The sequence below is a fragment of the Streptomyces sp. NPDC001668 genome (assembly GCF_042893155.1).
Classification (GTDB): Bacteria; Actinomycetota; Actinomycetes; order Streptomycetales; family Streptomycetaceae; genus Streptomyces.
Map to the genome: position 1 here is coordinate 495,284 of NZ_JBIAUQ010000003.1, position 55,533 is coordinate 550,816.

Consider the following 55,533-nt stretch of genomic DNA (forward strand, 5'->3'; position numbering starts at 1 on the left):
ACATCACCGCCGACGACCGTCTCGCCGAGCTCCTCGACATCGCCGCCGGCGGCCGGGTGCTGCGCATCGAGCGGCTGCGCATGGCCAACGCCGAGCCGATGGCCATCGAGACCACCCACCTCTCCGCCAAGCGCTTCCCGGCCCTGCGCAGGTCCCTGGTCAAGTACACGTCCCTCTACACCGCGCTCGCCGAGGTCTACGACGTCCATCTCGCCGAGGCCGAGGAGACCATCGAGACCTCCCTCGCCACCCCGCGCGAGGCCGGCCTGCTCGGCACCGACGTGGGCCTGCCGATGCTGATGCTGTCCCGCCACTCGTTCGACAAGAAGGGCGAGCCGGTGGAGTGGGTGCGGTCGGTGTACCGGGGGGACCGGTACAAGTTCGTGGCGCGGCTGAAGCGGCCGGTGGAGTAGGACTCGGGTGCGAGCGGGTCGGCTGGGGGCCCGGGGGTTACCCCCCGGGACGATGCAGCGTGGCACGGCTGAAGCGGCCCGTCGACTGATGCACGCCCTGTAGCGCAACCACGCTTCCTGCTCTACGGTCCTCCCGACTCCGTCTGGACGGGAGGACCGCCCCGTGCGTACCGCGAACGTCCGAACCATCGTCATCTGGACCCTCGTCGCCCTGGTCGGCGCCGCCGGCTGGTCCGTGCTCGCGCTCGCGCGGGGCGAGGACGTCTCCGCCGCCTGGATGGTCGCGGCCGCCCTCGGGTCGTACGCGATCGGCTACCGCTTCTACGCGAAGTTCATCGCGTACCGGGTCCTGAAGGTCGACGGCACCAGGGCCACCCCGGCCGAACGCCTCGACAACGGCATCGACTTCCACCCCACCGACCGCCGTGTGCTGCTGGGCCATCACTTCGCCGCGATCGCGGGGGCAGGACCGCTGGTCGGTCCCGTGCTGGCGGCACAGATGGGCTATCTGCCGGGCACGGTCTGGATCATCGCGGGCGTCATCTTCGCGGGCGCGGTCCAGGACATGGTGGTGCTGTTCTTCTCCACCCGCAGGGACGGCCGTTCGCTCGGGCAGATGGCCCGCGAGGAGATCGGCCCCTTCGGCGGCGCGGCCGCGTTGATCGCCGCCTTCGCCATCATGATCATCCTGCTCGGGGTGCTGGCGCTCGTCATCGTCAACGCCCTCGCGGCCTCCCCGTGGGGCACCTTCTCGATCGCGATGACCATCCCGATCGCCCTCCTGATGGGCTTCTACCTGCGCGTCCTGCGCCCGGGCCGGGTCAGCGAGGTGTCGTTGATCGGCGTGGGGCTGCTGCTGCTCGCGCTGGTCGCGGGCCGCTGGGTCGCCGAGTCCTCCTGGGCCGGCGCCTTCACCCTCGCGCCCTCCACCCTGGTCGTCTGGCTGGTGGCGTACGGCTTCATCGCCTCCATCCTGCCGGTGTGGATGCTTCTCGCGCCCCGCGACTACCTCTCCACCTTCATGAAGATCGGCACGATCGCGCTGCTCGCCCTCGGAGTCGTCGTCACGCTGCCGACGCTGAAGATGGACGCGGTGACGGACTTCGCCGCGCGCGGCGACGGCCCGGTGTTCGCGGGCTCGCTGTTCCCCTTCGTCTTCATCACCATCGCCTGCGGCGCGCTGTCCGGCTTCCACGCGCTGATCTCCTCCGGCACGACGCCGAAGATGATCCAGAAGGAGACGCAGGTCCGGATGATCGGCTACGGCTCCATGCTGATGGAGTCGTCGGTCGCGATCATGGCGCTGGTCGCGGCGAGCATCATCGACCCGGGGCTGTACTTCGCGATGAACGCGCCGGCCGGAGTCATCGGCACCACGGTGGACAACGCCTCGCAGGTGGTGACCAGTTGGGGTTACTCCATCTCCCCCGCCGACCTCGCCCAGGCCGCGAAGAACGTCGAGGAGGCGAGCCTGCTCTCCCGCACCGGTGGCGCCCCGACCCTCGCCGTCGGCGTCTCGGAGATCTTCTCCAAGGTCACCGGCGGGAGCCTGCGCGCCTTCTGGTACCACTTCGCGATCATGTTCGAGGCGCTGTTCATCCTGACCGCGCTGGACGCGGGCACCCGCGTGGGCCGGTTCATGCTCCAGGACATGCTGGGCAACGTGTACCGGCCGTTCAGGAACATCAGCTGGAAGCCGGGGCTGGTCCTCACCAGCGCGATCGTGTGCGCGCTGTGGGGCTACTTCCTGTGGGTCGGCGTCCACGAACCGCTCGGCGGGATCAACCAGCTCTTCCCGATCTTCGGCATCTCCAACCAGCTGCTCGCCGCGGTCGCCCTGGCCGTCTGCACCACCCTGCTGGTGAAGTCGGGGCGCCTCAAGTGGGCCTGGATCACCGGGATCCCGCTCGCCTGGGACGCGACCGTGACGCTCACGGCGAGTTTCCAGAAGGTGTTCTCCAGCGACCCGAAGGTCGGCTTCTTCAAGCAGCGGTCGGTGTTCCAGGACGCCATCGACGACGGCAAGGTCCTGCCGCCCGCCAAGAGCATGGACGACATGCACACCGTGGTCACCAACTCCACCGTCGACGGCGTCCTCACGGCCGTCCTCGCCCTGCTGATCGTGGTGGTGATCGCCGACGCGCTGAGGGTCTGCGTCCGGCACGTCCGGCGTCCCGCGCTGTCCACGCTCAGCGAGGCGCCGTACGTCGAGTCGAAGATCGTAGCCCCGGCCGGTCTGGTCCCGACCCGGGCGGAGAAGGAGGAGGCGCGTGACGCGGTCACTGCTGCGCGTTCTTAGAAGCGTGCGCTGGTACGTACGCGAACTGACCGACGAGTCGGCGTACGACCGCTATGTCGCGCACGCCCGCAAGGCGCACCCGCACGCTCCGGTGCCGACCCGAAGGGCGTTCGAGCGGATGAGGACGGACCGTCAGGAGGAGGATCCGCGCCAGGGCTTCCGCTGCTGCTGATGCTGACGTCGATCCTGCCGTTGATGCTGCCGTTGATGCTGCCGTTGATGCTGCCGTTGATGCTTCACAGAATCGACATACCGATATGCGGACGAGGTCTTCCGCTCACGTGACACCGTGACCTACATTGCCTGCGCGTTACAGGTGATCAGCGAGGGGACGGAGCCACGGAATGTCGGACGCGCCTGAAGTGAGACCGCCGGTGGTGACACCGGTCCGGGTGGTCATCGCCCTCTGCCTGCTCGCCCCGTTCGTGGCGATGCTGTGGGTCGGTTCGTACGCCAAGGTCGACCCCACCTTCATCGGTATACCGTTCTTCTACTGGTACCAGATGCTGTGGGTGCTGATCTCCACCGCGCTGACGATGACCGCGTACCAGCTGTGGCAGCGTGACCAGCGCGCCCGTCGTGGAGGTACCAAGTGAACGACGGCGTCAACGGCGTGGCTCTCACCGTCTTCATCCTCTTCTTCCTGGCCGTCACGGTCATGGGCTTCCTGGCCGCCCGCTGGCGCAAGGCCGAGAACGAGCACAGCCTCGACGAATGGGGCCTGGGCGGCCGGTCGTTCGGCACCTGGGTCACCTGGTTCCTGCTCGGCGGCGACCTCTACACGGCGTACACCTTCGTCGCCGTCCCCGCGGCGATCTACGCGGCGGGCGCGGCCGGGTTCTTCGCGGTGCCGTACACGATCCTCGTGTACCCGCTGATCTTCACGTTCCTGCCCCGCCTGTGGTCGGTCTCCCACAAGCACGGATACGTGACGACCTCGGACTTCGTGCGCGGCCGCTTCGGCTCCAAGAGCCTGTCGCTGGCCGTGGCGGTCACCGGCATCCTCGCGACCATGCCGTACATCGCGCTCCAACTGGTCGGCATCCAGGCCGTCCTGGACGTCATGGGCGTCGGCGGCGGCGAGAACACCAACTGGTTCGTGAAGGACCTCCCGCTGCTGATCGCCTTCGGTGTCCTCGCGGCCTACACGTACTCCTCGGGCCTCAGGGCCCCCGCGCTGATCGCGTTCGTGAAGGACACGCTGATCTACATCGTCATCGCGGTGGCGATCATCTACATCCCGATCAAGCTGGGCGGTTTCGACGACGTCTTCGGCGCGGCGACCAAGAAGTACACGGACAAGGGCGTGGGCGGCCTGGTCCCGCTGGAGGCGGGCCAATGGACGTACGCCACCCTGGCGTTGGGCTCCGCGCTGGCGCTCTTCATGTACCCGCACTCGATCACCGCGACGCTCTCCTCCCGCAGCCGTGAGGTGATCCGCCGCAACACCACGATCCTGCCGCTGTACTCGCTGATGCTGGGCCTGCTCGCGCTGCTCGGCTTCATGGCGATCGCGGCCGGGGTCGAGGTCACCAACCCGCAGCTGGCGATCCCGCAGCTGTTCGAGAACATGTTCCCGGACTGGTTCGCGGGCGTGGCCTTCGCGGCGATCGGCATCGGCGCACTGGTCCCGGCGGCCATCATGTCCATCGCGGCCGCGAACCTGTTCACCCGCAACATCTACAAGGACTTCATCAAGCCGGACGCCACTCCGGCCCAGGAGACCAAGGTCTCCAAGCTGGTCTCGCTCCTGGTGAAGGTCGGCGCCCTGGTCTTCGTCCTCACCATGGACAAGACGGTCGCCATCAACTTCCAGCTCCTGGGCGGCATCTGGATCCTGCAGACCTTCCCGGCCCTGGTCGGCGGCCTGTTCACCCGCTGGTTCCACCGCTGGGCCCTGCTCGCCGGCTGGGCGGTCGGCATGGTCTACGGCACGATCGCCGCGTACGGCGTCGCGTCCCCGACCCAGAAGCACTTCGGCGGTTCGGCGAAGGAGATCCCGGGCATCGGCGAGATCGGCTACATCGGCCTGACGGCGTTCGTGCTCAACGTCCTGGTGACGGTGGTCCTGACCTTCGTCCTGAAGGCGGCCAAGGCCCCCGACGGCATCGACGAGACCAGCCCGGAGGACTACACGGCGGACGCGGGCGACCCGGGGGTCGAGGTGGAGCTTCCGCCCGCGACAGCAGGTACCTCGCACTAGGGGTTTTGGGGGCGCGGGGCTGTATCGATGTGCGGCTCCGCCGCGTGAGCGCGACCAGCCACAACGAACCCGCAGCGGGCCGCCGAGAGCAACCACCCTCGGCGGCCCGCTTTCGTACACAATCACCCCCATGGACATCCTGATCCGCCCAGCCGACCCCACCGACTACGAACTCCTCGGCGACATCACGGCCAGGGCCTACCTGAACGACGGCCTCCTGGCCTTCGGCGACGAGGACGACTGGTACCTCGAAGAACTCAAGAACGTGGCCAAGCGAGCAGAATCCGCAGAGGTCCTGGTGGCCGCAGCCGACGACCGCATCCTCGGCGGAGTCACCTACGTCCCCGACGGCGGCCCCATGTCGGAGATAGCGCGCCCCGGAGAGGCGGAGATCCGCATGCTCGCCGTGTCCCACGCGGCCCGCGGCAGAGGCGTGGGGCAAGCCCTCGTCCAGGCCTGCGTCGACCGCGCCGCGGCCGCCGGCTCGGACATCGTCCTGTGCACCCAGCCCACCATGCACACGGCCCACCGCATCTACGAGCGCCTCGGATTCACCCGCGTCCCCGAGCGCGACTGGCACCCGATCCCCGGCGACGACTTCACGCTCCTCACTTACAAGTTGACACTCTGAAGTCACCGCGACACAACATATGGGGCTGCTCCCACCGCCCGGCACAAGATGTATGCTCATGCTCGCTGTCGCCGCAGGGGAATCCGGTGCGAATCCGGAACTGTCCCGCAACGGTGTACTCATGCGCGCATAAGCGCACATGAGAGTCAGTCCGAGGACCTGTCGACAGCACACCCGTGCCATCCCGGCCCGGGTGTCATGACGTCCGGGCCTCGTGGAATGGGCCGGTGGACGCGGCGCCGTGCGCGCTCGTGTGCTGCCCCCTGCCCTCAAGGCCCCGTGCCCAGCGAGGGAGAGCCCCACGTGACCATCGCGCCGGCCGATTCGGCTTCAGCGACCACCCTTGTGGACGAGGACGGTCCCGGAACCGCCCTGCTGCGGACCCTGACCGAGCTGACCGCCGACCTTCCCGACGCCGACCCCGGCCGGGTCGCCGCCGCCGCGCTCCGTGGCCGGTCCGCGCGCGGGGCCTCCGCCGAGAGGGTCGCGGAGTTGCGCGAGCTGGCCACCGAGGCGGCGGCCGGCCTCATCTCCGAGGACCCCGCGTACAGCAGGCTGGCCGCCCGGCTGCTGACCATCGGCATCGCCGCCGAGGCCGCCTCGCAGGGCGTCACCTCGTTCACCGGCTCGGTCGCCGTCGGACACCGGGAGGGGCTCATCGCCGACCGGACCGCCGAGTTCGTGCGGGTGCACGCCGAGCGGCTCGACGCGCTGGTGGACACCGAGGCCGACGACCGTTTCGGGTACTTCGGCCTGCGCACCCTGTACAGCCGCTATCTCCTGCGGCACCCGATCACCCGCAAGGTGATCGAGACGCCCCAGCACTTCCTGCTCCGGGTGGCGTCGGGCCTCGCCGAGGACACTGTGCTCGATTCAGAAACGGGCGCCCGTGCCCTGGACGAAGTCGCCGCGCTCTACGCCCTCATGAGCCGCCTCGACTACCTCCCCTCCTCCCCCACCCTCTTCAACTCCGGTACGCGGCACCCCCAGATGTCGTCCTGCTACCTCCTCGACTCCCCGAAGGACGAGCTCGACTCCATCTACGACCGCTACCACCAGGTCGCCCGGCTCTCGAAGCACGCCGGCGGCATCGGCATCGCGTACTCCCGTGTCCGCGGCCGGGGTTCGCTGATCCGCGGCACCAACGGGCACTCCAACGGCATCGTCCCGTTCCTGAAGACCCTGGACGCGAGTGTCGCCGCCGTGAACCAGGGCGGCCGGCGCAAGGGCGCGGCCGCGGTCTACCTGGAGACCTGGCACTCCGACATCGAGGAGTTCCTGGAGCTCAGGGACAACACCGGTGAGGACGCCCGCCGTACGCACAACCTGAACCTCGCGCACTGGGTCCCGGACGAGTTCATGCGCCGGGTGAACGCGGACGCCCAGTGGTCGCTGTTCTCCCCGGCCGACGTGCCCGAACTGGTCGACCTGTGGGGCGAGGAGTTCGACGCGGCGTACCGCAAGGCCGAGGCCGACGGGCTCGCGCGCAGGACGATCCCGGCCCGTGACCTCTACGGCCGCATGATGCGCACCCTCGCGCAGACCGGCAACGGCTGGATGACCTTCAAGGACGCCGCCAACCGCACGGCCAACCAGACGGCCCTGCCCGGGCACACCGTCCACTCCTCCAACCTCTGCACGGAGATCCTGGAGGTCACGGACGACGGGGAGACGGCGGTCTGCAATCTGGGGTCCGTGAACCTCGGCGCGTTCGTGGACGGGAACGACATCGACTGGGAGCGGCTGGACGCCACCGTCCGCACCGCCGTGACCTTCCTCGACCGGGTCGTCGACATCAACTTCTATCCGACCGAGCAGGCCGGGCGGTCCAACGCCAAGTGGCGTCCCGTCGGGCTCGGCGCGATGGGCCTCCAGGACGTCTTCTTCAAGCTGCGGCTGCCCTTCGACTCCCCCGAGGCCAAGGCCCTCTCCACCCGGATCGCCGAGCGCGTCATGCTCGCCGCCTACGAGGCCTCCGCCGACCTCGCCGAGCGCAGCGGCCCGCTGCCGGCCTGGGAGAAGACCCGTACGGCGCAGGGTGTGCTGCACCCGGACCACTACGCCACGGAGCTCACCTGGCCCGAGCGCTGGGCGGCTCTGCGCGAGCGCATGGCCACCACGGGCCTGCGCAACAGCCTTCTGCTCGCCATCGCGCCCACCGCCACCATCGCCTCGATCGCCGGGGTGTACGAGTGCATCGAGCCGCAGGTCTCCAACCTGTTCAAGCGCGAGACGCTGTCCGGCGAGTTCCTCCAGGTCAACTCGTATCTGGTGAAGGAGCTCAAGGAGCTCGGCGTCTGGGACGCCCGCACCCGTGAGGCGCTGCGCGAGGCGAACGGCTCGGTGCAGGGCTTCGGGTGGATCCCCGAGGACGTACGGGCGTTGTACCGCACGGCGTGGGAGATCCCGCAGCGCGGTCTGATCGACATGGCGGCGGCGCGGACCCCGTTCCTCGACCAGTCGCAGTCCCTGAACCTGTTCCTGGAGACGCCGACCATCGGCAAGCTCTCCTCGATGTACGCGTACGCCTGGAAGTCCGGGCTGAAGACGACGTACTACCTGCGCTCGCGCCCGGCGACCCGTATCGCCCGTGCAGCGCGGGCGACGGTCCCCGTCCAGCAGCCGACTCCCGAAGACGCGGTCGCCTGCTCCCTGGAAAACCCCGAGTCCTGCGAGGCCTGCCAGTGATGTCCACCACCCAGAACCTGCTCGACCCCGGCTTCGAGCTGACTCTGCGCCCCATGCGCTACCCGGTCTTCTACGAGCGCTACCGGGACGCCATCAAGAACACCTGGACCGTCGAGGAGGTCGACCTCCACTCCGACGTCGCCGACCTCGCCAAGCTCAGCCCTGCCGAACAGCACCTGATCGGCCGTCTGGTGGCGTTCTTCGCGACGGGTGACTCGATCGTCGCGAACAACCTGGTGCTGACGCTCTACAAGCACATCAACTCCCCCGAGGCGCGGCTCTACCTGAGCAGGCAGCTCTTCGAGGAGGCCGTGCACGTCCAGTTCTACCTGACGCTGCTCGACACCTACCTCCCCGACCCGGAGGACCGGGCGGCGGCCTTCGACGCCGTCGAGAACATCCCCTCCATCCGCGAGAAGGCCGAGTTCTGCTTCCGGTGGATCAACGAGGTGGAGAAGCTGGACCGGCTGGAGTCCCGGGCCGACCGCCGCCGCTTCCTCCTCAACCTGATCTGCTTCGCCGCCTGCATCGAGGGCCTCTTCTTCTACGGCGCCTTCGCCTACGTCTACTGGTTCCGCAGCCGGGGTCTGCTGCACGGCCTCGCCACCGGCACCAACTGGGTGTTCCGCGACGAGACCATGCACATGTCCTTCGCCTTCGACGTGGTCGACACGGTCCGCAAGGAGGAGCCGGAGCTCTTCGACGAGCAGCTCCAGCAGCAGGTCACCGACATGCTGGCGGAAGCGGTGGAGGCGGAGCTGCAGTTCGCGCGGGACCTGTGCGGCGACGGGCTGCCGGGCATGAACACCGAGTCGATGCGGCAGTACCTGGAGTGTGTCGCCGACCAGCGCCTCACGCGCCTCGGCTTCGCCCCGGTGTACGGCTCGGAGAACCCGTTCTCCTTCATGGAGTTGCAGGGCGTCCAGGAGCTGACCAACTTCTTCGAGCGGCGCCCGTCCGCGTACCAGGTGGCCGTGGAGGGCACGGTCGACCTCGACGAGGACTTCTAGCCGCCAGGCCCTGGGGCGGCCCATGGAGCTTCCATGGGCCGTCCATGAGCCTGCTATGGAGCAGCAAAGATCTCCCCCCGCCGCTTCTCCCGCCTTCACACGGGCCGCTAGCTTCTGGCACGTCATGCTCATGACTGCGTGATCTGCCGCCGCTACGCGCGTCACGGGCCTGCCTGTAACCCCAATGATGGAGGCAGTACCCCATGCGTGAAAAGCCCCGACGGAGCCTGCGAAGACTCCTGACCACCGCCATACCCGCCCTCGCCCTCGGCCTCGCCGGGCTGGTCGTCGTACCGGCCCAGGCGGCACCCGCGGTGTCCGCGACCACCCACACCACCCGCACCGCCCAGAACGCCAAGGCCCTCACCTCCCCCGACCGCCAGACCTTCCACACCACCGGCAAGGCCGGGCAGAAGGTGCCGACCGAGCACCTGTGCGCCACCGCCGCCCCCGGGCACGCGTCCTGCTTCGCCCAGCGCCGGACCGACATCAAGCAGCGGCTCGCCGCGGCGGTCGCGGCCGCGCCCTCCGGGCTCAGCCCGGCCAACCTGCACAGCGCCTACAAGCTGCCCTCCACCGGCGGCTCCGGCCTGACCGTCGCCGTGGTCGACGCGTACAACGACCCCAACGCCGAGTCGGACCTGGCCACTTACCGGTCGCAGTACGGCCTCTCCGCCTGCACCAAGGCCAACGGCTGCTTCAAGCAGGTCAGCCAGACCGGTTCGACCACCTCGCTGCCCACCAACGACACCGGCTGGGCCGGTGAAGAGGCGCTGGACATCGACATGGTCAGCGCGGTCTGCCCGAACTGCAACATCATCCTCGTGGAGGCCAACTCGGCCAACGACTCCGACCTCGGCATCGCCGAGAACGAGGCCGTGGCCCTCGGCGCCAAGTTCGTCTCCAACAGCTGGGGCGGCGACGAGGCCTCGTCCCAGACCAGCGAGGACACCTCGTACTTCAAGCACCCCGGTGTCGCCATCACCGTCTCCGCCGGCGACTCCGCCTACGGCGCCGAGTACCCGGCGACCTCCCAGTACGTGACCGCCGTCGGCGGCACCGCGCTGTCCACGTCCTCCAACTCCCGCGGCTGGACCGAGTCCGTGTGGAAGACCAGCAGCACCGAGGGGACCGGGTCCGGCTGCTCCGCGTACGACCCGAAGCCGGCCTGGCAGACCGACACGGGCTGCTCCAAGCGCATGGAGGCCGACGTCTCCGCGGTCGCCGACCCGGCCACCGGTGTCGCGGTCTACGACACCTACGGCGGCTCCGGCTGGGCCGTCTACGGCGGCACCAGCGCCTCCGCGCCGATCATCGCCGGTGTGTACGCCCTCGCCGGCACCCCGGGTTCCAGCGACTACCCGGCGAAGTACCCGTACTCGCACACCGGCAACCTGTACGACGTCACCAGCGGCAACAACGGCTCCTGCTCCCCCTCGTACTTCTGCACCGCCACCACCGGCTACGACGGCCCGACCGGCTGGGGCACCCCCAACGGCACCGCCGCCTTCACCGCCGGCACGACCACCGGCAACACCGTGACCGTCACCAACCCGGGCAGCCAGTCGACGACGACCGGAGGTGCCGTCAGCCTGCAGATCAGCGCGACCGACAGCGCCGGGGCGGCCCTGACCTACAGCGCGAGCGGCCTGCCGACCGGGCTGTCCATCAGCAGCTCCACCGGCAAGATCACGGGCACGGCGTCCACCGCGGGCACCTACCAGGTCACCGTCACCGCGAGCGACTCCACCGGCGCCTCCGGCTCCGCGTCCTTCACCTGGACGGTCGGATCCAGCAGCGGCACCTGCACCTCGGCCCAGCTGCTCGGCAACCCGGGCTTCGAGTCGGGCAGCACCACCTGGACCTCCTCCAGCGGAGTCATCACCAACTCCACCGACGAGGCGGCGCACGGCGGCTCCTACTACGCCTGGCTGGACGGCTACGGGTCGAGCCACACCGACACGCTCTCCCAGTCGGTGACCGTCCCGAGCGGCTGCAAGGCCACCTTCACCTTCTACCTGCACATCGCCACCGCCGAGACCGGCAGCACCGCCTACGACAAGCTGACGGTCACCGCCGGTTCGACCACCCTGGCCACCTACTCCAACGCCAACGCGGCCTCCGGCTACGTCCAGAAGTCCCTCGACCTCTCCTCGTACGCCGGCTCCACCGTCGCCCTGAAGTTCAGCGGCGTGGAGGACTCCTCGCTCCAGACCAGCTTCGTCATCGACGACACCGCCGTGACGACCAGCTGACCCGGATCCAGGAGTAGGTGTCGTACGTCCAAGGGGGGAGAGGAGATCCCCATGCGCCGTACGACCCACCGCACGACCCTCGCCCTCGCGGCACTCACGCTGCTGCTCGCGGGGTGCGGCACCGAGGCCGGAAGCGAAGGGGGCGGCAGCGACACCGTGTCGCCGCCGCCCTCGTCGTCACCCCCGTCCCCTCCTGCCCCGTCCGGCTCACCGTCACCCGGCTGTACGGCCGCTTCGGAGCTCGACGCGGCCGACAGCGGCAGCACCGTGTGCCTCGCGGTGGGCGACACGATCCGGGTCTCGCTGGACGGCACGAAGAGCCGCCCCTGGAAGCCGGTCATCACCGAGGGCAGCGGGCTGGAGGCCGCCAACGGCGGGATCGTCCTGCTGCCCGGTGACGCGAGTTCGGCGTTCAAGGCGGTCTCGGCGGGCAAGGCGGAGCTGAGTTCGCAGCGCCCCCTGTGCGCCACCGGGACCGGCCGGGTCTCCTGCAAGGGCATTCAGGAGTGGCGGGTCACCGTGCTGGTCACCTGAGCGTGACCGCGTCCCCGGCCGACACCTTCAGCGAGGTCGTCGTGGTCCCGGGGAAGTACCAGCGCCAGCTGCCCGCCGCCGTGGCGGTCACCTTGGTGCTGAGCCGGCCCAGGTTGTCCGTCTTCACGGTCTTGACCGTGCCGTAGTGGGCGGCGCCGGCCGCGCGGAACTGGAGCCTGACCGACTGGCCCGGGTAGCCGTGGTACTTCAGGTCCTCCCAGTTGGCCCGGGAGAGCTTGCCCTTCACGGTGAGCCGGGCGCCCTTGGCGACGGGTTCGGGGGTCGCGTCCGTGGTGAGCTGTGCGGCGCGCTTGACCTTGTACTGGGCAATGTCGTCGTAGATCCAGTAGTCGCCGTCGTTCGCCTTGACGGTGGCGGCGACCACCCAGACACCGGCGAGCCTGTTGCTGTCGATGTCATCGCTGTCGGCGATCCAGGCCGGGTCGACCGTCATCGTGCCCGTGCACACCGAGGTCGTCGAGCTCTTCCTCACACAGGACGAGTCGCCGTTCCAGGTGAAGAAGCCGTACGGGGTGGTCCTGTTGAACGTGTCGAGATGCGTGATCTTCTTGACGCCCGAGTCGTCCTTGATGGTGACGGCGATCGGGAATGTGACGGTCTTCGCCGTGCCGACGATGACGTTGCCGCCCTTGTTCACGACGGTCTTGGTGACCCTGATGTCGCCCTCGCCCTCGGCATGGGCGCCGGTGGCCGTGAGCAGGGTCAGGGCTGCCGCCCCGCCTGCCACGGCCCACAGTCTGTGTCTCATGATCCTCCCCTGTTGGTTCAGGAGAGATTAGACCGTTCGGGTCACCCCGCGTGCGGTCCGGTACTCACGTGCCTTCCTGATCTGACGGTCGACGCGCTTGTCGTGCACGATCCCGATCACGGACGGGAGCGCCAGCAGGACGAGGATTCCGAGAACAATCAGCATTCCGATCAGTCCTTGTGTCTGTGCGGTCGTCATGTCACTACTGTCGCGCCGCAGACTCCTGACAAACAGTGGCAGGACTGCCGCACACCCTCGATTTACTGCCAACACCGAGGCACACTGGCAGCATGCTGACGAACGTGGCCGCGGTCATCCTGGACGGCGTGAACCCCTTCGAGCTCGGGGTCGTCTGCGAGGTCTTCGGGACCGACCGCAGCGACGACGGACTGCCCGTGTACGACTTCGCGGTCGCCTCGGCCGAGGGGCCGACGCTCGCCTCGCGAGCGGGCTTCGCCGTCCAGGTCGAACACGGTCTGGAGCGGCTGGAGACGGCCGATCTGATCGCCGTGCCGGCCTGCGCCCGCTACGAGACGCGGGACTTCCCTCCCGAGCTCCTCGAGGCCCTGCGCAACGGGGTCGAGCGCGGGGCACGGGTGCTCAGCGTGTGCTCCGGCGTCTTCCTGCTCGCCGCGGCCGGACTGCTCGACGGCCGGCGCTGCACCGTGCACTGGCACCACGCGGAGCAACTGGCGCGCGCGTATCCGCGGTTGACGGTCGAGCCGGACGTCCTGTACGTCGACGAGGACCCGGTGATCACCTCCGCGGGCACCGCCGCCGGCATCGACGCCTGTCTGCACATCGTGCGCAAGGAGCAGGGCCCCGAGGTCGCCAACAAGATCGCCCGGCGGATGGTCGTACCGCCGCACCGGGACGGCGGACAGGCGCAGTACATCGAGCGCCCCCTGCCCCGGTCGAAGTGCGACACCGTCGGCGAGGTGCTCGTGTGGATGGAACAGCACCTCGACGAGGACGTCACCGTGGAGCAGCTCGCCGAGCGCGCGCACATGTCCCCGCGCACCTTCGCCCGCCGCTTCCAGCAGGAGACGGGGACGACTCCCTACCGCTGGATCCTGCGCCAGCGGGTGCTGCTGGCCCAGCGGATGCTGGAGGCGACGGACGAGACGGTGGACGCGATCGCGGGCCGCGCCGGGTTCGGCACCGCGGCCGCGCTGCGTCACCAGTTCCTGCGCGCGGTGGGCACCACCCCGAACGCCTACCGGCGCACCTTCCAGGGCCCGGAGGCGGCCGCCTGACCCCTCACCGGAGCAGGGGCCGCACCAGGAGCCGGTTCGGCCGCAGGGTGATGCCGGGGCGGGGGGTGTCGTCCGAGCCGGCCACCTGCTCGAAGCGGTACTTCCGGGCCAGTTCCGCCGTGAGCAGCGTCAGCTGGGCCATCGAGAAGTGGTCGCTCGGGCACTTGCGGTTGCCGGTGCTGAACGGGCTCATGGCGTGTTTCGGAACCGACTTCGCCCGCTCGGGACTCCAGCGCAAGGGGTCGAACTCCGCGCTGTCGTCGAAGGACTTCGCATCGCGCTGGATCGCGTACGGACTGTAGACGATGTCTGATCCGGCCGGAATGCGATAGCCACCGAGTTCGGTGTCCCGTACCGCCCGCCGCGTCAATATCCATACCGCGGGCCACAAACGCATGGTCTCGACCACCACATAGTTCGTGTACCTGAGCGACCGTACGTCCTCGAATGCCACAGGTCGGCCACCGGTGACCGATTCGACTTCCGCGCACACCTTGTCCGCGTGTTCCGGGTGTTCGGCGAGCACCTGAAGCAGCCACATGATCGTGGAGGCGACGGTTTCACCGCCCGGGGTGAGTATCGCGACGACCTGGTCGTGGATCTCCTGTTCCCCGATGGGGTCGCCATTCGCGTCCTTCGCCGCCAGCAATGCCGTCAGCAAATCGTCCGGCTTTTGACCGGATGCCCGGCGTTCGGCGACGATCTCGTCGACCACGAGATGCAGATCGGCCAACGCGCGGTTGAATGCGAGGTTGGCCGGCAGCGGCAGCCTGTACAGCGGTCCCGCGGGTATCACCATCCGCCGGTACATGCCCCGGAAGACGGTCGTGAGCGCGACGCACAGCCGCTCGGCGCGCTCGTCCATGTAGTCGCCGCGCAGCAGACAGCGGGCCGCGATCCGCACGGCGACCCGGAAGGACTCCAAGGTGGCGTCGACCGTCTCACCGGGCCGCCACCGCGCAGCCAGCGCCTGTGCCTCCTCCTCCATGACCGGCCCGTACGCCGGTATCGCGTCGAGCCGGAACGCGGGCTGGATGGTGCGCCGCTGCCGCCGGTGCTGCGGGCCGTTGGCGGTGGCCACACCCTCCTTGCCGACCAGGCCCTCCAGGGACTCCCACAGCGGCCCGGCGATGATGAAGTCCGGGTTGAGCGCCACCGCCCCGGTCAGTTCGGGGGTGGTGGGCGCGTACACCGTCTTGGGGCCGAGCCGCAGGCGTACGACGGCGCCGTGCCGGCGCAGCCCGGACAGGAACCTCAGCGGATCGCGGACCAGGCGCAGGCCGTGGCCGAGGACGGGGACGCTCCCGCCCGCGAGCGGCGGCTCACCCGGCCCGGGGGCCACGGTGGCTTCGGGTTTCACGGATTCGACGGTCATTTCTCACCTACCGCTTCGTTGTTGACGTACGGGGGCGTGGACCGGTCGTCCCAGCTGTCGACCCGGTAACGGCCGGACTCGTGGTGGAACCAGTAGACGGTGCTGAACCAGTTGCGCATATTGCGGACGCAGGCCCGGACGGCGGCGCTCAATTCCCTTCCGCGCGCGGCGCCGTCGTCGAGACCGTCGGCGAAAAGGAGGGCGTCGGCCTCGGCGACGAGGAACGCGTCCACGCATTTCTCGACCAGCCGCCGCATTTCCCGGATCGCCTCTTCGAGGGTCAGCCCCTCGTGTTTGATGAGACTGATTCCGAGATTATGGACCTCGTCCCCCGCGATTTCCTTGGGGAGCGAACAGAGGTCGTTGTACCAGGCGGCGAATTCCTGGCTCAGCAGGGCGGCCCGCCGATATGCCGGGTGTTTCCGCACACCCTCCGGGAGTTCGCATCCGGCGCTCGGCTCCAGCAGATCCGTCCAGATCCAGTGGGCGAAGGTGAGCCGGCGCAGTTCCAGGTATTGCCCGACCGTGGGGACGATTCCCCTGGTGCGATTGCGGAATTCCCGGTCGTAGGCCTCGATCACCTCGTGGAAGTGCCCGGCGAACCGGGTGTTCCAGGTCTGCGGCAGGAACGAGTACAGCCGCACCACGCAGTCGGCGAAGGCGGCGACCAGCGGATCCTCGTGGTGCAGATGCTCCCGTGGCGAGTCGAGCGCCGCGTGCAGGCGGAACCTCAGCCGCCGCCACGCGCGCGGACGGCGGTGGACGATGTCGCGGTCGTGCCGGTCGTCCCAGACGAAGAACCACGCGCTGTAGTCCGCTATCGCCTGGAGGACCTCGTCGGGGGCGCCGAGGTAGTACCCCGCCATGAGGTCCGTGTAGCACAGTCCGTCGGCATATTCGGCCACCTTGTCCGCCGGCATGAGCCGCTTTTCCAGAAGCCAGGTACGCGTCTTCTCCTGGAGCCTGGGCCAATACGGATGCCGTTGCCTGGGAAACGCTGCCTCGATCACCGGGAGAGAGAGTGACGGTGGAACCGCGATCGCCGTCGGCGTCGATGTGGTGCTGTGTGGGAAAGCAGGCACGAACAAACCCCTTCCAGCCGCCAGTTGACGCTTCCCATTCAGCACCACAACTGACCATTCTGGGAACGGATTTGCTTCATTCACCACCCCGTGGTGTCGGGATTCTCCCCTTGTGTGACAGGAATCGGATCACTATGTGAGCGTCTCCGACCGGCCGTGCGACGCACACGCGAACGGCGCCTGCTCGGGAAGGGATTCCTGAACAGGCGCCGTGCGGACGGGGGTTGTGTGACGTCAGTCGTTGGCGACCACGGGGTAGCGGGGCTCGTTCTCGGCCATCTGCCGCAGCGCGTCCTTGCGTTCGCGCTTGGAGAGCCGGTCGATGTAGAGGTAGCCGTACAGGTGGTCGGTCTCGTGCTGCAGACACCGGGCGAAGTAGCCGGTGCCGCGGACCTTGACCGGATTGCCCTTCTCGTCCTGCCCGGTGACCTCGGCGTAGTCGGGGCGGGCGAGCGGCGCGTACGCGGTGGGCACCGACAGACAGCCCTCGTTGCTCTCGTCCAGCTGGCGCCGGTCGGCGGGCAGGTCCACGAGCTTCGGGTTGCAGACGACACCCACGTGCCGCTTGCCCTCGTCGTCCTGGCAGTCGTACACGAAGACCTTCAGGTCGACGCCGATCTGGTTGGCGGCGAGGCCGACGCCCTCGGCGGTGCGCTGGCTGGCGAACATGTCCGCGACCAGCTGGTCGAGCTCCTCACCGAACTCGGTGACGTCCTTGCACTCCTTGTGCAGCACGGGGTTCCCGACGACGGTGATGGGCCGCGAGGTGCCGCGCTCACGCCAGGCGTTCTCCCGCTCCTCGGTGTCCTCGGTGTCGATGACGAACCCCTCGTCGTCGACGGGGAGCACGCCCGCGTGCTGCTGATCGGTGTCCTGCTGGGCCATGACCGACTTATGCCTTCCTGGAAAACTGGGATTCGGTGCTCAAGAGTACGGCGATGTGTCAGCAGACCTCTTCGAGATCACGCCAGTCCCGGGAGTCGGGGCTGTCGGCCACCCACCCGTCCAACAACCCCCGAACCAGCGAAGCCGGCGCAGCCACCCCGCACTCCCGCTCCGGCATCCACAACTGCCCGTCCGTCCGATGCCCCAGCGGCCCGGGATGCCCCGGCTCACTGTGATCGTGCGGATCGAGATGCTCCCCGTCGCCCTCGTCGGACGGCATCCGCGACTCGGAACACATCCGGCACAGCAGCCGTACGGACGACGACCAGTCCTCCGCGGCGAACCCCGCGTCGGAGGCGAGCTGCTCCAGCGCATCGCGGTCGGCCTCGGTGGCCGCTTCCAGCAACACCACCCACGTCGGCACCGGCGAAGGCGCCCACAGCTCGATCTCGTCGAAGACGGGATACGCGTGCCCGGACGCCGTGGTCCGCTCACCGTGCGGGACCCCGTCGTGCAGCACGACCTCGCCCCAGCGCCGCCCCGAGGACGGCAGCGGGATGGACAGCACCTCGATGCGGGCGGGGTCCAGCCGCCGCCCCCAGACCACCTCGGCCTCGCCCTCGGGAGACAGCCGTACGGCAGCACTGCCCAGGTCCATCCCCAGCGGCTCACCCGAGGCCGTGGCACCCCCGGGCACCCGCAGCCCATAGGCCTGCCAGGCCCGCCGGGCCAGCGGCCAGTCCTGGAGCGCGGTCGCGGCGATACCGACGTTCCACCAGTCGGGCGCCCCGGTCTCCCGGTCGAGCAGCGCGACGGCCCTGAGGCCCGCGGCCCGCGCCTGCTCCCAGTCGTGCCGGAACTTGTGCAGAAGGGCCAGGTTGAACCAGGACTCGGACAGCCACGGCTCCAGGTCCGCCGCACGTGTCAGCAGCGCGCCCGCGTCCTCGTACCGACCGTCGCCGATCAGCGTGAACGCGCGGTCCGTGGCCTGCCGCCAGGAGGCGGAGGGCCGGTGCCGTCCCTTGCCGAAGATCCTCACGATTCCCGCCTGCCGGTTCCGTCGAATGGGCTGGCTGTGCCCCCGGACACCCTCTCTCCCGCATCCAACCACGTGTGCTTGGAAGGGCGCTCATTACCCATGGGTTACCCCGTCACGGGGGAGGTCAGACAGTCTCTCGACAGCACCCTGGCCAGCGCCTCCACGACGTCCGGAGCGTAGTCCCCCGCGGTGCCCAGGCGCAGCTCCTCGAGCGCGGTCAATGGCCCGCCGGGTCCGGCGTCCCGCGTCTTCTCCTCGTACGCGTTCACCGCCCGCACGATCCGCGCGGCCAGCGGCTGCTCCCGGCAGGGGTCCGCCTGCCGCTCCACGACCACCGCGACGGCCGCGTCCACGCCCGTCTGCCGTACGACGGCCCCGCCGAGCAGGGCGATGCGGCGCTGTTCGGCGAGGGGCAGGCCGGCGGTCGCGCCCGCGGGGACCGGGTCGACGAGGCTCAGCTGGCCGATGTCGTGCATGAGGGCCGCGTACTCCAGGACGGTGAGCTCGGGCCGGGACATCCCCAGGTCCCGGCCGACCTCGCGGCTGAGCGCGGCGACCCTGCGGGCGTGCCCGGCCGGTGTGTACCCGGCTATCTCGGTGGCGCGGGCGAGGGAGGCGATGGTCTGCCGGTAGGTGGAGCGGACGGCGGCGTACCGGCGGACGGAGAGCTGGGTGAGCAGCAGCGGCACCGAGAAGACGGGCAGCGCCCACAGTCCCGCGACGGCGACCGCGAGTGCCATCACGGCCCCGGTGGCGACGACGGCGGACCCGATGCCGAGCAGGGCCCGCAGCTCGTCCCTGAGCAGCGGGCCGAAGGGCCAGCGGGCGCGGGAGTGCGCGAGGGCGGCCGCGAGCACGGCGTCGCACAGCGCGGTGAGCGAGAGCAGGGCGAGCAGGAGCAGGGCGTAGGCGGGGCCGCTCCAGTGCGTGAACGTCCCCTGGTTGTAGAGGGGTTGGAAGCACACGGCGGCGAACCCGACGGTGAGCACACGGCGGGCGAGCTGGTCGGCGGTGGGGCCCTGTCCGCGTCCGACGTGCGGCACGCTGCCGGCCAGGGAGGCGGCGAGGACCACGGTCACCACCTGGGCGGCGCCGTGATGGGTGGGCGCGCCGGCGCTCTCGCCGAGCAGGGCGTAGGACAGGGCCCCGGCGGCGCCGAGCGGCGCGGCCTCCCTGACGTGGGGGCCGCCGCGCCGGTTGAGCTCACCGACGGTGATGAGCACCCCGAAGGCGAGTGCGGTGCCGCGCTCCTCGAGGCCGGTCCACAGGACGTAGGAGAGGGAGCCGAGGGCGAGGAGGGCGGCGGAGGTGTGGACGAGGGTGAGGAGCGGCGGCCGGCGGAGCGTCCCGGGCGCGCTCACCGTCGTACCCCCGGCCGCCCCGCGGTGGTCGGCCGGGGACGCGGCACACCGGCCTCGTCCACCTCACCCGCCTCGTCCACCTCACCCGCCTCGTCCGCCGTGACCGCCGGATGCCAGCCGTGCCGGGACAGGGCGCGGACGAGGGCCGTCACCATCCGCGGGTCGAACTGGCTGCCCGCGCACCGCTCCAGCTCCTCCAGCGCGGCGCCGACGGGCCGGGCCCGCCGGTAGGAGCGGGTGGAGGTCATCGCGTCGAAGGCGTCGGCCACGGCCACCACCCGTGCCGACTCCGGGATCTGGCCCCCGATCAGTCCGTACGGGTACCCGCTGCCGTCCAGCCGCTCATGGTGGTGCAGTACCGCGGCCCGGGCCTCCCCGAGGAAGGAGATGCCCCGCACCATCTCGTGTCCGTACTCGGGATGCAGCTCGATGACCCGCCGCTCCTCCGGCGTCAGCGGCCCGTCCTTCCTGAGCAGCCGCGTCGGCACCCCGAGCTTGCCCACGTCGTGCAGGATCCCGGCGAACCGCAGCACCTCGGTCCTGGCGTCGTCCATGCCGAGCTCCCGCGCGATCATCATCGACGCCTGTCCGACCCGCTCGCTGTGCCCGCGCGTGTACTCGTCCTTGATGTCGACGGCCTGCACCAGCGCCCGGATGGTGGCCTGGTGGGCGGCGCGCTCCCGGTGGTACTGCGCGAACACCCACCACGACACGCACATCGGCAGCAGCACGAGCATCGCGGCGACGGGACCGTAGGGACTGCGCCACAGCACGGCCATCATGAGCCCGGCCAGCCCGTGCACGGCGACGGGGGCGAGGGAGCGGAGGAACAGGCCGCGCCAGGCCCGCCGTACGGGAATCCTCTCGGCGAGCGCCAGGATCCCCCCGTCCAGCAGGCTCAGCACCAGGCAGAAGACGAGCACCGCGAGGCCGGCCGGGACCAGGGCGTACGGGAAGTCGGCGGCCACGACCGCGTCCCGGCCGCCCAGCGCCCCGTGTACCCGCGCGGCCGTCCACACGCTCACCGCGAGCTGCGCGGCCCGCCAGATCCGGCGGAGGCCGCGCGGGCGCCGCTCGGCCGGGGACAGCAGCGCCCCCGGCAGCCCCACGAGGGCGGCGGCCGGGGGCGGGAGCAGAAAGGCGCCGGCGAGCAGGACGGGGTAGAAGGTGCCCGCGAACCGCCACCGGGTGGCCGCCTGCTCGCATCCGGCATACACCGCGGCGAGCAGGGCAAGCGCCCACCAGGGAGCGTGGACGGCCGGCAGCGGCAGCAGACAGAGCAGTGCGGCTACGGCGACACAGGCGACGTACGCACGCGCACGTGCCGGCACCGCCTCCATGTCGCCCCTCCAGCCCAGTCCGCACAGCTGCGAGGAGCCTAGGACGGCGAGGGGAGGCGGCGCAGGGTGATCACCCGCCGATTAGCACGTTCGAGTGATGCGAGCGCGTTCTCTGAGCGGGGGTTCAGGATTCCTGGGGCGAGGCCGTCACATCGTGGTCCGGCACGGCCTGCCCGGAGCGGATCAGGTCGAGCCGCCCCAGGACCTTGGCGCGCAGGTCGATGGGCACGTCGTCATGACCGCAGCACCGCTTGACGAGCTTCTTCACGGCCGCTTCGAGGCCGTACTTCTCCAGACACGGCGAGCACTCGTTGAAGTGCTGCTTGAACTTGGCGCGATCGGCGTCCGGCATCTCACTGTCGAGGAACTCGTAGAGATGGTCGAGTACCTCACTGCAGTCCGTCTCGTGCGGCTCTCCGCAGCTCATGAGCCCGAGCCTTTCGCTTCGTTCGACTCGCCGGCACCGGCCGGCACGAGCCCGCGCTCACGCGCGTAGTCCTCCAGCATGCCGCGCAGTTGACGGCGTCCGCGGTGCAGGCGGGACATCACCGTACCGATGGGTGTCCCCATGATGTCCGCGATCTCCTTGTACGCAAAGCCCTCTACGTCAGCGAGGTAGACGGCGATGCGGAATTCCTCGGGGATCGCCTGGAGCGCTTCCTTCACGTCCGAGTCGGGCAGGTGGTCGAGCGCCTGCGACTCGGCGGAGCGCAGACCGGTCGACATGTGCGACTCGGCACGCGCGAGCTGCCAGTCCTCGATCTCCTCGGCCGCGGAGCGCTGGGGTTCGCGCTGCTTCTTGCGGTACGAGTTGATGAACGTGTTGGTGAGGATCCGGTACAGCCACGCCTTGAGGTTGGTCCCCTCACGGAACTGGTGGAAGGACGCGTACGCCTTGGCGTACGTCTCCTGCACCAGGTCTTCGGCGTCGGCCGGGTTGCGCGTCATGCGCAGCGCGGCCGAGTACATCTGGTCGAGGAATTCGAGCGCGTCCCGCTCGAAGCGCGCGGTGCGCTCCGCAGTGGACTCCGTGCTCGCGCCCTGGCCCTCGGGCTGCTCCGCCTGGCCGTTGTCGGTCCCTGCGTCGATCCCAGTGACCGGACCCACCTCCTCAAGATTCCGGGCAGCACCGAAACCGGTGCCACCGGAATTGGAGGATAGACGACTACCCGTCCCGGCCGCCCCCCGAATAGGGGTGGTCTTGGCCGCATGCAGCACCGTCCAGTCCAGGTCAGCACGGCTGCTTCGGCTCGGGCAGAAGGTCGAACCCATGCGGCGGACTTCCTCTCTACGACGGTCCGCGCTGTGTCTTCAGCGCTTCTGTCCGGCTCAACAGAGGTCCGCGGCTCAGCATTCCCGGGCTTTCACCCCAGTGACCCGGCCCACTTCACCACCGCGTCCGTGATGACCGTCACGGCCTCGTCCTGGGTGATCGGCGCGCGCTTCGGCACGGCGAAGCCGTGATCGCCGCAGGGCACCTCGACCAGTTCGAAGGATCCGGCCGGGAACTCCTGCGGCTTCCCGAAGGGGTCGTTGCCGCCCTGGACGACCAGGGTGGGCACCCCGGATCCGAGCAGCTCGTCGGCGCGGGACTTCTCCGGCTTGCCGGGCGGGTGCAGCGGGAAGCTCAGGGCGAGGACCGCGGCGGCGCCCAGCTCCACGGCCGTACGGCAGGCGACGCGGGCCCCCGCGCTGCGGCCGCCGGAGACCACCGGCAGGCCGGGCCGCGCGAGAGCGGGCCAGAGGCCCCGCCATCCCGCGTCCAGCGTCTTCGGCGCGGGCGCGAGCTTCTTGCCGGCCACCCGCCAGGGCTGCTCGACCAGGGCGACCGTCACGTTGTGCCGGGGAAGCACCGCGGCGAGTGCCTGGAGGTCCCGCGCCTCGATACCGCCGCCGGCGCCATGACTGACGGCCAGCACGAGCCGTGGCCGCTTCGCCGGGTGCCAGGTGACGCGGGCGTCCCCGGTCCCGGTGGTGATCGTCTCGGTGCTGATGATCTCGGTCTTCACACCTGAAGGCTAGAAGAGGGTGGCCTCTTCCGGCCCGTCCAGTTCCTTCAGCAGCTCCGGCCCGTTGTTGCGGACGTTGCTGACGGCGGTGGAGACCGGGTAGGCGCGCATGAGCCCCTCGGGCGGGGCGGCCAGCAGGGAGCGCAGGTCCTCCAGGTCCGTGCGGGACGGGTCGAGCCAGGTGTCCCAGCGGTCCGGGGTCAGCATCAGCGGCATCCGGGGGTGGATGTCGGCGAGGGAGCGCGGGCCGTCGGCCGGGGAGACGGCGAGCGGGCCGGTCTCCGCCTCGGTGGTGATCACGGAGCAGGTCGCCCACCAGGCCTGCGGATGGTCGTCGGGCAGGGTCTTGTCCCGCCAGAACTCGTACAGCCCGGCCATCGCGAACACCGAACCGTCGGCGGGCAGCACGAAGTAGGGCTGCTTGCGCGGCCGCTTCTTCCTGCCCTCCACCTCCAGCTCCCGCTCGCCGGACCCGGTGACCCACTCGTAGTAGCCGTCGGCGGGGATGATGCAGCGGCGGGTGGCGAAGGCCCTCTTGTACGACGGCTTCTCGTGCACGGTCTCCGCGCGCGCGTTGATCATCCGGGCCGCGCCCTCGGGCGTCTTCGACCAGCTCGGGACCAGGCCCCACCTGAGCTTCCGCAGCTGCCGAACCGGACGCGGGTCCTCGACGTCCTTGAGAGGGCGGTCCAGGACGGCGTAGACCTCCTTGGTCGGGGCCACGTTGTAGTCGGGCTCCAGGGTCTCCTCGGGCTCCCTCCCCCAGAGGCTCGACTCCGCTCGCCCTGGGGGGACCCCCATCTCGATCTCAAAGACTCCTGCGAGATCCTCGGGGCCACGACTGGCTGCATACCGTCCGCACATACGTGCCACACTGCCAGACTCCGTACGACGAGAGGGAGCCACCGGGAGACATGGACACCAGCACAGCGACCTCTCTGTGGGACGAGCTCATCGGCACCCAGCCCGACCCCGACCTGTGGGTGGTGCTGGCCACCATGGCGGCGGCGCTCGTCATAGTGGTCCCCCATACGCTGTGGCGGCTCTCGCGCAACGCCATCACCATCGCCCACGAGGGCGGCCACGGTCTGGTCGCCCTGCTGACCGGACGTCAGCTCACCGGCATACGACTGCACTCCGACACCAGCGGGCTCACGGTCAGCCGGGGCAAGCCGCACGGCATCGGCATGATCCTCACTGCGGCGGCCGGTTACACCGCTCCCCCGCTGCTCGGCCTGGGCGGCGCCGCCCTGCTCGCCGCGGGCCGCATCACCCTGCTGCTGTGGGCGGCGACGGCCCTGCTGGTGGCGATGCTGGTGATGATCCGCAACGCGTACGGGGCGCTGACGGTGGTGCTCACCGGCGGCACCTTCGTGGTGGTGTCCTGGCTCGCCGGACCCCAGGTGCAGGCGGCGTTCGCGTACGCGGTGGTCTGGTTCCTGCTCCTTGGCGGGGTGCGTCCCGCTTTCGAGCTACAGGCGAAGCGGGCGAGGGGCGGGGCGGGCGACTCGGACGCGGACCAGTTGTCCCGGCTGACGCACGTCCCGGCGGGCCTGTGGCTGTTCCTGTTCCACGCGGTGAGCCTGTGCTCGCTGATAGGCGGTGGCAGGTGGATGTTGGAGGTGTGATCGGGGGGCGCGACCAGCCACGACGGCGCAGCACCCGACACCCGGCCCCCTACTAAAGTGAACCCATGGCTTCGAACCCCTCAGACACCGCCCTCTGGCCCGCCCCCCACGCGAGCGCAGCCGTCGACGCGACGGTCCACGTACCGGGGTCGAAGTCAGTCACCAACCGAGCGCTCGTGCTGGCGGCCCTCGCCAGCGAGCCGGGCTGGCTGCGCCGTCCCCTCCGCTCCCGCGACACCCTCCTCATGGCGGCCGCTCTGCGTGAGATGGGCGTGGGCATCGAGGAGGGGGTCGGCCCCGACGGCACCGGCGAGACCTGGCGCGTCCTGCCGGCAGGCCTGCGCGGCCCCGCCACGGTGGACGTCGGCAACGCGGGCACGGTCATGCGCTTCCTCCCGCCCGTCGCCGCCCTCGCCGACGGCGAGATCCGCTTCGACGGCGACCCGAGGGCGTACGAACGCCCTCTGCACGGTGTGATCGACGCCCTGCGCGTCCTCGGCGCGCGGATCGACGACGACGGGCGCGGCGCGCTGCCGCTCACGGTGCACGGCGGGGGCGCCCTGGACGGCGGGCCTGTCGAGATCGACGCGTCCTCGTCGTCGCAGTTCGTGTCGGCGCTCCTGCTGTCCGGTCCGCGCTTCAACCAGGGCGTCGAGGTCCGGCACGTGGGCTCGGCGCTGCCGTCGATGCCGCACATCCGGATGACCGTGGACATGCTGCGCGCGGTGGGCGCCCAGGTGGACACCCCGGAGGCGGGCGGCGAGCCGAACGTCTGGCGGGTCACGCCGGGTGCCCTGCTGGGCCGCGACCTCACCATCGAGCCCGACCTCTCCAACGCCCAGCCGTTCCTGGCGGCGGCCCTGGTGACCGGCGGCAGGGTCGTCATCCCGGACTGGCCGGCCCGCACCACCCAGCCGGGTGACCAACTGCGCGAGATCTTCACCGAGATGGGCGGTTCCTGCGAACTCACCGAGTACGGCCTGGTGTTCACCGGTTCGGGTGCCGTCCACGGCATCGATGTCGACCTCGGCGAGGTCGGCGAGCTGACCCCGGGCATCGCGGCCGTGGCGGCCCTCGCGGACTCCCCCTCCACCCTGCGCGGGGTGGCCCATCTGCGCCTGCACGAGACGGACCGGCTGGCCGCGCTCACCAAGGAGATCAACGAGCTCGGCGGTGACGTCACCGAGACCGCCGACGGCCTGCACATCCGCCCCCGCCCCCTGCACGGCGGGATCTTCCACACCTACGAGGACCACCGGATGGCCACGGCGGGCGCGATCATCGGCCTCGCGGTCGAGGGAGTGCAGATCGAGAACGTCGCGACGACGGCCAAGACCCTGCCGGACTTCCCGGACCTGTGGAGCGGGATGCTCGGGAGCCGGAAGGCGTAGGGGACCCACCGCCATGCGCCGCTACGGCAAGCACACCGACGAGGACGACATCCGCAGCCGCCCCAACCGCAAGGGCAACCGGCCGCGCACCCACATCCGGCCCAAGCACGAGGACGCCTCCTGGGGCATGGTCCTCACCGTCGACCGGGGCCGCCTGACCGTCCTCGTCGACGACCGGATCGTGATGGCGATGAAGGCCCGCGAACTGGGCCGCAAGGCGGCGATCGTCGGCGACCGGGTGGCCCTCGTAGGCGACCTGTCCGGCCAGAAGGACACCCTCGCGCGGATCGTCCGCATCGAGGAGCGCACCTCGGTCCTGCGCCGTACGGCCGACGACGACGACCCCTACGAGCGAGTGGTCGTCGCCAACGCCGACCAGCTCGCCATCGTCACGGCCCTCGCCGACCCGGAGCCCCGCCCCCGCCTCATCGACCGCTGCCTGGTGGCGGCCTTCGACGGCGGCCTCACCCCGCTGCTGGTCATGACGAAGTCGGACCTGGCCCCGCCGGACAAACTCCTGGAGCTCTACGGCGACCTGGACATCCCGTACGTCGTCACCAGCCGCGAGGAGCTGGAGAACGGCACCGCGGTGGCCCGGGTGCGCGAGCAGCTCGACGGCAAGATCACGGCGTTCGTCGGCCACTCGGGCGTCGGCAAGACGACCCTGGTCAACGCCCTGGTCCCGGAGGACCGCAGGCGCCTGACCGGCCATGTGAACGCGGTGACCGGACGCGGCCGGCACACCACGACGTCGGCGCTGGCGCTTCCGCTGGCGGGCGACGACGGCTGGGTGATCGACACGCCGGGCCTTCGGTCGTTCGGGCTGCACCACGTCGATCCGTCCCGGGTGATCCAGGCGTTCCCCGACCTGGAGCCCGGCACCGAGAACTGTCCGCGCGCGTGCAGTCACGACGAGCCGGACTGCGCACTGGACGCCTGGGTGGCCGAGGGCCACGCCGATCCGGCCCGGCTGTACTCCCTGCGGCGGCTGCTCTCGACGCGGGAGCGCACGGAGGGCGACTGAGGAAGAGCGCCGGAGGGGACTGACCTCCGCGTTGTTTGGGTGTACGCGAGTTCGGTAAGTGCATACTCGCACCGAGCCGGACATACGGCCGGACATACGGGAGGACAGCACATGGCGTGGCTGCTGGTGGTGGTGGCCGGGTTGCTGGAGACCGGTTTCGCCGTGTGTCTGAAGCTCTCCCACGGTTTCACCCGCTTGTGGCCCACGATCGCGTTCTGCATCTTCGCGCTCGGCAGTTTCGGCCTGCTGACCCTGTCCCTGAGGAAGCTGGACGTCGGCCCCGCCTACGCGGTGTGGACCGGCATCGGCGCGGCGGGCACCGCGATCTACGGGATGGTCTTCCTCGACGACCTGGTGTCCACGCTGAAGATCGTCTCGATCAGCCTGGTGATCATCGGGGTGATCGGACTCCAGCTGTCGGGCTCGCAGCACTAGGCACGTTCACACCGGCTGCCGGTACAGCGCGCTCCGCACCAGGTCCGCGACCCCGCCCTCACCCGGCGGGGCGGCCACGCAGGACAGCGCGAGCCGGACGGCGAGTTCGCAGGAGCGGGCGAGCTCGGGGACGTCCGACTTGTGCACGCCGGGCCCGGCCAGGACGGACACGGCACGGTCGCGCACCAGTGCCACGAACTCGCCGGGCGAGGGCAGCGGCCCGTCGGCCCGGCGCTGGGCCGGTACGGCGGAGGAGGAGGGCACCGCCGTGAGCGTCGGCGAGGGCAGCCGCTCGCTCCAGCAACCGGTGAGCATGGCCCGCACGAGCGCGTTCTCCCGGGCGGAGACGGTGGTCCACTCGGCGGTCGCGGTCAGCCGGTCCCGGGCGTCGCCGTGCGTGGTGAGCGCCCGGTCGACGCCGACGAGATACCCGTCGGCCTCTCGTCTCACCAGCGCGCGGGCCAGCCCTTCCTTGCTCCCGAACTCGTTGTACAGCGTCTGCCGGGACACTCCGGCGGTCGCCGCGACATCCACCATCCTCACGGCGGACCACGGCCGGCGCGCCAATGCCGCATAAGCGGCATCCAGCAGCGATTCCCGCGCAGCAGGCATCATCGCCTCCCAGGGAGCAGGCAGCTCTGCGCCCAGATTTGACGCGTGCGGGGGCACTGTCAAGGGTTCGCGGGGGCATGCGCCCGCTCATGGCGGGCGCGGGGGGATCGCACGGCCGGCCCTCACCGGGCGCCCGCGTCCGGGATACGACCCGCTGCGGCAGTCCTTCGCACTGTCCACACTGCGGCCCTGGTAGCCCCGTACACGCACCCCCGGATACGGTTCCCCACATGCCGGACTACCTCGACGACCTCCGCCTCGCCCACGTCCTCGCGGACGCGGCCGACGCGACCACCATGGACCGCTTCAAGGCACTGGACCTCAAGGTCGAGACAAAGCCGGACATGACCCCGGTCAGTGAGGCGGACAAGGCGGCGGAAGAACTCATCCGCGGCCACCTCAAGCGCGCCCGTCCCCGCGACGCCATCCTCGGTGAGGAGTACGGCATCGAGGGCACCGGCCCGCGCCGCTGGGTCATCGACCCGATCGACGGCACCAAGAACTACGTACGGGGCGTTCCCGTCTGGGCGACCCTGATCTCCCTCATGGAGGCGGCGGAGGGCGGCTACCAGCCCGTCGTCGGTGTGGTCTCCGCCCCGGCGCTGGGCCGCCGCTGGTGGGCCGCGAAGGGCAACGGCGCCTTCAGCGGCCGTAGCCTCACCTCCGCCTCCCGCCTGCACGTCTCCAAGGTCGGCAAGCTCTCCGACGCCTCCTTCGCCTACTCCTCCCTCACGGGGTGGGAGGACCAGGGCCGCCTGGGCGGTTTCCTGGACCTGACCCGCGAGGTGTGGCGCACGCGCGCGTACGGCGACTTCTGGCCCTACATGATGGTCGCCGAGGGCTCGATCGACCTCTGCGCGGAACCGGAGCTGTCCCTCTGGGACATGGCCGCGAACGCGATCGTCGTCACGGAGGCCGGCGGCACCTTCACCGGCCTCGACGGCCGCCCCGGCCCGCACAGCGGCAACGCGGCCGCCTCCAACGGCCTGCTGCACGACGAGTTCCTGGGTTACCTCAACGAGCGCTACTAGCGGCGCGGAGCGCGTCCGGGAAGCACATGTGAGCGCGCACGCCCTCAATCGGCGGCGCGCGCCCTCTTGTTGACCCCCGCTTTACCTGCGACTCTGAGAGGACCCTCATTTGTGAACTTGTGAACCAATGAACCAATCCATTGGTTCCCAGGAGGTGACTGCGAACCCATGCTCGTCCGCGACGCCATGAGCACGGTGGTCCTCACCATCGGCCCCGCCCACACACTCCGCCAGGCCGCCGCCCTGATGTCCGCCCGCCGGGTGGGCGCGGCCGTGGTCCTCGATCCCGACGGCACCGGCACCGGCATCCTCACCGAGCGCGACATCCTCAACTCCGTAGGACTGGGCCAGAGCCCGGACACGGAGTACGCCCACGCCCACACCACCACCGACGTCGTCTTCGCCACACCGGCCTGGACCCTGGAGGAGGCCGCACAGGCGATGGCCCACGGCGGCTTCCGGCACCTGATCGTCCTGGACCACGGCGAGCCCGCCGGCATCGTCTCGGTCCGCGACATCATCCGCTGCTGGGCTCCGGACCGGCAGCGCGTACCGGCCCGCTCCTGATCTGGACTTAATCCAAGTCCAGTGCCCATCCAAACTCACACCCATTCGGATTCTGGTCCGCAGCTGTTAGGCTGGGACGCATGAGCGACCTTTTGGAACGACTGCGCGGCCGCGGATGGCGGATGACCGCGCAGCGGCGCGTCGTGGCCGAGGTCCTCGACGGCGAACACGTCCACCTGACGGCCGACGAGGTCCACGCGCGCGCCGTGGCCAAGCTGCCCGAGATCTCCCGGGCCACCGTCTACAACACGCTGGGTGAGCTGGTCTCGCTCGGCGAGGTGCTCGAAGTCGCCACCGACAAGCGCGCCAAGCGGTACGACCCGAACGCCCACATGCCGCACCACCACCTGGTGTGCGCCCAGTGCGGCGCCATCCGGGACGTGCACCCCACGGGCAACCCGATGGCGGACCTCCCCGACTCGGAGCGCTTCGGCTTCACCGTCTCGGACGTCGAGGTGACGTACCGGGGCCTGTGCCCCAACTGCGCGGCGGCTTAACGACCTTCACCGAAGCCCCGGCCTCCCTGGTGGATGCCGGGGCTTCGTGGCGTCCATGGGGTCCTTGAAATCTGACGGGCCGCCATATCGCTGTGCGGCCACCGGGTCCTTGCCGACGAAAACACCGAGGGCCGGAACCCTTTCGGATTCCGGCCCTCGGCCTTCAGTAGCGGGGACAGGATTTGAACCTGCGACCTCTGGGTTATGAGCCCAGCGAGCTACCGAGCTGCTCCACCCCGCGGCGATGAATGCAACGTTACGTGAAGGGGGAGGCCAGAGGCAAATCGGTTGTCCAGGCAGCGCCCGTCCAGGAGCCGCTAGGCCGACAGTTCCTCGTGCAACGCGTCCCGCAGCCGCGCCGCCCGCTTCGACACCTCGGCAGGCCCCAGCGCCACCGCCCGATCGGCCCACCGCTGGCCTTCCGCCAGCTCGCCCCGACGCGCGTAGACCAGGGCCAGCCGCAACGCCGCCCGCCCATGCCCCGCGTCGGCGGCCCGGGCCCACCACACGGCGGCCTCCGGCTCGCTCCCCTCCCGGGCGAGCAGCAGTCCCAGGTTGAACGCCCCGTTTCGGGATCCCGCCTCGGCGGCCTCCCGGTACCACCGGGCCGCCTCCACGACGTCACCCCGGGCGGCGGCGAGCATGCCCACCCGCACCTGCGCGCGGCGGTGCCCCTGGGAGGCCGCCCGCTCGTACCACTCCTCGCACTCGCTCTTCTCCTCGTGCACCGGCTCCCCGAGCGAGTGCTCGGGCGCCGGCGGCCGCCGGGCGTCCAGCACGGTCGCCAGCCGGTACGCGGCCTCCGCGCTGCCGCCCCCCGCGGCACACCGCAGGTGCCGCTCGGCCCCGGCCTCGTCCCCGTCCCGCAGCCGGGCGATGCCCACCTGGAGCGCTGCCTCGGTGTGCCCGGCGGCGGCGGCACGCTCGTACCAGCGCAGGGCGACGGCCTCCTCGCCCCGCCCGGCGAACAGGATGCCGAGGTTGAACGCGGCGTCCACGCTCCCGGCCTCCGCGGCCTTGGAGAACCACGGCTCCGCGCCGGCCGTGTCGCCGCCCTGGAGCAGCAGGATGGCGAGCGCGTTGGCCGCCTCCCGGTGCCCCGCGTACGCGGCCCGCCGGTACCACTGCTCGGCCTGCGCGGTCCGCCCCTGCTCGGCGCAGAGCAGCCCGAGGTTGTACGCGCCGTTGTCGTCACCGGCGTCCATCGCCGCCCGGTACCAGCGCTCGGCGGTCTGGGACTCGCCGCGCTCGGCGTGCAGGGCGCCCAGCGCGTTGGCCGCGTTGCCGTCCCCGTCCTGGGCGGCGCGCAGCCACCACACGGCGGCGCTCTCGGTGTCTCCGGCGTCCCGCAGCAGGAAGCCGAGGGCGCAGGCGGCCCGCGCCTCCCCGTCCTTGGCGGAGGTCAGGTACCAGCGTCCGGCCTCCTTGAGCGCACCGCGCCGCTCCAGGATCGCCCCGAGGTGCAGTGCCGCCCGCCGGTGCCCGCGCGCGGCGGCCTGCCGGTACCACTGCTCGGCCTCGGCCCCGGCGCCGTGGTCCTCCCCGACGTCCCCCTCGGGCACCAGCCGGCGGTCGAGCGTCCGGGCCAGCCGGTAGGCCGCCTCCCGGTGCCCCCGCTCGGCGGCGATCCGCATCCACTGCTCGGCACCGGCGTCCCCGCGGTGCTCCAGCAGGTCGGCGAGCGCGTAGGCGCCCAGTGCGTGTCCCTGCTCGGCGGACTGGCGCAGCCAGTACTCGGCGGCGGGCTCGTCGCCGCGCTCACGGTGGTGGCGGCCGAGCGCGTGTGCGGCCGCCGCGGACCCGGCGACGGCGGCGATCCGCCACCAGCCGGCCGCGTCGTCGGGGTAGCCGCGCTGGTGCAGCAGGACCCCGAGGTTGTTGGCGGCGGCCCGGTCGCCGGCGGCGGTGGCGGCACGCAGATGGGGTTCGGCTCCGTCGAGGTCGCCGCGGCGCAGCAGGAGGGCGCCGAGGACGCTCATCGCCTCGACGTCACCGGCCTCCGCGGCCAGGCGCTGCCGTGCCTCCTCGGCAGCCTCCCCGGTCTCGTCCCGGTCCATGGGCTGCGACAAGTCGCCCGTCGACTCCGAAAAATCGGCAGGCTGCACAAAACGCCCTGTCTCCAACAGAGTTGCCTTGTCCCCCATAACGTCCATCGTCGCACCACCTGCAACCTGGGTACACCTGGTATACCGCAGCCAGTGAGGTCACTTCAGCGTTTTGTCGACATGCCCACAGAACGACAAGTGAAACACAGTTCCCCCCAACTGCCGCCGGGGGCACGGCCGTCACTTCTCCGGCACATGCGTTCGCACATCACGAAGGCCCGGATCCTGAAAGGATCCGGGCCTTCGATTGCAGTAGCGGGGACAGGATTTGAACCTGCGACCTCTGGGTTATGAGCCCAGCGAGCTACCGAGCTGCTCCACCCCGCGCCGTTGTGTTCCCACCGTATCACGGCGCGGGGGTGGGCAGGTGACCAGCGGCTGATCAGCCGCTGGGGCTGCTGCTCGGACTACCGCTGGGCTTGGCGCCGGTGCTGCTCCTGGGAGTCGGACTGCTGCTGGGCTTGGCGCTGGTGCCGCCGCCCTTGTCCGCCGCGGCCTGCGCGTCCTCGGCCCGCTTGAGCGCGTCCTCGAGATCCGCCTGGGCCCGGCCGTACGCCTCCCAGTCGCCCTTCTTGAGGGCTTCCTGGCCGGCGTCGAAGGCCTTCTGGGCGTCGTCCAGCGCCTGTTGGACCGTCGGGTTGCCGGAGGCCGGCGGCGGCTTGGTGGTCCCGCCGTCGTCGTCCGGTGGCGGGGGGGGCGAACCGTCCGCCCCGAACACCTTGTTCAGGGCCTCGTCGAGGGTGTCCTCGAAGGCGGTGTTGCCGCCGTAGGTGACCAACACCTTCCGCAGCAGCGGGTACTTGAGTCCACCACCGCGTACGTAGACCGGCTCCACGTAGAGCAGTCCTCCGTCGAGCGGCACCGTCAGGAGATTGCCGTACTCCACATTGGAGTCGCCTCTGTTGAGGAGGCTGATGGTCTCGGCGATGTCCTGTTCGGAGTTGAACTGGCTCTGCACCTGTTTGGGCCCGTTGACCGTGGTGTTGGTCGGCAGTTTCAGGATTCTGATCTTGCCGTAGTCACCGCTGCCGGCCTCGGCGTCGACCGACATGAACGCACTGAGGTTGTCCCGGCCGTTGGGCGTGAACGTCGTCGTGAGCGAGAACGCCTGTGCCGACTGGTCGGGCATCTTCATGCTCAGGTAGTACGGCGGGACCGCGTCGCCCGACTTGTTGGTCGGGTCGTCCGGCACCTGCCAGACCTCGCTGCCGCTGAGGAAGGTGTCCGCGTCCTCGACGTGGTAGCGGGCCAGCAGCTCACGCTGGACCTTGAACAGGTCCTGCGGGTACCGCAGATGGGCCATCAGGTCGGTGGAGATGTCCTTCTTGGACTCCACCGTGCCCGGGAACGCCTTCATCCAGGTCTTGAGGACCGGGTCCTTGGTGTCCCACTGGTAGAGCTTGACCTGGCCGGTGTACGCGTCGACGGTCGCCTTCACCGAGTTGCGGATGTAGTTGACCTGGTTCTGCTGGGCCACCACCGCGCGCTGGTTGTTCGTCGCGGTCAGCGAGTCGGCCGTGGTGTCACCGAGGGTCGTACGCGAGGAGTACGGATAGCCGTTCGTCGTCGTGTACGCGTCGACGATCCACTGGATCCTGCCGTTGACCACCGCCGGATAGGCGTCGCCGTCGATGGTCAGCCAGGGGGCGACCGCCTCGACGCGCTGCTTGGGGGTGCGGTTGTACAGGATCCGCGAGCCCTCGCCGATCGCTCCGGAGTAGAGGATCTGCGGCTCGCTGAACGCCACCGCGTACGCGGCCCGGTTGACCGGGCTGGAGAGGTTGACCCCGCTCTTGGCCTCGTAGCTGTAGGTCTTCTCACCGGAGTCGTCGGAGTAGTCGATCTCCTTCTGGGGACCGCCGACGATCGAGTACGTGGTGGTCTTCTCGCCGTAGTAGACGCGCTGCTGGTACGTCCCGAGGTCACCCTGCGAGGGCAGGTTGGACTCGGTGAAGACCGGGCGGCCCTCGGCGTCGGCCTCGGTGCCCTTCGCGGCCACCACGCCGTAGCCATGGGTGTAGCGGAAGTGGTCGTTGATCCAGTTGTTCTTCGGGATGCCGGCGAGGTTCAGCTCGCGCAGCCCGATGACCGTGTCCTGATCCTTGCCGTCCTTGCTGTAACGGTCGACGTCCAGGTTGGTCGGGAACGCGTAGTAGTTCCGCATCTGCTGGAGCTGCTGGAACGTCGGCGAGACCACGTTGGGGTCCACGACCCGGATGCTCGCCGTGGCGTCGACGTCGTCGCGCAGCTTGGTCTTGTCCGTGGTGGTGGACTTGCCGTCGTACTCCTTCACGGAGGCGTCGTCGATGCCGTAGGCCTCACGCGTCGCCTTGAGGTTCTTCTCGACGTACGGCGCTTCCTTGGCCTGCTCGTTCGGCTGGACCTGGAACTTCTGGACGATCGCGGGGTAGAGCCCGCCGATGAGGATCGCCGAGAGCACCATCAGGCCGAAGCCGATCACGGGCAGCTGCCAGGTGCGCCGCCACAGGGTGGCGAAGAACAGCAGCGCGCAGATGACGGCGATGCAGAACAGGATGGTCTTGGCCGGCAGATAGGCGTTCGCGTCGACGTACCTGAGGCCCGTCCAGCTGTCGGTCGCCTTGAAGTCGCTGGACTTGACCGCGAGGCCGTAGCGGTCGAGCCAGTACGCGACCGCCTTCAGGGCGACGAAGACGCCGAGCAGCACCGAGAGGTGGCCGGTCGCCGCGGCCGTGGCCCGCGCGCCCGGGGAGGTGACCCGCAGACCGCCGTACAGGTAGTGGGTGAGCGCGGCGGCGATCACCGAGAGGATCGCGGCGGCGAAGCCGAAGCCGAGCAGGAACCGGTACCAGGGCAGGTCGAAGGTGTAGAAGGAGATGTCGAGGTGGAACTGGGGGTCCTTCTGGCCGAAGGACACGCCGTTGACCCACATCAGCCAGACCCGCCACTGGCCGGCCGCCGAGGCGCCGGCGATCAGGCCCACCAGGGAGACGATCCCGAGCAGCAGCCACTTCTTGTACGGCGCGATGCCCATGCGGTAGCGGTCGAGGTTCTGCTGCTCCATCGACATGGCGCTCAGCGGCGGGCGCAGCCGGTGGGCCAGCCAGATGTTGAAGCCGACCGCGAGGGCCATCAGCACGCCGAAGACGAAGAACAGCCCGATCTTGGTCCACAGGGTGGTGGTGAACACCGACGAGTAGTTCACCGAGCGGTACCAGAGCCAGTCCGTCCAGAAGCCGGCGAACATGGTGAACGCCATGCCGAGGACGGCAAGGACGCCCAGCGTCATGAGCAGGGTCCTGGCACGCCGGGACGGGCGGCCCACTCTCATCCGCGGCCCCGTGGGGCCTCCGCCGCGGTCCGGCATCTGGAAAGCCAAGGTGCGCACCTCGAAGTTCGCTGTCGATCCGTCAGGCCCCCGTGTTCGCGAGCCCCTCCGTGGCCCCCGTGATCGCGGGCCCACACCTATGCAACTTACTCACCGTTTACTCGGTTCCCGATTCCGGTGACTAACGAGGCAGGATTGTGACCATGTCCAACACTCCCATGGCGGCGAGCCCGCTCACCCGGGCCGTTCTCGAGATCGACGAGTACGCCTCCGGCCTCGGCTGGGACCAGCCCGCCCGCCTGTTCGCCCTCGTAGACACCGCCCGGCTGCGAGCCCAGGAACCCGTTCTCGCGAGCCAGCTCGGCCTGGAGGACGCGCAGGAGTCCTCGGGCCTGACCCCCATCGAGCAGGACGAGATCCCCGCGGGCAAGGCGCTCGACGAGTTCCTCGGCACCATCGCCTGGCCCGACGCGGTCGTCGGCTGCGCGCTCACCGTGGAGCGCCTGATGCTGCCGCCGTCCGCCGAGGCGTCCGTGCCGCAGGGGCTGAGCGAGGCCAAGCTGGCGAAGTGGGTCGCCGAGCACCCGGACCGCCAGGAGGTCCGGATGACGGTCGCGGTCCTGCGCGACGGCACCCGCGACTCGGCCCTGCGCCTGCGCGAGAAGGACTCCCCCACGGAGGTCCTCACGGGCCGCGACCTGGTCCCCGGCCTGGCGGAGGCCCTGTCGGCGACGTTCGCGGACTGAGGCCTTCCGCTTCTTCGAGGCCTTCGAGCTCTTCCGGTACGACGACGGGGGCGCCCTCGGTGTGAGGGGCGCCCCCGTCGTCATACGCGCGCGTGCCGGTCAGCCCTTGGCCGTGCACTTCGGCAGGTCGGACGTCCTGCCCTCGCGGAGGTCCTTGAGCGCGCCGAGGGCGTCGTCGATGGTCTTCACCTTGACCAGGGTGAGTCCGCTCGGGGTGTCCTTGGCGGCGGCCGCGCAGTTGTCGGCGGGGGTCAGGAAGTACTGGGCGCCCTTGTCGCGCGCGCCGACCGTCTTCATCTCGATGCCGCCGATCGGGCCGACCTTGCCGTCGTCGTCGATGGTGCCGGTGCCGGCGACGAACTTGCCGCCGGTCAGGCTGCCCGGGGTGAGCTTGTCGTAGATGCCGAGCGCGAACATCAGACCGGCGCTCGGGCCGCCGACGTCGGCGAGCTTGATGTCGACGGTGAACGGGAAGGTGTGGTCGGTCCCGGCGGCGATCCCGACGATGGCCCGCTTCTCGCCCTGGTCGTCGGACGCCTTGGTCGTGATCGTGACCTTCTCGGTCTTGGTGGCCGTTCTGTGCGCCTTCTCGGCGGCGGCCTGCTCCTTCGCGGGCACGATCGTGAACACGACGTCCTCGCCGGGCTTGTGCTTGGTCACCAGCTTGGCGACGTCGTCCGGCGCCTTCACCGTCGTACCGTCGACGGCCTTGATCACGTCACCGGCGTGCAGCCGGCCCTCGGCCGGGGAGTCCTTGACGACGGTGGAGACGATCACCCAGGACTGCACCGGGACGTCCAGCTCCTTCAGGGCGGCGACCTTGGCGCTCTCCTGGGACTGGCTGAACTCCTCGGCGTTCTCCTGGGTCGACTGCTCCTCCGTCTTGCCGTCCGGGTAGAGCGTGTCGTGCGGGACGATCTTGTAGTCGTGCGCGAGCCAGCCGTAGACGGCCTCGACGAGGTTCATCCTGAAGTCGGCGCTGGTGACCCGGACGGTGGTCATGTTCAGGTGACCGCTCGTCGGATACGTCTTGCGCCCGGAGATCTGCAGCACCGGCTCGCCGCCGTGGTCCCCGAGGGTGTTCACCGTGGGGCCCGGTGACATCTCGGCGTAGGGGACGTTGATGAAAACTCCCGCGCACAGGAGCGCGATCAGCATCAGGGTGGAGGCGAGCATCGTCGCGGTGCGGCGTGGCATGGCACGACAGTACGGGACGTGTCTGTCAGACCATCGTCAGGGCGCCGCTGTCGGATGATGGTCAGGGCGCCGTCGGAGGTCTCAGGTGCCGGAGTGGGACTTCTCCATGGCGGCGCGGAAACGGGCGTACCCGTCGAGCTCGGGGCCGTCGCTGCGGATCTTCCGGGTGCGGTTGGCCCAACTGCCCCACAGCCCGGCGGCGACCGCGGCCACAAACGGAATCAACAACCAGACGAGCGCCCCCATGCCGACCTCCCGACCCCACACCGAGCAACCGCGAAACTGACTGATCAGCAGATTAACCATCCGCACTGACAACGCTCACGCCAGGGGTGCGGTTACGCAACCGGAGAGGTGAAGGAAGGGTTCAGCAGGCACCGACCCATTCCTCCGTGCCGTCAGAAAACGTCTGGTGCTTCCAGATCGGCACCTCGTGCTTGAGATCGTCGATCAGCTTCCGGCAGGCCTCGAAGGCCTCTCCGCGGTGCGGGCAGGACACGGCGACGACGACGGCGAGGTCCCCCACTGAGAGATCCCCGACCCGGTGCACGGCGGCGAGCGCCCGCACCGGGAACGTGGCGACGACCTTCTCGGCGACGCGCCGCATCTCGGCCTCGGCACTGGGATGGCAGGAGTACCCGAGCTTGTCGACGTCGGCACCCCCGTCGTGATTCCGCACGGTCCCGACGAACAGCGCGGTCCCCCCGGCGGCGTCGTCCCCGACCGCGCGGAAGACCTCGTCGAGGGAGAGGGGGGTGTCCCGGATGGCGAGGAGCTTGACGGGATCCTGCGCTGCCTGTTCGCCGGGATGGTCGTTGGTGGGTGCCATGCCTCCATCGTGCCGCAAGTCCGAGACTACGCGGAATGGAACCATCACCTGGCACACGCGTGTGCGCATTTGGAGACTCGTACAGTGAGGCGCCCCCGAGGGGCGCGGGGAACTGCGCGACAAGCCACAACGAACCCGCACCCGCCGACAACCCTGAAGCGGCACCCCCCGACGCGCACCGCTCAGATCCTCCGCCGCGCCTTCCGAGCCCGCCGCACGACAGCCGCCGCGCCCAGCAGCGCGACCGTCGCTCCCGCCGCCCCCGCCGCCGTCGCGTCCTTGCGCCCGAGCCGCCGCCCGGCGACCGTGTGCCGCCCGGCGACCTCCTCCAGCAGCTCCGCGAGGACCTCCTCGTTGGTCCACCGCGGCCGCCACCCGGCGTCATGGAGCCGGCTCCCGCTCACCACCCAGGGGTACATCGTGTAGGCGAGGTCCCCCGCGGGGGACGGCGTCAGCCCGATGCGGTGCAGCCGGGCCGCGGCCCCGAGCGCGACCGCCGACGGCAGCTCCATCCGGCGGATCCCGCTGAGCTCCTCGATCTCCTCCTGCTCCAGCCAGCCGTCACAGCCGACGGCGAGTTCCCCGTCGACCTTCTCCAGGACGGCGTACTCCAGAGCGCTGCACAGGTCCTCGACATGGCAGAACTGCCAGGCCGGCCGGGACCCGGCCACGACCAGGAGCCGCGGCGACTCGAAGTACCGGGTCAGGGCGGTGTCGGTGCCGCCGCCCACCAGTACGGCGGGGCGCACCACGGTGACATTGAGCCCGGGGTGCGCCCGAGGGGCCCGCCGCGCGAGCCGTTCGACCTCCAGCAGGTCCCCGACGCCGGTCGCCTCCGCGGTGGCCCGCAGCTCGGCGTCCTCGGACAGGGGCAGCTCGTTGTCCGGCAGCGCCCCGTAGACCATGGCGGAGGTGCACAGCACGACCCGGTGGACGCCCGCGGCCGCCGCGGCCGTCAGCACGGTCTGCGTCCCGCGCACGTTGTAGGCCGTACGCGCCGCGGGGTCGGTCTCCAGATCGAGGTCGAGCGCCAGATGCACCACGACGTCGGCACCGCGCAGTTTCTCCGCGATGGCCGGATCGCGGACGTCCAGGATGTGCCACTGCGCCTCGGCGCACTCGCCGCGCCGCTCGTCGAGCGCGATGACCTGCTTGATCTCCTCGGAGGCGGCCAGCCGCTCGGTGAGCAGCGCGCCGATGCCGGACGCGGCACCGGTGACCGCGACGACTGGCCCGCGCGCGGCAGGATTGGTTGACTGGTTTCGCGCTGCGCGAACCTGCGGATCAGGGGAACTCACCGGGCGTCTCCAGCGGTTGTCTTCAGTAGGAACGCGAGTGACGCGTACGTACCAGGTGGCATCCATCCTGCCGCAGGCGGAGAGTCGGCGGAGCACCGAGGCCCTGACGGCCGTCGGTGTCTACGCTGGGGGGTGTTATCGGGCAGCCGCGCCGCCGGAGGCAACCGGTGGCCTTACCAGCCGAGGAATCCCGTGAGTGACACCCCATTCGGATTCGGCCTTCCGCCGGAGGAGCCGGACGACGGCGACGAGGGCAAGAAGAAGGACCAGGAGAGCGGTGGTGGTCAGGGACCGGCCAACCCGTTCGGTTTCGGCGGTCTGCCCGGAGCCGGCGGCTTCGGCGGCCCCGGTGGCCCTGGTGCCGACAATCCGCTCGCAGCCATGTTCGGATCGCTGAACCCCACCGACCTGGGCGCCGCCTTCCAGCAGCTGGGCCAGATGCTCTCGTACGAGGGCGGCCCGGTGAACTGGGACATGGCCAAGCAGATCGCCCGCCAGACGGTCTCCCAGGGGACCTCCGACGGCACCAAGGACGCCAGCATCGGTCCCGCCGAGCGCACCGCGGTCGAGGAGGCCGTACGCCTGGCGGACCTGTGGCTCGACGACGCCACGTCGCTGCCGTCGGGCGCGGGCTCCGCGGTGGCGTGGTCCCGAGCGGAGTGGGTCGAGGCGACCCTGCCCGCGTGGAAGGAGCTCGTGGACCCGGTCGCCGAGCGGGTCGGCACCGCGATGGGTGACGTCCTGCCGGAGGAGATGCAGGCCATGGCGGGCCCGCTGATCGGCATGATGCGCTCGATGGGCGGCGCGATGTTCGGCACCCAGATCGGGCAGGCCGTCGGCGTGCTCGCGGGCGAGGTCGTCGGCTCCACCGACATCGGTCTGCCGCTGGGCCCGGCCGGCAAGGCCGCGCTGCTGCCGGCGAACATCGACGCCTTCGGCAAGGACCTGGGCGTGCCCAAGGACGAGGTGCGGCTGTATCTCGCCCTGCGCGAGGCCGCCCACCAGCGCCTCTTCGCGCACGTGCCGTGGCTGCGCTCGCACCTGTACGGCGCGGTCGACGGGTACGCGCGCGGGATCAAGGTCGACACCGCCAAGCTGGAGGACGTGGTCGGCCAGTTCGACCCGCAGAACCCCGAGCAGCTGCAGGACGCCCTCCAGCAGGGCATGTTCCAGCCGGAGGACACCCCGGAGCAGAAGGCGGCCCTGGCCCGCCTGGAGACGGCCCTGGCACTGGTGGAGGGCTGGGTGGACGCCGTGGTCCACGCGGCCGCGAAGCCGCGCCTGTCGTCCGCCGACGCGCTGCGCGAGACCCTGCGCCGCCGGCGCGCCTCGGGCGGCCCGGCCGAACAGACCTTCGCCACGCTGATCGGCCTCGAGCTGCGCCCGCGCCGCCTGCGTGACGCCTCCCGCCTGTGGGCCTCGCTCACCGACGCGCGCGGTGTCGACGGCCGGGACGGCCTGTGGGCCCACCCGGACATGCTGCCGACCGCCTCCGACCTGGACGACCCGGACGGCTTCGTGCACCGCGAGCAGCTGGACTTCTCCGAGCTGGACAAGATGCTCGGCGAGGCGGCGGACAAGCCGGACCTCAAGAAGAAGGACGACGACTCCGAGTGAGCCTCCATGACGACGCTGCCCTGGTCCTCAAGGGATACGAGGACCAGGCAGATCTTCGCCAGGACTACCTGGACCATCTCGCGGCGCATCCGGACGGTGTGTGGAAGGCCTGCGAGGCGGGACACATCACGGCGAGTGCCCTGGTGATCGACCCGTCACGCGGGCAGGTCCTGCTCACCCTCCACAAGAAGTTGCGGATGTGGCTCCAGATGGGCGGCCACTGCGAGCCCGCCGACTCCTCCCTGGAGGCGGCGGCTCTGCGCGAGGCGACCGAGGAGTCGGGCATCGCGGGCCTGACCCTGCTGCCCGGCGGTCCGGTGCGCCTTGACCGGCACCCGATCCCGCCGCCGTGCAACTGCCACTTCGACGTCCAGTACGCGGCGCTCGCTCCGTCCGGGGCGGTCGAGGCGATCAGCGACGAGTCACTGGACGTCCGGTGGTTCGCCTACGACCAGGTGGCGGATGTCGCCGACGAGTCCGTCGTACGGCTGCTGGAAGCGACCCGCGCGAGGCTCTGAGCACCTGTGCAGAGGGCGTGTGCGAGGGGCGCCCCGCAATAGTGGACGCCCCTTACGCCATGCCGACGCCATGCCTAGCTGTTGCTGCCGCCCAGCGAGTTGCCGCGCATGCCGAACTGGCCGAGCACCCCGCCGTTGCGCATGCCCTGCGGCGGCAGCAGTTCGCTGGGCTGGACCAGGACGTGGCCCGTGCCGCCGAAGTGCATCTCCCAGCCCTCGCCGGTGGTGCCCCGGCGGCGCCACACGCCGGAGGTGGAGGTGGGTGCCTGGAGCTGGGTGCGCAGGGACGTGGACCAGGCGATGACGGCGTCGGAGTCGACGCAGACGTTCTTGTCCGGTCCCACCTCGAGGACCAGCGGCTCGCCGGAGGTCATCAGGACGACCTGTCCGGAGCCGGACAGCTCCAGGTTGTAGGCGCCCGCGGCGGCCACCTCCACGGCACTGTCCACGGCGACGATGCCGACGCCGAGGGAGCCGTCGAAGGCCAGCACGTAGGAGCTGTCGACCGTGATGCCGGAGCCGACCTCCATGATGTGCAGGTGCTGGGCCACGTTGGCCAGGTAGACGATGCCGTTGCCCTTGCAGCGCATGAGGTCGAGGCCCTCGCCGGTCATCCGCTCGACATTGCGCCAGCTGCGGTTGCGGTACTGGCTGTCGAACTCGACCTGCCCCTCGAAGGCCACCATGGCGCCCTGCCGGGCCAGGATCGGGCTGCCGCCCTGGGTGACGTCGGTCTTCAGGAGCTGCGGGTTCTGCAGGGTGTAGCGCCCGGTCGACTCGACCGGGACGTGTGCGAAGAGTGTGCTGTGCATGGTGCCTGGTGCTCCCCTCAGCCCCGGATCTTGAATCGGTCGCCGGTGTCCTCGCTCGGCTGGACGACCACGAAGCCCTGCCCCTTGAAGCCGATCTGGAAGGCCTCGCCGCTGCCGCGGCCGATGAGGGCGCTCGCCTTGATGGTGCGGCGGGCCTTCATCTCCAGACCGGTCGTCCACGCCACGAGGGCGTCCGGGTCGACGTATGTCTCGCGCTCGGCGCAGTCCAGGGCCATCGGGATGCCCCGGCTGACCAGGGCGACCCAGCCGGTGCCCTTGATGACCAGGTTGGTGAGGCCTGAGCCGGAGAGCTTGGCGAGGCCCTTGACCGGTTCGATGGCCAGTTCCAGCGAGGCGTCGCAGGCCAGCAGGGTGGCGCCGTTGACCGACAGGGCCTCGCCGTTCAGGTGCATGACGAGGATGTCGCCGCCGTAGTCGGCCAGGTACAGGTCGCCGTCGCCGCGGGCCAGCATCAGCTTGCCGCCCTCACCGGTGACCATCTCCTCCGCCGAGCGGCGCAGGCTCGCGGGTGCCCCGTCGAACTGCACATAGCCGTCGTAGGCGATCATCGAGCCGGCCTTGGCGATCAGGTCCTGCCCGGTGACCATGGTGACCTTGAGCGTCTTGGAGCTGTGCACAGTCATCCGGACGCCGGTCGCGGCGGCGCGGTGCGCACTCAGAGTCTGGGAGTCCATGGCCTCACACCTCGAAGGGCTGTACGACGACGAAGTTGCCGGGGGCGCCGCGGAACTGGAGGTTCACGGCCTCGGTGGTCTGCCGGGCGTACCCGGAGCGGCGCAGCCTGAGCGAGGTCGTGGTGACCGCCTGCGCACCGGCGGACCAGGCGATGACGGCGTTGCCGTCGACATAGGTGGCCGCGCCGACGGGCAGCACGACGGGCACGCCGCGTGTCTTGACGACGACCGCTCCGGTGCCGGAGAAGAGCATGCTGAAGAAGCCTCCGCCGGGCAGTCCCGCGCCCTCGATGCGGCGGACCTCGGTGTCCAGTGACTCGTCGAAGGCCAGCACGCCCTGGGCGCTGGTGTAGAGCTGCTCGCCCTGGAGGCGGATGACGAAGACGCGGCTGGCCTCGTCGGCGAGGAACACCTCGCCGTTGCCGGTGCAGCGCATCAGGGACATGCCCTGCCCGGTGAGGGCTCCGGTGAGCTTGCCGAGCAGGCCCGAGCCCTTGTGGGCGAAGTCGATGTCGCCCTGGTAGGCGACCATGCTGCCCTGCTTGGCGAGGATCGGGGCGTCCTTGGTGAGGGTGGCCCGCACCAGGTTCGCGTTCTGCTCCGTCCAGCGGTCGCCCACGGGGGCCTCCGCGTACTTCGTCAGCACGACCCGCATGCTGGCCTCGGGCGGCACGGGGGCGAGCTGGGTGCCGCCGCCGAAGGGCTGCGCCTGGCCCGGGAAGGCTCCGGGGGCGCCGGGGGCGCCGGGGGGCGCGAACTGTCCGGCGACCGCGCCCGGGGGCGTGAACTGGCCCGCGGGTGCGCCGGGCGGCGCGTACTGGCCTGCCGGGGGCGCGCCGGGCGGGGTGAAGGTCTGCCCCGTGTGCCCCGTGTGCCCCGTCTGTCCCGGAGGAGTGAACGTCTGCGGGCTCGTCGGCGCGGCTGGCGCGGACGGAGCCTGTGCGGGGGCGGGCACGGGAGCCGGCGGCGCGCCGAACGAAGGCGCCGACGCGGGCGCGGCCGGCGCTGCCTGCGGTGGCGGGGCGAACGCCGGTGCCTGGGACTGGGCCGGGACGGCCGGCTGCTGGGGCGCGGGTTCGGGCTCCTCCTCGGCGACCTCGCCGCCGAAGTTCTTCAGCAGCGCGTCGAGGCCGCCGTCGAAGCCCTGGCCGACCGCGGCGAACCGCCAGACGTCCTTCAGATACAGGTCGCCCACCATCACGGCACGCTCGGTGGAGAACTCGCTGCCGTCGAACGAGTACCGGGCCACTTCCTCGCCGCCGGCGACGATGCGGAGATAGCCGGGGGCGATCTGTGACATCTGGCCGGCGCCGTCGATCGTCGCCGTGAAAGACAGTTTCTGGATCTGCGACGGAATCTGATCGAGCGTGACCCGGAACGACTCCGTGTCGCCCGACTGCGCCCCCAGGAGCTGGATGGAGTCCTCGGGGGACTTCGGCTGGTTGAAGAAGATGAAGTACCGGTCGTCCGAGAGCCGTTCCTCGGCGTCGAGGCCGAAGCAGCTGATGTCGAAGGTCAGTCCGGGGCCGGAGATCTGTACGCCCACGTACAGGTCCGTGCCCGCGGTCAGGTCACTGATCTTGGCCTTGTGGCCGCGTTGGAATTCCCTGGCCATGCGTAACGACCGTCCCCCATCCCGAATGCGAGTGCGTCGCGACAGGCTAACTGCAAACTCGGACACCGGTGGAGGTCGGTACAGATCCGGTACAAAAACCCGTTCGAGGCGGCGGTCAGTCCTCGCGGGTGCCCGGGAGGTGCGGCAACCGGTCCGCGGCGACCACGCCTTCGAGATAGCCCTTGGCCCGCTCGGTGCGCGGATAGGCCTCCAGCAACCGCCAGAAACGGGGCCCGTGGCCGGGCACGAGCAGATGCGCGAGCTCATGCAGAAGGACGTAGTCCACGACGTACTCGGGCATGCCCTGAAGCCGGTGCGAGAGCCGGATGCTTCCCTCGGACGGGGTGCACGAGCCCCAGCGGGTGTTCTGGTTGGTCACCCAGCGGACCGAGGTGGGCCGTGCCCGGCCCTCGAAGTACTGGGCCGAGAGCCGTTGGGCGCGCTCGGAGAGCTCGGTGTCGCCGAGGAGCCGTTTGCTCTCCTGGGCGGCCAGCTTGTCGAGCATGACGCTGACCCAGCGCTGCTCCTCCGCCTCGGACATCCGGGCAGGGATGAGCACGACGGTGCGATCGCCCTCGCGGTACGCGGAGACCGTCCGTCGGCGACGGCTGCTCCTGCGCACCTCGATCGCGCTCGCCCCCGAGCCGCTCGGCGGCTGGCTCGTCGTGCTGCGCTGTGGTGTTCCGGCGCTGTGCAGTGGGTCGGCGGGCACGCCCTGACGTTACCCGCTGCACACGGGGGAAGTCCCGACTCCGGGACGGTTCGGTTCCGATCCCCCACCATGCGTCTGATTTGTACGACGAATGGCCCTCACCTGTGGACAACCTTCGGCACGTGAGGGACGGGTCCGGGCATGCTGGCAGCGCCGCCGCAGCCGCGACCGACCGTCGTCCGGGCACTTGCGGCGGACGGGGACGATCTTCGAAGGCTACGGGGGCCTGTCATGCAAGCAGTGGTTCCGCTCGCGCACACGATGGTGCCGCAGATGAAGCCCGCGCTCCGGCGCGGCTGGCGCGATCTCAACACCGTGCAGTTCGGGATGACCCCGGCGCACGCGCTGACGCTGGGTCCGATGGACACGGCGACGGGCAGTTTCCTCGACCTGATCAACGGCACGCGCGGTCTCGCGCTGCTGCGGGAGGAGGGGCGCCGGATGGACCTGCCGGAGGGTCATGTCGACACCCTGGTGGGGCGGCTGGCGCGAGCCGGGCTCGTCGACGACGCCAGGGGCGGCGGACCGGCGGCGGACGCGCTGCGGGGGAGGAAAGAGGTCCTCGACCGGCTGGCACCCGACCTGGCGTCCCTCTCCCTGACCACGTCGGAGCCGGGCGAGGCGATGAGGCTCCTGGCCGCCCGCCGCTCACTGCGCGTGCAGGTCAGGGGCGCGGGCCGGGTCGGCGCGGTACTGGCCGCGCTGCTCTCGGGCGCCGGCGTCGGGGAGGTCGACGTGCTGGACGGCGGCCGGGTCGAGCCGGGGGACATCGCCCCGGGCGGGCTGCCCGCCGGCTCCGTCGGCGACCGCAGGGACGTCGCCGCACGCCGTGCGGTGTCCGCGGCGGCTCCGGGACGCCCGCCGCGCCAAGGCTCCCGGGCCTCGGCCGGGGTGGACGACCCCGGGTTCTCGCTGGTCGTCCTCGCCCCGCGGGACGACGTCGACGTCCACGCGCCGGCCCCGGCCACCGGCGAGCCCTTCGTCCGGTCCGGCACCCCGCATCTGTACGCCGGTGTGGTCGAGGCGACGGGCGTGGTCGGCCCGCTCGTCCTGCCGGGCGAGACGGGCTGCGCGGGCTGTCTGCACGAGACGCGGACCGACCGTGACCAGGCCTGGCCCCGGCTGGTCGCCCAGTGGCGGTCGGGCAGCAGACGGCATCCGGCGCGCTCCTGCGACCTGGCACTGGCCACCACGGTCGCCGGCCTCGCGGCCGCACACGCCCTCGCTTTCCTGGACGGCCGGGTCCCGTCGAGCGCGGGCGCCCGCTGGGAGGTCTCCCTGCCGGGCCTGAACTGGCACGCGCGGCCGGTCTGGCCGCATCCCGCCTGTCCCTGCGGAGCCGCGGAGAAAGGTAAGGGAGAACACACCTCCAAGGAGGAGGCTGCACACGAGACAATGGCGGAGCAACGGTCGTCGGAGGAGTTGTGCCGCAAGGCAACCGCGCCACGGCCGGCTGGGACCTGGAGGGCGCATGTCTGATCTTCCCCGGAAAGCGGTCACCCGGACCGCCAAACTCGCCGCGCTCCCGCTCGGCTTCGCCGGGCGGGCCACCTGGGGACTCGGCAAGCGGATCGTGGGCGAGTCCGCGGAGATCGTCGGCCGCGAGCTGCAACAGCGCACCGCCGATCAGCTGTTCAAGGTGCTCGGGGAGCTCAAGGGCGGGGCCATGAAGTTCGGCCAGGCCCTGTCCGTCTTCGAATCGGCGCTTCCCGAGGAGGTCGCCGGTCCGTACCGCGCGGCCCTGACGAAGCTCCAGGAGGCGGCGCCTCCGATGCCGACCCGCACCGTGCACGCGGTGCTCGAGGAGCGGCTGGGCGCGGACTGGCAGGACCTGTTCGCCGAGTTCGACGACAAGCCCGCCGCGGCGGCGTCGATCGGCCAGGTGCACCGGGCCGTGTGGCACGACGGGCGGGAGGTGGCGGTCAAGGTCCAGTACCCGGGGGCCGGCGAGGCCCTGCTGTCCGACCTGAACCAACTGGGCCGCTTCGCCCGCCTGCTGGGGCCCCTGGTTCCCGGCATCGACATCAAGCCCCTCATCGCCGAGCTGCGCGACCGGGTCTCGGAGGAGCTCGACTACGGCCTGGAGGCGCAGGCCCAGCAGGCCCACGCCGAGGAGTTCGCGGACGATCCGGACGTCGTGGTGCCGGGGGTGGTCCACCAGAGCGACCAGGTCCTGATCACGGAGTGGATGGAGGGTGTCCCGCTGTCGGAGGTGATCACCGACGGCACCCAGGAGCAGCGCGACCGCGCCGGCCAGCTCCTGGCCCGGTTCCTCTTCTCCGGCCCCGGCCGCACCGGCCTGCTGCACGCCGACCCGCACCCGGGCAACTTCCGTCTCCTGCCCGGCGGTCCGGACGGCGAGGAGGACTGGCGCCTGGGCGTCCTGGACTTCGGCACGGTCGACCGGCTCCCGGGCGGCCTGCCGGACACCATCGGCACCTGCCTGCGCATGACGCTCGACGGCGAGGCGGAGGCGGTCTACGCACTCCTCTCCGCGGAGGGCTTCGTCAAGGAGTCCATAGAGCTGGACCCCGACGCGGTCCTCGACTACCTCCTGCCGATCATCGAACCGGCCGAGGTCGACGAGTTCACCTTCACCCGCGGCTGGATGCGCAGCCAGGCCGCCCGGATCGCCGACCCCCGCTCCCCCGCCCACCAGCTGGGCAAACAGCTCAATCTGCCCCCGGCCTACCTCCTGATCCACCGGGTCACCCTGAGCACCATCGGCGTCCTGTGCCAGCTGGGCGCGACGGTCCGGCTGCGCGAGGAACTGGAGGAGTGGCTGCCGGGGTTCGTGCCGGAGGAAGAAGGAGACGAGCAGGATTCGGCCGCGGAGGCGTGAGCCGGCCCGGCTACCACCAGGCCGAGTCGAGCCGCCCCTCGATGGCCCGGAGGTTCTCCCGGGAGCAGGTGTCGCAGAAGTACTGACGGACACCGTTCTCCACGGAACAGGTCCAGGTGGGCTGTGAACCTTCGGCCCGTGTGCCGCAGCGGGCGCACACCAGGGGCCGCGGCTCTCCCACGCCGTCGCCGTCGTCTCCGGGAAGACTCGTCATTCGCCGACGATAACGCCGGGCCCGACGGTTGGGCGCGCACAACGCACCGCGGGGGCCGGTCCGTTCGGACGGACCGGCCCCCGCGGGTGACTAGCGGGTCGGGTTACTGCATGACGGCCATGGCGAGCGCGCGGCGAGCACGCAGGGAGGCGCGCTCGGCCCGGCGCTGCATCCGGCGGGCGGTCACCAGGCGGATCGCCAGGCGTTCCTGCTCGGCCTCCTGCAGCCGGTCGTGCATATGCGCACGAGCCAGGGCTTCTGGGATGAGTTGCATCTCTCGGGTCCTGTTCTGACGCGAGTCGCTCGCGTCGGTGGTGGTGAAGTCTGGGGTCGCGGAGCCGGCGGGCTCGCTGGTGGACGGCTTCATCGGGGCCTGCTTCGTGGGGTCGTTCGTGAGGGGGCGGTCGATCGTTCCTGCGATGGTGTTCATGCCGTGACCGGGTTCTTGCGCGGGCGACCACGCGGCCGCTTCCGGGCGACGACGACACCCTGGACGAACAGCTCCCCACCCCAGACGCCCCAGGGCTCACGCCGCTCCTTGGCGCCGGCGAGGCAGGCCTCCATCAGCGGGCAGGTGCGGCAGAGGGACTTGGCGTACTCGACGTCGGCCGGCGACTCGGCGAAGAAGACCTCCGGGTCGTAGGAACGGCAGGGGACGGGTACGCCGAGGTTCTCGATGGCGTCGTCGAGCGCGGTGAGCGCGGTGAGCGGGATCAAGGCGGAGTCCTCCGTGAGGCCGGGCGGGGGGATCGTTTCGGAAGGCGGTACGGACGGGGCGTGCGCTTCGAGTTGCACGGTTCGTCTTCCTCGTCTGTTCGGTCCGGCCCTGTTGGACCGGTAGTCGCTTGGTACCGGGTTCTTTTCTTGTCCCGAGGCCCCTTCGCACCGCTCTCCCCGTTCGGGGAAAACAGAAGGGCCGCGGATCCCAGATGGGGTTCCGCGGCCCTGAAGGCGCCGGCCTGATCTTCGATCAGGCTGGATCACTCCAGGGTTCTGGCCCACGGAAGGCCCACATCAGGTGGTGCTGCGTCGTCTGCTTCCGGAATCCGGCACCGGCCGCCGCAAAGGCATAGGCATGCGCCTGTGCCACTACCGCTTCCAGTGCCTTGGTCGGTCGCTCATTGCGCTCACGGACCGGAAGGACCGCGAGAGACACGGAGGACGCCGGACGCACGGCAGGAATGCCGGACAGACCGGTGCCCAGGTTCGAAACGCCGAGCATGCACGTGGAGACGACCGAGCGATCGGTCATTTTGGCGGTCTTGACGGCCTTGCTGCTGTTGATGCTGATCACTTCAATCGCCTCCTCTCGGCGTCTCTGGGGACGGCGGCGCGAGCCGCTGTCCGACGGATATGCAAGTAGAACACGGAATCGGGGCCTCCGAGAAGGCCTCCGTCCCCGTGGCTAAGAACCTATGGGGATTGCTGGGGCATGCGCAAACTATTTTTTCGACGAGTTGGGATCAGCCCTCGTCTTCTTCCTCCGAAACCTCCTGGCCTGCGCAGATGGTCAGCACATCGGCTCCGTAGCGAGTGAGCTTGCGCCGCCCGACGCCCGGGATCCGCGCCAGCTCGTGCTCGTCGTCGGGCACGGCCTCGGCGATCGCCATCAGGGTCTTGTCCGTGAAGACGCAGAACGCCGGCTGTCCGCTGCGCTGCGCCTGCACAGCACGCCAGTCACGCAGCCGCTCGTAGAGCCCCTCGTCCATGTCGGAGGGGCAGTCCTCACACCGCATGAGCTTCATCTCGCCCGCGTCGGTGAGCGTGCGCCCGCACACGCGGCAGCGCGCCGGGGTGCGCTGGGTGCGTCTCGGGGCGGCGCCGACCGGGCTGGTGAAGCCGCGCTCGACGCCTCCCGGGCCGCCGCCCGCCGTTCGCCCCGTGGTGGCGGTGGAACCGGGGCGCAGTCCGTCGAGGAAGCGGCTGGGGCGGCGGTTGGGGCGGCCGCCCGGCGAACGGGAGAGCGACCAGGAGACATGGAGGCGCTCGCGGGCGCGGGTGACGCCGACATAGAGGAGCCTGCGCTCCTCCTCGATCTGCTCGTCGGTCTTGGCGTAGGTGATCGGCATCATGCCCTCGGCGACACCGACCAGGAACACGGCGTCCCATTCCAGACCCTTGGCCGAGTGCAGGGAGGCGAGGGTGACGCCCTCGACGGTGGGGGCGTGCTGGGCACCGGCCCGCTCGTCGAGTTCGGCCACGAGGTCGTTCAAGGTGGCGCCGGCTCTCGCGGCCGCGAAGTCCTGCGCGAGGTTCACCAGGGCGGCCAGCGACTCCCAGCGCTCCCTGACGGCCCCGGAGCCCGCGGGCGGCTCGCTGGTCCACCCTTCGCCCGACAGCACGGCACGCACCTGGGAGGGCAGGTCGACGGCGTCGTCCAGCCGGGAGTCGTTGCCGCCGAAGCGGGCCGCGCCCCGGAGGTTGACGATGGCCCTGCGCACCTCGGGCCGGTCGAAGAACCGCTCGGCGCCGCGCAGCTGGTAGGGCACCCCGGCGTCGGCGAGAGCCTGTTCGTAGGTCTCAGACTGGGAGTTGGTGCGGAACAGGACGGCGATCTCGCTGGCCCGGACGCCCGCGTCCATGAGCTCCCGGATGCGCCGGGCGGCGCCCTCGGCCTCAGCGGGTTCGTCGGTGTACTCGGTGTAGACGGGCTCGGGTCCGGGCCGCCGCTGGGAGATCAGTTCCAGCCGGTGGTCGGCGGCGCGGCCGCGGGCCTGGGCGAGCAGGCCGTTGGCGAGATGAACGACCTGGGGGGTGGAGCGGTAGTCGCGGACCAGCTTGACGACGGTGGCTCCGGGGTGCCGGGTGCGGAAGTCGAGCAGATGGTCGGGAGTTGCGCCGGTGAAGGAGTAGATCGTCTGACTGGCGTCGCCGACGACGCACAGGTTGTCCCGCCGCCCCAGCCACAGCTCCAGCAGCCGCTGCTGAAGGGGGCTGACGTCCTGGTACTCGTCGACGACGAAGTGCTGGTACTGGGAACGGACCTGGTCGGCGATGTCGTGCCGGTCCTGGAGGATGGCGACGGTCAGCAGCAGGACGTCCTCGAAGTCGATGACCGCACGGTCACGCTTGAGGTCCTCGTAGGCGGCGTAGAGCTGGGCGATCTCGGCCGCGGCGCGCGGGGTCTCGCGGCCGGCCTTCGCGGCTGCGAGGGCGTAGTCGGAGGGCACGGTCTGGGTGACCTTGGACCACTCGATCTCGCCGGTGACGTCCCTCAGCTCGCCGCGGTCGAGGCGGATGCGGCAGGCGGCGGCCGCGTCGGCGACGAGCTGGATCTTGCGGTCGACGAGCCGGGGCATGGAGCCGCCGACGGCTTTCGGCCAGAAGTACTGGAGCTGGCGCAGGGCCGCCGAGTGGAACGTACGCGCCTGGACGCCCACGGCGCCGAGCTGGCGCAGTCGCCCGCGCATCTCTCCGGCGGCGCGGTTGGTGAAGGTGACGGCGAGCACGCTGGAGGGCTGGAGGATGCCGGCCCGCACCCCGTAGGCGATGCGGTGGGTGATCGCCCGGGTCTTGCCGGTGCCGGCTCCCGCCAGCACGCACACCGGCCCGTGCAGGGCGGTGGCCACCTCGCGCTGTTCGGGGTCGAGCCCTTCGAGCACCGCGTCGGCCGAGTCCGGTGTGCGCGGGAAGAGCGTGGAGTGCGTTGCTGCTGTCACACCGCCATGCTGCCAGGTCGGCGGAGACGGGTGAGCCGGTTGTCCACAGGCAGGTAGTCGCAGTCGTACTAATGCGGCAGGCGTCACCCTGCCGGGCACCGCGGGCCGGGAATGGTATCCCGCTCGCAGGCGTTCCCTCCTGGACGACCCTTTCCCGAGCCACCCGAGGAGCGCGCGAGACATGCAGGGCACTGTGACGATGTACAGCACCACGTGGTGCGGTTACTGCCAGCGGCTGAAGAAGCAGCTGGACCGCGAGGGCATCGCGTACACCGAGATCAACATCGAGCAGGACCCGGCGTCCGCGGCGTTCGTGGAGAAGGCGAACGGCGGGAACCAGACGGTTCCGACGGTGCTGTTCGCCGACGGTTCCACGCTCACGAACCCGTCGCTGGCGCAGGTGAAGCAGAAGATCAGCGCGTAGGCGGTGCGGCGTGGAGGCGGTTCCTGAGACGGCTCAGGAACCGCCTTTTTATGGTTTGTCCCACAGCGCGGTGTAGCGCCACAGCAGTCGGCGTCGGTAACGGCAGCCGGGCAGAAGGCGGCGGGCGGCCCTGCGGGCTTCGCCCCAGTGCATGGCCGAGTCCTCCATGGGCATGCCGGCCGGGGCGCGCCTGCCGCCCTTCAGGCGTCTGATGAGCATGCTCCCGGGCAGACCGCAGCCGCTGATGACCCAGTCCAGGGCGGTCCCGTTGTACGCCATACCGACGATGGCCAGCCGTCCGCCGGGGGCCAGCAGCCGGACCAGGCCGTCGACCGCGTCCTCGAAGGGCGCGTGGTGCACGACGGCGACCGCGCTGACGAAGTCGTAGCCGCCCTCGGGGAGGGCCGTTCCGTCGAGGTAGTCCGCCTCCAGGAACCTGATGTTCCCGGGGGTGGCCGCGCGCGCCTGCCGGATCATCTCCGGTGAGCGGTCCACGCCCGTGACGGACCCGGCCTTCCGCGCCAGCTTGCGGGCGAGCAGCCCGTCCCCGCACCCCACGTCCAGAGCCTGTCGGCAGCCGTCCGGGACGGCGTCGAGTACCCAGGGGTGGTAGTGGACGTTGTGGTTCCAGTACGGGTCGGGCATGCCGGTCCTCTCAGACGAAGCTCCTCGTCGGCAGCGGCTTGCCGTACCACAGCTCGATCAGACGGGCCGCGATCGAGATGCCGTACGGCGGCAGGACCTCGCCGGACTCGAAGGCGGCCTGGAGGTCGTCGCGGGAGAACCAGCGGGCCTCGTGGATCTCGTCGCCGTCGACGTTGATGTCGGTGGAGGTGGCGCGGGCCATGAAGCCGAGCATCAGGCTGGAGGGGAACGGCCAGGGCTGGCTGGCGACGTACTCGACCGGGCCGACGGTGATGCCCGCCTCCTCGAAGACCTCGCGCCGTACCGACTGCTCGATGGACTCGCCCGGTTCGACGAAACCGGCCAGCGTCGAGAAGCGGCCCTCCGGCCAGTGCACCTGACGGCCGAGCAGGATGCGGTCCTGGTCGTCCGTGACGGCCATGATCACGGCCGGGTCGGTGCGCGGGTAGTGCTCGGCGCCACAGGCGGGGCAGCGGCGGATGTGCCCGGCCGCGGCGATGACGGTGCGCTCGCCGCAGCGGGAGCAGAAGCGGTGGGTGCGCTGCCAGTTCTCCAGGCCGACCGCGTGCACCATCAGGCCCGCCTCGCGCGCGGACAGGAGCAGGCCGGCCTCGCGCAGGCCCGCAGGGCGCGCGGACTGGTCGATGCGGCCCGGCAGGGCGTCCTTCTGGAGGGCGAAGTAGCGGACGCCGTCCTCGTCGATGCCGAGGAAGTAGCGGTGCGCCTCGGTGAGGGGGGCCTCGAAGGACGGGGTCATGACGAGTTCGGTACGGCCGTCCGGTGTCTCGTCTATGAGGACCTGACCGCCGGAGACCACGAAGCAGCGGGTCGTGGGGTGGCTCCACGCCGCCGCGAGCCAGGCCTCGTCGAGCCGGTGGTGCGCGGCGCGGTCGATGCCGCTGGGTGCGGTGAGCGAGACGGGACGGTCGGCGATGTGGTCGGTCCAGGTGGTCACGGGTGCTTCCAACTCCCCCGGTGCAGCGGATTGTTTCGACGGGCGGTCAGGCGGGACGTACGGCGGAGGGTGACCGGGTCCGGTGGGGCTTCGCGGTGCGGGGCGGCCCTTCCAGTGTGCCCCGCGCGCGCTGCCGGTCCGGGCGGCGCGGGGCGGTCAGGGCGCATGGCTCCAGTGCTCGGCGAGATCACCCCACAGGTACGCGGAGGTCTCGACGCCCTTGAGCAGCAGATCGAGCTCGACCTTCTCGTTCGGCGCGTGCCAGCCGTCGGAGGGGACGGAGATGCCGAGGAAGAGCACGGGTGCGCCGAGGATTTCCTGGAGGTCGGCGGCGGGGCCGGAGCCGCCTATGCGCGTGAAGCCGACCGGGCTCTCGAAGGCACGCCCCAGGGCGCGGACCACGGACTGCAGCGCGGGGTGGTCGAGCGGGGTCAGGCACGGGCGTGTGGCAGGCGCGAAGGTGATCTCGTGCCGGATGCCGGCGGGCACCTGATCGGGGACCCAGGCCCGGACGGCCTTCTGGATGTGGTCGGGGTCCTGCCCCTCGACCAGCCGGAACGAAAGCTTCACCATGGCCGACGACGGGATGATCGTCTTGCTGCCGGGCCCTTGGTAGCCGCCGCCGATGCCGTTGACCTCGGCGGTCGGCCGGGCCCAGACGCGCTCCAGGGTGGTGTACCCGGCCTCGCCGTGGGCGGCGTACGAGTTGGCGGTGCCCAGCCACCATTCCTCGTCGAAGGGCAGTTCGGCGAAGAGTTCGCGCTCGCGCGCGGTCAGCTCCACGATGCCGTCGTAGAAGCCCGGGATCGTCACCCGCGCGTGCTCGTCGTGAAGCGCGGCCACCAGGCGGGCGACGGCGGTGGCCGGGTTGGGCACGGCGCCGCCGAAGGCGCCGGAGTGGATGTCCTGGTCGGGGCCGTGGAAACGGATCTCGCACTCTGCGAGACCGCGCATACCGGTGCACACGGTAGGGGTGTCCTCGGACCACATGCTGGTGTCGGAGACGATC

Annotated in this window: 55 protein-coding genes, 2 tRNA genes and 1 riboswitch (2 of these 58 only partly in view); of the genes, 24 read left to right on the forward strand and 33 right to left on the reverse strand. The window is 70.5% G+C overall.

The annotated features are described in order from the left end of the window. From ACFYZ8_RS11940 to ACFYZ8_RS11985, 10 genes are all read left to right on the forward strand, one after another. Positions 1-413, forward strand: the 3' portion of a protein-coding gene (locus ACFYZ8_RS11940; RefSeq protein ID WP_359030287.1) for a GntR family transcriptional regulator. Its footprint begins 352 nt before the window's first position; only the last 413 of its 765 coding nucleotides appear in the window; the start codon falls outside the window, past its left edge; its stop codon occupies positions 411-413. A gap of 163 nt (positions 414-576) precedes the next feature. After that, positions 577-2,712 (forward strand): carbon starvation CstA family protein, encoded by a 2,136-nt coding sequence (locus ACFYZ8_RS11945; protein ID WP_388534638.1) that lies wholly within the window; start codon positions 577-579, stop codon positions 2,710-2,712. Further along, positions 2,684-2,884: a YbdD/YjiX family protein gene (locus tag ACFYZ8_RS11950; protein WP_359030284.1), complete on the forward strand. Its 201-nt coding sequence runs from the start codon at positions 2,684-2,686 to the stop codon at positions 2,882-2,884. Before ACFYZ8_RS11945 ends, ACFYZ8_RS11950 begins: the two co-directional genes overlap by 29 nt. Positions 2,885-3,056: 172 nt before the next feature. Next, the gene (locus ACFYZ8_RS11955) at positions 3,057-3,308 is read left to right on the forward strand and encodes a DUF3311 domain-containing protein (RefSeq protein ID WP_359030283.1); all 252 of its coding nucleotides are present in this window, start codon (positions 3,057-3,059) and stop codon (positions 3,306-3,308) included. Beyond that, positions 3,305-4,915 (forward strand): monocarboxylate uptake permease MctP, encoded by a 1,611-nt coding sequence (mctP, locus tag ACFYZ8_RS11960; RefSeq protein ID WP_359030282.1) that lies wholly within the window; start codon positions 3,305-3,307, stop codon positions 4,913-4,915. Before ACFYZ8_RS11955 ends, mctP begins: the two co-directional genes overlap by 4 nt. A 130-nt stretch (positions 4,916-5,045) precedes the next feature. After that, positions 5,046-5,546 carry a GNAT family N-acetyltransferase gene (locus ACFYZ8_RS11965; protein WP_359030281.1) on the forward strand — a complete coding sequence of 167 codons (501 nt, stop codon included), beginning with the start codon at positions 5,046-5,048 and terminating at the stop codon, positions 5,544-5,546. 77 nt (positions 5,547-5,623) lie between these two features. Further along, positions 5,624-5,706, forward strand: a riboswitch (cobalamin riboswitch). A gap of 143 nt (positions 5,707-5,849) precedes the next feature. Then, entirely contained in the window at positions 5,850-8,234 is a 2,385-nt protein-coding gene (locus tag ACFYZ8_RS11970) for a ribonucleoside-diphosphate reductase subunit alpha (protein ID WP_388534643.1), read from the forward strand. Beyond that, entirely contained in the window at positions 8,234-9,244 is a 1,011-nt protein-coding gene (locus ACFYZ8_RS11975; protein ID WP_388534646.1) for a ribonucleotide-diphosphate reductase subunit beta, read from the forward strand. The genes ACFYZ8_RS11970 and ACFYZ8_RS11975 overlap by 1 nt, the downstream gene beginning before the upstream one ends. A 203-nt stretch (positions 9,245-9,447) precedes the next feature. After that, complete coding sequence (locus ACFYZ8_RS11980) at positions 9,448-11,499, forward strand: putative Ig domain-containing protein (RefSeq protein WP_388534649.1); 2,052 nt, start codon at positions 9,448-9,450, stop codon at positions 11,497-11,499. A 51-nt stretch (positions 11,500-11,550) separates the two neighbouring features. Then, positions 11,551-12,033, forward strand: a complete 483-nt coding sequence (locus ACFYZ8_RS11985; protein ID WP_359030277.1) for a hypothetical protein — start codon at positions 11,551-11,553, stop codon at positions 12,031-12,033. On the opposite strand, the gene ACFYZ8_RS11990 is transcribed toward ACFYZ8_RS11985, so the two are convergent. Together ACFYZ8_RS11990 and ACFYZ8_RS11995 are read right to left on the reverse strand one after the other, a co-directional pair. Then, positions 12,026-12,802 (reverse strand): hypothetical protein, encoded by a 777-nt coding sequence (locus tag ACFYZ8_RS11990; RefSeq protein WP_359030276.1) that lies wholly within the window; start codon positions 12,800-12,802, stop codon positions 12,026-12,028. The genes ACFYZ8_RS11985 and ACFYZ8_RS11990 overlap by 8 nt on opposite strands. 27 nt (positions 12,803-12,829) lie before the next feature. After that, positions 12,830-13,000 (reverse strand): hypothetical protein, encoded by a 171-nt coding sequence (locus ACFYZ8_RS11995; RefSeq protein ID WP_388534652.1) that lies wholly within the window; start codon positions 12,998-13,000, stop codon positions 12,830-12,832. Between the two features lie 92 nt (positions 13,001-13,092). Between ACFYZ8_RS11995 and ACFYZ8_RS12000 the strand changes: the two genes are divergently transcribed. After that, positions 13,093-14,058 carry a GlxA family transcriptional regulator gene (locus ACFYZ8_RS12000; RefSeq protein WP_388534654.1) on the forward strand — a complete coding sequence of 322 codons (966 nt, stop codon included), beginning with the start codon at positions 13,093-13,095 and terminating at the stop codon, positions 14,056-14,058. 4 nt (positions 14,059-14,062) lie between these two features. Here the strand turns inward: ACFYZ8_RS12000 and ACFYZ8_RS12005 are convergent, their stop codons facing one another. From ACFYZ8_RS12005 to ACFYZ8_RS12050, 10 genes are all read right to left on the reverse strand, one after another. Beyond that, positions 14,063-15,433, reverse strand: a complete 1,371-nt coding sequence (locus ACFYZ8_RS12005; RefSeq protein WP_359030274.1) for a cytochrome P450 — start codon at positions 15,431-15,433, stop codon at positions 14,063-14,065. Next, positions 15,430-16,515, reverse strand: a complete 1,086-nt coding sequence (cyc1, locus tag ACFYZ8_RS12010; protein WP_388534658.1) for an epi-isozizaene synthase — start codon at positions 16,513-16,515, stop codon at positions 15,430-15,432. The genes ACFYZ8_RS12005 and cyc1 overlap by 4 nt, the downstream gene beginning before the upstream one ends. A 234-nt stretch (positions 16,516-16,749) precedes the next feature. Next, positions 16,750-17,400 carry a peptide deformylase gene (def, locus tag ACFYZ8_RS12015; protein ID WP_359030272.1) on the reverse strand — a complete coding sequence of 217 codons (651 nt, stop codon included), beginning with the start codon at positions 17,398-17,400 and terminating at the stop codon, positions 16,750-16,752. A gap of 58 nt (positions 17,401-17,458) precedes the next feature. Then, positions 17,459-18,439 (reverse strand): tetratricopeptide repeat protein, encoded by a 981-nt coding sequence (locus ACFYZ8_RS12020; protein WP_388534661.1) that lies wholly within the window; start codon positions 18,437-18,439, stop codon positions 17,459-17,461. A gap of 104 nt (positions 18,440-18,543) precedes the next feature. After that, positions 18,544-19,800, reverse strand: a complete 1,257-nt coding sequence (locus ACFYZ8_RS12025; protein ID WP_388534664.1) for an HD-GYP domain-containing protein — start codon at positions 19,798-19,800, stop codon at positions 18,544-18,546. After that, positions 19,797-21,140 (reverse strand): HD-GYP domain-containing protein, encoded by a 1,344-nt coding sequence (locus tag ACFYZ8_RS12030; RefSeq protein ID WP_388534667.1) that lies wholly within the window; start codon positions 21,138-21,140, stop codon positions 19,797-19,799. Before ACFYZ8_RS12030 ends, ACFYZ8_RS12025 begins: the two co-directional genes overlap by 4 nt. Before the next feature lie 124 nt (positions 21,141-21,264). After that, complete coding sequence (gene rsrA, locus ACFYZ8_RS12035; protein ID WP_388534670.1) at positions 21,265-21,567, reverse strand: mycothiol system anti-sigma-R factor; 303 nt, start codon at positions 21,565-21,567, stop codon at positions 21,265-21,267. Next, positions 21,564-22,247, reverse strand: coding sequence for an RNA polymerase sigma factor SigR (sigR, locus tag ACFYZ8_RS12040; protein ID WP_007384596.1), 684 nt, complete (start codon positions 22,245-22,247; stop codon positions 21,564-21,566). Before sigR ends, rsrA begins: the two co-directional genes overlap by 4 nt. 257 nt (positions 22,248-22,504) lie before the next feature. Continuing rightward, entirely contained in the window at positions 22,505-23,149 is a 645-nt protein-coding gene (locus ACFYZ8_RS12045) for an alpha/beta family hydrolase (protein WP_388534673.1), read from the reverse strand. A 9-nt stretch (positions 23,150-23,158) separates the two neighbouring features. Next, the gene (locus ACFYZ8_RS12050; RefSeq protein WP_388534676.1) at positions 23,159-24,013 is read right to left on the reverse strand and encodes an SOS response-associated peptidase; all 855 of its coding nucleotides are present in this window, start codon (positions 24,011-24,013) and stop codon (positions 23,159-23,161) included. Between the two features lie 50 nt (positions 24,014-24,063). Here ACFYZ8_RS12050 and ACFYZ8_RS12055 point away from each other — a divergent pair, with 50 nt between their 5' ends. From ACFYZ8_RS12055 to ACFYZ8_RS12070, 4 genes are all read left to right on the forward strand, one after another. Then, positions 24,064-24,777 carry a M50 family metallopeptidase gene (locus ACFYZ8_RS12055; protein WP_359030265.1) on the forward strand — a complete coding sequence of 238 codons (714 nt, stop codon included), beginning with the start codon at positions 24,064-24,066 and terminating at the stop codon, positions 24,775-24,777. 65 nt (positions 24,778-24,842) lie between these two features. Further along, positions 24,843-26,168, forward strand: a complete 1,326-nt coding sequence (gene aroA / locus ACFYZ8_RS12060) for a 3-phosphoshikimate 1-carboxyvinyltransferase (RefSeq protein ID WP_359030264.1) — start codon at positions 24,843-24,845, stop codon at positions 26,166-26,168. Between the two features lie 13 nt (positions 26,169-26,181). Continuing rightward, the gene (gene rsgA, locus ACFYZ8_RS12065) at positions 26,182-27,192 is read left to right on the forward strand and encodes a ribosome small subunit-dependent GTPase A (protein ID WP_359030263.1); all 1,011 of its coding nucleotides are present in this window, start codon (positions 26,182-26,184) and stop codon (positions 27,190-27,192) included. Between the two features lie 111 nt (positions 27,193-27,303). After that, complete coding sequence (locus tag ACFYZ8_RS12070) at positions 27,304-27,627, forward strand: multidrug efflux SMR transporter (RefSeq protein ID WP_359030262.1); 324 nt, start codon at positions 27,304-27,306, stop codon at positions 27,625-27,627. 6 nt (positions 27,628-27,633) lie between these two features. Here ACFYZ8_RS12070 and ACFYZ8_RS12075 read toward each other — a convergent pair whose 3' ends face one another. Then, positions 27,634-28,242, reverse strand: a complete 609-nt coding sequence (locus ACFYZ8_RS12075; RefSeq protein ID WP_359030261.1) for a TetR/AcrR family transcriptional regulator — start codon at positions 28,240-28,242, stop codon at positions 27,634-27,636. A 227-nt stretch (positions 28,243-28,469) separates the two neighbouring features. Here ACFYZ8_RS12075 and hisN point away from each other — a divergent pair, with 227 nt between their 5' ends. From hisN to ACFYZ8_RS12090, 3 genes are all read left to right on the forward strand, one after another. Then, the gene (hisN, locus tag ACFYZ8_RS12080) at positions 28,470-29,270 is read left to right on the forward strand and encodes a histidinol-phosphatase (protein ID WP_359030260.1); all 801 of its coding nucleotides are present in this window, start codon (positions 28,470-28,472) and stop codon (positions 29,268-29,270) included. 168 nt (positions 29,271-29,438) lie between these two features. Beyond that, positions 29,439-29,837: a cyclic nucleotide-binding/CBS domain-containing protein gene (locus tag ACFYZ8_RS12085; RefSeq protein ID WP_388534680.1), complete on the forward strand. Its 399-nt coding sequence runs from the start codon at positions 29,439-29,441 to the stop codon at positions 29,835-29,837. A gap of 80 nt (positions 29,838-29,917) precedes the next feature. Further along, positions 29,918-30,334 carry a Fur family transcriptional regulator gene (locus ACFYZ8_RS12090; RefSeq protein WP_359030258.1) on the forward strand — a complete coding sequence of 139 codons (417 nt, stop codon included), beginning with the start codon at positions 29,918-29,920 and terminating at the stop codon, positions 30,332-30,334. Between the two features lie 167 nt (positions 30,335-30,501). Here the strand turns inward: ACFYZ8_RS12090 and ACFYZ8_RS12095 are convergent. From ACFYZ8_RS12095 to ACFYZ8_RS12110, 4 genes are all read right to left on the reverse strand, one after another. Further along, positions 30,502-30,575 (reverse strand) — tRNA-Met (locus ACFYZ8_RS12095). Between the two features lie 76 nt (positions 30,576-30,651). Then, positions 30,652-32,487 (reverse strand): tetratricopeptide repeat protein, encoded by a 1,836-nt coding sequence (locus ACFYZ8_RS12100; RefSeq protein WP_359030257.1) that lies wholly within the window; start codon positions 32,485-32,487, stop codon positions 30,652-30,654. A 205-nt stretch (positions 32,488-32,692) separates the two neighbouring features. Beyond that, positions 32,693-32,766, reverse strand: a tRNA-Met gene (locus ACFYZ8_RS12105). A 55-nt stretch (positions 32,767-32,821) separates the two neighbouring features. Next, positions 32,822-35,785 carry a UPF0182 family protein gene (locus ACFYZ8_RS12110; protein WP_388535069.1) on the reverse strand — a complete coding sequence of 988 codons (2,964 nt, stop codon included), beginning with the start codon at positions 35,783-35,785 and terminating at the stop codon, positions 32,822-32,824. Between the two features lie 164 nt (positions 35,786-35,949). On the opposite strand from ACFYZ8_RS12110, the gene ACFYZ8_RS12115 reads away from it, so the two are divergent. Beyond that, complete coding sequence (locus ACFYZ8_RS12115) at positions 35,950-36,492, forward strand: PPA1309 family protein (RefSeq protein WP_359030256.1); 543 nt, start codon at positions 35,950-35,952, stop codon at positions 36,490-36,492. Between the two features lie 99 nt (positions 36,493-36,591). On the opposite strand, the gene ACFYZ8_RS12120 is transcribed toward ACFYZ8_RS12115, so the two are convergent. The 4 genes from ACFYZ8_RS12120 to ACFYZ8_RS12135 form a co-directional block, all read right to left on the reverse strand. Next, positions 36,592-37,689 carry a PDZ domain-containing protein gene (locus tag ACFYZ8_RS12120; RefSeq protein WP_359030255.1) on the reverse strand — a complete coding sequence of 366 codons (1,098 nt, stop codon included), beginning with the start codon at positions 37,687-37,689 and terminating at the stop codon, positions 36,592-36,594. Between the two features lie 81 nt (positions 37,690-37,770). Continuing rightward, positions 37,771-37,935 carry a hypothetical protein gene (locus ACFYZ8_RS12125; RefSeq protein ID WP_174269232.1) on the reverse strand — a complete coding sequence of 55 codons (165 nt, stop codon included), beginning with the start codon at positions 37,933-37,935 and terminating at the stop codon, positions 37,771-37,773. 121 nt (positions 37,936-38,056) lie between these two features. Further along, complete coding sequence (locus ACFYZ8_RS12130; protein ID WP_388534683.1) at positions 38,057-38,518, reverse strand: molybdenum cofactor biosynthesis protein MoaE; 462 nt, start codon at positions 38,516-38,518, stop codon at positions 38,057-38,059. A gap of 182 nt (positions 38,519-38,700) precedes the next feature. Beyond that, positions 38,701-39,816 (reverse strand): SDR family oxidoreductase, encoded by a 1,116-nt coding sequence (locus ACFYZ8_RS12135; RefSeq protein ID WP_359030253.1) that lies wholly within the window; start codon positions 39,814-39,816, stop codon positions 38,701-38,703. 192 nt (positions 39,817-40,008) lie between these two features. On the opposite strand from ACFYZ8_RS12135, the gene ACFYZ8_RS12140 reads away from it, so the two are divergent. Both ACFYZ8_RS12140 and ACFYZ8_RS12145 read left to right on the forward strand, forming a co-directional pair. Continuing rightward, on the forward strand, positions 40,009-41,433 hold the full coding sequence (locus ACFYZ8_RS12140) for a zinc-dependent metalloprotease (protein WP_388534686.1): 1,425 nt from the start codon (positions 40,009-40,011) through the stop codon (positions 41,431-41,433). Then, a complete protein-coding gene (locus ACFYZ8_RS12145) occupies positions 41,430-41,951 on the forward strand; it encodes an NUDIX hydrolase (protein WP_359030251.1) in 522 nt (173 codons plus the stop codon). The genes ACFYZ8_RS12140 and ACFYZ8_RS12145 overlap by 4 nt, the downstream gene beginning before the upstream one ends. Before the next feature lie 74 nt (positions 41,952-42,025). Here the strand turns inward: ACFYZ8_RS12145 and ACFYZ8_RS12150 are convergent, their stop codons facing one another. The 4 genes from ACFYZ8_RS12150 to ACFYZ8_RS12165 all read right to left on the reverse strand — a co-directional run bounded on the left by ACFYZ8_RS12150 (position 42,026) and on the right by ACFYZ8_RS12165 (position 45,785). After that, positions 42,026-42,763 carry an AIM24 family protein gene (locus tag ACFYZ8_RS12150; RefSeq protein WP_359030250.1) on the reverse strand — a complete coding sequence of 246 codons (738 nt, stop codon included), beginning with the start codon at positions 42,761-42,763 and terminating at the stop codon, positions 42,026-42,028. Between the two features lie 17 nt (positions 42,764-42,780). Further along, on the reverse strand, positions 42,781-43,458 hold the full coding sequence (locus ACFYZ8_RS12155) for an AIM24 family protein (protein ID WP_359030249.1): 678 nt from the start codon (positions 43,456-43,458) through the stop codon (positions 42,781-42,783). Between the two features lie 4 nt (positions 43,459-43,462). Next, positions 43,463-45,073, reverse strand: a complete 1,611-nt coding sequence (locus tag ACFYZ8_RS12160; protein ID WP_388534689.1) for a TerD family protein — start codon at positions 45,071-45,073, stop codon at positions 43,463-43,465. Between the two features lie 115 nt (positions 45,074-45,188). Continuing rightward, positions 45,189-45,785: a M48 family metallopeptidase gene (locus ACFYZ8_RS12165; RefSeq protein ID WP_359030247.1), complete on the reverse strand. Its 597-nt coding sequence runs from the start codon at positions 45,783-45,785 to the stop codon at positions 45,189-45,191. 261 nt (positions 45,786-46,046) lie between these two features. Between ACFYZ8_RS12165 and ACFYZ8_RS12170 the strand changes: the two genes are divergently transcribed. Then, positions 46,047-47,264 (forward strand): TOMM precursor leader peptide-binding protein, encoded by a 1,218-nt coding sequence (locus tag ACFYZ8_RS12170; RefSeq protein ID WP_388535072.1) that lies wholly within the window; start codon positions 46,047-46,049, stop codon positions 47,262-47,264. Next, positions 47,257-48,627 carry an ABC1 kinase family protein gene (locus tag ACFYZ8_RS12175; RefSeq protein ID WP_388534692.1) on the forward strand — a complete coding sequence of 457 codons (1,371 nt, stop codon included), beginning with the start codon at positions 47,257-47,259 and terminating at the stop codon, positions 48,625-48,627. The genes ACFYZ8_RS12170 and ACFYZ8_RS12175 overlap by 8 nt, the downstream gene beginning before the upstream one ends. A 10-nt stretch (positions 48,628-48,637) precedes the next feature. Here ACFYZ8_RS12175 and ACFYZ8_RS12180 read toward each other — a convergent pair whose 3' ends face one another. The 5 genes from ACFYZ8_RS12180 to ACFYZ8_RS12200 form a co-directional block, all read right to left on the reverse strand. After that, positions 48,638-48,841 (reverse strand): hypothetical protein, encoded by a 204-nt coding sequence (locus ACFYZ8_RS12180; RefSeq protein ID WP_359030245.1) that lies wholly within the window; start codon positions 48,839-48,841, stop codon positions 48,638-48,640. 103 nt (positions 48,842-48,944) lie between these two features. Continuing rightward, on the reverse strand, positions 48,945-49,271 hold the full coding sequence (locus ACFYZ8_RS12185) for a hypothetical protein (RefSeq protein ID WP_359030244.1): 327 nt from the start codon (positions 49,269-49,271) through the stop codon (positions 48,945-48,947). Continuing rightward, positions 49,268-49,636 (reverse strand): WhiB family transcriptional regulator, encoded by a 369-nt coding sequence (locus tag ACFYZ8_RS12190; RefSeq protein ID WP_359030243.1) that lies wholly within the window; start codon positions 49,634-49,636, stop codon positions 49,268-49,270. The genes ACFYZ8_RS12185 and ACFYZ8_RS12190 overlap by 4 nt, the downstream gene beginning before the upstream one ends. 175 nt (positions 49,637-49,811) lie before the next feature. Then, on the reverse strand, positions 49,812-50,135 hold the full coding sequence (locus tag ACFYZ8_RS12195; protein WP_359030242.1) for a hypothetical protein: 324 nt from the start codon (positions 50,133-50,135) through the stop codon (positions 49,812-49,814). 169 nt (positions 50,136-50,304) lie between these two features. Continuing rightward, the gene (locus ACFYZ8_RS12200) at positions 50,305-52,500 is read right to left on the reverse strand and encodes an ATP-dependent DNA helicase UvrD2 (protein ID WP_388534696.1); all 2,196 of its coding nucleotides are present in this window, start codon (positions 52,498-52,500) and stop codon (positions 50,305-50,307) included. Between the two features lie 181 nt (positions 52,501-52,681). On the opposite strand from ACFYZ8_RS12200, the gene ACFYZ8_RS12205 reads away from it, so the two are divergent. Further along, on the forward strand, positions 52,682-52,924 hold the full coding sequence (locus ACFYZ8_RS12205) for a mycoredoxin (protein WP_037719776.1): 243 nt from the start codon (positions 52,682-52,684) through the stop codon (positions 52,922-52,924). 48 nt (positions 52,925-52,972) lie between these two features. On the opposite strand, the gene ACFYZ8_RS12210 is transcribed toward ACFYZ8_RS12205, so the two are convergent. The 3 genes from ACFYZ8_RS12210 to ACFYZ8_RS12220 all read right to left on the reverse strand — a co-directional run. Beyond that, positions 52,973-53,569 carry a class I SAM-dependent methyltransferase gene (locus tag ACFYZ8_RS12210; protein ID WP_359030240.1) on the reverse strand — a complete coding sequence of 199 codons (597 nt, stop codon included), beginning with the start codon at positions 53,567-53,569 and terminating at the stop codon, positions 52,973-52,975. A 10-nt stretch (positions 53,570-53,579) separates the two neighbouring features. Continuing rightward, on the reverse strand, positions 53,580-54,524 hold the full coding sequence (gene nudC / locus ACFYZ8_RS12215; RefSeq protein ID WP_388534700.1) for an NAD(+) diphosphatase: 945 nt from the start codon (positions 54,522-54,524) through the stop codon (positions 53,580-53,582). Positions 54,525-54,680: 156 nt separating this feature from the next. Beyond that, positions 54,681-55,533: the 3' portion of a dipeptidase gene (locus ACFYZ8_RS12220; protein ID WP_388534703.1), read on the reverse strand. The gene runs 551 nt beyond the window's last position; only the last 853 of its 1,404 coding nucleotides appear in the window; its start codon lies off the right edge, out of view — the gene reads right to left on this strand; the stop codon is at positions 54,681-54,683.

Excerpts from the sequence above, each read along its gene's own strand:
- ACFYZ8_RS12210 (WP_359030240.1), bottom strand. The coding sequence starts at position 53,569 with ATGCCCGACCCGTACTGGAACCACAACGTCCACTACCACCCCTGGGTA.
- ACFYZ8_RS12180 (WP_359030245.1), bottom strand. The coding sequence starts at position 48,841 with ATGACGAGTCTTCCCGGAGACGACGGCGACGGCGTGGGAGAGCCGCGG.
- ACFYZ8_RS12160 (WP_388534689.1), bottom strand. The coding sequence starts at position 45,073 with ATGGCCAGGGAATTCCAACGCGGCCACAAGGCCAAGATCAGTGACCTG.
- rsgA (WP_359030263.1), top strand. The coding sequence starts at position 26,182 with ATGCGCCGCTACGGCAAGCACACCGACGAGGACGACATCCGCAGCCGC.
- ACFYZ8_RS12115 (WP_359030256.1), top strand. The coding sequence starts at position 35,950 with ATGTCCAACACTCCCATGGCGGCGAGCCCGCTCACCCGGGCCGTTCTC.
- ACFYZ8_RS11965 (WP_359030281.1), top strand. The coding sequence starts at position 5,046 with ATGGACATCCTGATCCGCCCAGCCGACCCCACCGACTACGAACTCCTC.
- ACFYZ8_RS11980 (WP_388534649.1), top strand. The coding sequence starts at position 9,448 with ATGCGTGAAAAGCCCCGACGGAGCCTGCGAAGACTCCTGACCACCGCC.
- ACFYZ8_RS11985 (WP_359030277.1), top strand. The coding sequence starts at position 11,551 with ATGCGCCGTACGACCCACCGCACGACCCTCGCCCTCGCGGCACTCACG.
- ACFYZ8_RS12000 (WP_388534654.1), top strand. The coding sequence starts at position 13,093 with ATGCTGACGAACGTGGCCGCGGTCATCCTGGACGGCGTGAACCCCTTC.
- ACFYZ8_RS12005 (WP_359030274.1), bottom strand. The coding sequence starts at position 15,433 with ATGACCGTCGAATCCGTGAAACCCGAAGCCACCGTGGCCCCCGGGCCG.
- ACFYZ8_RS12175 (WP_388534692.1), top strand. The coding sequence starts at position 47,257 with ATGTCTGATCTTCCCCGGAAAGCGGTCACCCGGACCGCCAAACTCGCC.
- ACFYZ8_RS12070 (WP_359030262.1), top strand. The coding sequence starts at position 27,304 with ATGGCGTGGCTGCTGGTGGTGGTGGCCGGGTTGCTGGAGACCGGTTTC.
- ACFYZ8_RS12205 (WP_037719776.1), top strand. The coding sequence starts at position 52,682 with ATGCAGGGCACTGTGACGATGTACAGCACCACGTGGTGCGGTTACTGC.
- hisN (WP_359030260.1), top strand. The coding sequence starts at position 28,470 with ATGCCGGACTACCTCGACGACCTCCGCCTCGCCCACGTCCTCGCGGAC.
- ACFYZ8_RS12130 (WP_388534683.1), bottom strand. The coding sequence starts at position 38,518 with ATGGCACCCACCAACGACCATCCCGGCGAACAGGCAGCGCAGGATCCC.
- ACFYZ8_RS12170 (WP_388535072.1), top strand. The coding sequence starts at position 46,047 with ATGGTGCCGCAGATGAAGCCCGCGCTCCGGCGCGGCTGGCGCGATCTC.
- ACFYZ8_RS12155 (WP_359030249.1), bottom strand. The coding sequence starts at position 43,458 with ATGGACTCCCAGACTCTGAGTGCGCACCGCGCCGCCGCGACCGGCGTC.
- ACFYZ8_RS12125 (WP_174269232.1), bottom strand. The coding sequence starts at position 37,935 with ATGGGGGCGCTCGTCTGGTTGTTGATTCCGTTTGTGGCCGCGGTCGCC.
- ACFYZ8_RS11975 (WP_388534646.1), top strand. The coding sequence starts at position 8,234 with ATGTCCACCACCCAGAACCTGCTCGACCCCGGCTTCGAGCTGACTCTG.
- ACFYZ8_RS11995 (WP_388534652.1), bottom strand. The coding sequence starts at position 13,000 with ATGACGACCGCACAGACACAAGGACTGATCGGAATGCTGATTGTTCTC.
- ACFYZ8_RS11955 (WP_359030283.1), top strand. The coding sequence starts at position 3,057 with ATGTCGGACGCGCCTGAAGTGAGACCGCCGGTGGTGACACCGGTCCGG.
- ACFYZ8_RS12090 (WP_359030258.1), top strand. The coding sequence starts at position 29,918 with ATGAGCGACCTTTTGGAACGACTGCGCGGCCGCGGATGGCGGATGACC.
- ACFYZ8_RS12030 (WP_388534667.1), bottom strand. The coding sequence starts at position 21,140 with ATGGAGGCGGTGCCGGCACGTGCGCGTGCGTACGTCGCCTGTGTCGCC.
- ACFYZ8_RS12055 (WP_359030265.1), top strand. The coding sequence starts at position 24,064 with ATGGACACCAGCACAGCGACCTCTCTGTGGGACGAGCTCATCGGCACC.
- ACFYZ8_RS12110 (WP_388535069.1), bottom strand. The coding sequence starts at position 35,785 with ATGCCGGACCGCGGCGGAGGCCCCACGGGGCCGCGGATGAGAGTGGGC.
- aroA (WP_359030264.1), top strand. The coding sequence starts at position 24,843 with ATGGCTTCGAACCCCTCAGACACCGCCCTCTGGCCCGCCCCCCACGCG.
- ACFYZ8_RS12185 (WP_359030244.1), bottom strand. The coding sequence starts at position 49,271 with ATGAACACCATCGCAGGAACGATCGACCGCCCCCTCACGAACGACCCC.
- ACFYZ8_RS12050 (WP_388534676.1), bottom strand. The coding sequence starts at position 24,013 with ATGTGCGGACGGTATGCAGCCAGTCGTGGCCCCGAGGATCTCGCAGGA.
- rsrA (WP_388534670.1), bottom strand. The coding sequence starts at position 21,567 with ATGAGCTGCGGAGAGCCGCACGAGACGGACTGCAGTGAGGTACTCGAC.
- ACFYZ8_RS12085 (WP_388534680.1), top strand. The coding sequence starts at position 29,439 with ATGCTCGTCCGCGACGCCATGAGCACGGTGGTCCTCACCATCGGCCCC.
- ACFYZ8_RS12100 (WP_359030257.1), bottom strand. The coding sequence starts at position 32,487 with ATGGACGTTATGGGGGACAAGGCAACTCTGTTGGAGACAGGGCGTTTT.
- ACFYZ8_RS12075 (WP_359030261.1), bottom strand. The coding sequence starts at position 28,242 with ATGATGCCTGCTGCGCGGGAATCGCTGCTGGATGCCGCTTATGCGGCA.
- ACFYZ8_RS12120 (WP_359030255.1), bottom strand. The coding sequence starts at position 37,689 with ATGCCACGCCGCACCGCGACGATGCTCGCCTCCACCCTGATGCTGATC.
- ACFYZ8_RS12150 (WP_359030250.1), bottom strand. The coding sequence starts at position 42,763 with ATGCACAGCACACTCTTCGCACACGTCCCGGTCGAGTCGACCGGGCGC.
- ACFYZ8_RS11990 (WP_359030276.1), bottom strand. The coding sequence starts at position 12,802 with ATGAGACACAGACTGTGGGCCGTGGCAGGCGGGGCGGCAGCCCTGACC.
- def (WP_359030272.1), bottom strand. The coding sequence starts at position 17,400 with ATGGCCCAGCAGGACACCGATCAGCAGCACGCGGGCGTGCTCCCCGTC.